At 69.8% G+C, this 48,690-nt stretch carries 44 protein-coding genes and 2 pseudogenes (1 of these 46 cut by a window edge); 17 read left to right on the top strand and 29 right to left on the bottom strand.

Annotated elements, in window-relative coordinates:
* Positions 1–261: 261 nt before the first annotated feature.
* Positions 262–741 carry a hypothetical protein gene (locus tag JW592_RS26195; protein ID WP_209267701.1) on the bottom strand — a complete coding sequence of 160 codons (480 nt, stop codon included), beginning with the start codon at positions 739–741 and terminating at the stop codon, positions 262–264.
* A gap of 222 nt (positions 742–963) precedes the next feature.
* On the opposite strand from JW592_RS26195, the gene JW592_RS26190 reads away from it, so the two are divergent.
* Entirely contained in the window at positions 964–1,623 is a 660-nt protein-coding gene (locus JW592_RS26190) for a class I SAM-dependent methyltransferase (RefSeq protein WP_209267700.1), read from the top strand.
* A 60-nt stretch (positions 1,624–1,683) separates the two neighbouring features.
* On the opposite strand, the gene JW592_RS26185 is transcribed toward JW592_RS26190, so the two are convergent.
* The 3 genes from JW592_RS26185 to JW592_RS26180 all read right to left on the bottom strand — a co-directional run bounded on the left by JW592_RS26185 (position 1,684) and on the right by JW592_RS26180 (position 6,206).
* Positions 1,684–2,805: a cytochrome P450 gene (locus tag JW592_RS26185; protein WP_307805552.1), complete on the bottom strand. Its 1,122-nt coding sequence runs from the start codon at positions 2,803–2,805 to the stop codon at positions 1,684–1,686.
* Positions 2,790–4,238, bottom strand: a complete 1,449-nt coding sequence (locus JW592_RS32975; RefSeq protein ID WP_307805551.1) for a cytochrome P450 family protein — start codon at positions 4,236–4,238, stop codon at positions 2,790–2,792. Before JW592_RS32975 ends, JW592_RS26185 begins: the two co-directional genes overlap by 16 nt.
* A gap of 162 nt (positions 4,239–4,400) precedes the next feature.
* Positions 4,401–6,206 (bottom strand): RNA polymerase sigma factor, encoded by a 1,806-nt coding sequence (locus tag JW592_RS26180; RefSeq protein WP_209267698.1) that lies wholly within the window; start codon positions 6,204–6,206, stop codon positions 4,401–4,403.
* A gap of 165 nt (positions 6,207–6,371) precedes the next feature.
* Between JW592_RS26180 and JW592_RS26175 the strand changes: the two genes are divergently transcribed.
* Positions 6,372–7,013: a hypothetical protein gene (locus tag JW592_RS26175; RefSeq protein WP_209267697.1), complete on the top strand. Its 642-nt coding sequence runs from the start codon at positions 6,372–6,374 to the stop codon at positions 7,011–7,013.
* Positions 7,014–7,315: 302 nt separating this feature from the next.
* Here the strand turns inward: JW592_RS26175 and JW592_RS26170 are convergent, their stop codons facing one another.
* The 3 genes from JW592_RS26170 to JW592_RS26160 all read right to left on the bottom strand — a co-directional run bounded on the left by JW592_RS26170 (position 7,316) and on the right by JW592_RS26160 (position 10,165).
* A complete protein-coding gene (locus JW592_RS26170) occupies positions 7,316–8,107 on the bottom strand; it encodes a S1 family peptidase (RefSeq protein WP_209267696.1) in 792 nt (263 codons plus the stop codon).
* A gap of 247 nt (positions 8,108–8,354) precedes the next feature.
* Positions 8,355–9,017, bottom strand: a complete 663-nt coding sequence (locus JW592_RS26165; protein ID WP_209267695.1) for a response regulator — start codon at positions 9,015–9,017, stop codon at positions 8,355–8,357.
* Entirely contained in the window at positions 9,014–10,165 is a 1,152-nt protein-coding gene (locus tag JW592_RS26160; protein WP_209267694.1) for a sensor histidine kinase, read from the bottom strand. Before JW592_RS26160 ends, JW592_RS26165 begins: the two co-directional genes overlap by 4 nt.
* 221 nt (positions 10,166–10,386) lie before the next feature.
* Here JW592_RS26160 and JW592_RS26155 point away from each other — a divergent pair, with 221 nt between their 5' ends.
* The 3 genes from JW592_RS26155 to JW592_RS26145 all read left to right on the top strand — a co-directional run bounded on the left by JW592_RS26155 (position 10,387) and on the right by JW592_RS26145 (position 12,682).
* Positions 10,387–10,860 (top strand): carboxymuconolactone decarboxylase family protein, encoded by a 474-nt coding sequence (locus tag JW592_RS26155; protein ID WP_209267693.1) that lies wholly within the window; start codon positions 10,387–10,389, stop codon positions 10,858–10,860.
* Between the two features lie 392 nt (positions 10,861–11,252).
* Positions 11,253–12,281, top strand: coding sequence for a sigma-70 family RNA polymerase sigma factor (locus tag JW592_RS26150; protein ID WP_209267692.1), 1,029 nt, complete (start codon positions 11,253–11,255; stop codon positions 12,279–12,281).
* Between the two features lie 188 nt (positions 12,282–12,469).
* A complete protein-coding gene (locus tag JW592_RS26145) occupies positions 12,470–12,682 on the top strand; it encodes a DUF4287 domain-containing protein (RefSeq protein ID WP_209267691.1) in 213 nt (70 codons plus the stop codon).
* A 77-nt stretch (positions 12,683–12,759) separates the two neighbouring features.
* Here JW592_RS26145 and JW592_RS26140 read toward each other — a convergent pair whose 3' ends face one another.
* The 7 genes from JW592_RS26140 to JW592_RS26110 all read right to left on the bottom strand — a co-directional run bounded on the left by JW592_RS26140 (position 12,760) and on the right by JW592_RS26110 (position 19,445).
* Positions 12,760–13,521: a hypothetical protein gene (locus JW592_RS26140; protein ID WP_209267690.1), complete on the bottom strand. Its 762-nt coding sequence runs from the start codon at positions 13,519–13,521 to the stop codon at positions 12,760–12,762.
* A gap of 274 nt (positions 13,522–13,795) precedes the next feature.
* Positions 13,796–14,188, bottom strand: a complete 393-nt coding sequence (locus tag JW592_RS26135; protein WP_209267689.1) for a peptidase inhibitor family I36 protein — start codon at positions 14,186–14,188, stop codon at positions 13,796–13,798.
* 482 nt (positions 14,189–14,670) lie between these two features.
* Positions 14,671–15,087, bottom strand: coding sequence for a Dabb family protein (locus tag JW592_RS26130; protein ID WP_209267688.1), 417 nt, complete (start codon positions 15,085–15,087; stop codon positions 14,671–14,673).
* Positions 15,087–16,382: an MFS transporter gene (locus JW592_RS26125; RefSeq protein ID WP_209267687.1), complete on the bottom strand. Its 1,296-nt coding sequence runs from the start codon at positions 16,380–16,382 to the stop codon at positions 15,087–15,089. Before JW592_RS26125 ends, JW592_RS26130 begins: the two co-directional genes overlap by 1 nt.
* Before the next feature lie 358 nt (positions 16,383–16,740).
* On the bottom strand, positions 16,741–17,310 hold the full coding sequence (locus JW592_RS26120) for a TetR/AcrR family transcriptional regulator (protein ID WP_209267686.1): 570 nt from the start codon (positions 17,308–17,310) through the stop codon (positions 16,741–16,743).
* A gap of 213 nt (positions 17,311–17,523) precedes the next feature.
* Positions 17,524–17,919 carry a RidA family protein gene (locus JW592_RS26115; RefSeq protein WP_209267685.1) on the bottom strand — a complete coding sequence of 132 codons (396 nt, stop codon included), beginning with the start codon at positions 17,917–17,919 and terminating at the stop codon, positions 17,524–17,526.
* A gap of 11 nt (positions 17,920–17,930) precedes the next feature.
* A complete protein-coding gene (locus tag JW592_RS26110; protein ID WP_209267684.1) occupies positions 17,931–19,445 on the bottom strand; it encodes a monooxygenase in 1,515 nt (504 codons plus the stop codon).
* A 57-nt stretch (positions 19,446–19,502) separates the two neighbouring features.
* Between JW592_RS26110 and JW592_RS26105 the strand changes: the two genes are divergently transcribed.
* Positions 19,503–20,168: a TetR/AcrR family transcriptional regulator gene (locus JW592_RS26105; protein ID WP_209267683.1), complete on the top strand. Its 666-nt coding sequence runs from the start codon at positions 19,503–19,505 to the stop codon at positions 20,166–20,168.
* 411 nt (positions 20,169–20,579) lie between these two features.
* Here the strand turns inward: JW592_RS26105 and JW592_RS26100 are convergent, their stop codons facing one another.
* The gene (locus JW592_RS26100; RefSeq protein WP_209267682.1) at positions 20,580–21,578 is read right to left on the bottom strand and encodes a GlxA family transcriptional regulator; all 999 of its coding nucleotides are present in this window, start codon (positions 21,576–21,578) and stop codon (positions 20,580–20,582) included.
* 142 nt (positions 21,579–21,720) lie between these two features.
* Between JW592_RS26100 and JW592_RS26095 the strand changes: the two genes are divergently transcribed.
* Entirely contained in the window at positions 21,721–22,749 is a 1,029-nt protein-coding gene (locus tag JW592_RS26095; RefSeq protein WP_209267681.1) for a saccharopine dehydrogenase family protein, read from the top strand.
* Between the two features lie 212 nt (positions 22,750–22,961).
* Here JW592_RS26095 and JW592_RS26090 read toward each other — a convergent pair.
* Together JW592_RS26090 and JW592_RS26085 are read right to left on the bottom strand one after the other, a co-directional pair.
* A pseudogene (locus JW592_RS26090) lies at positions 22,962–23,246 on the bottom strand (transposase family protein); the annotation flags it as partial.
* Between the two features lie 185 nt (positions 23,247–23,431).
* Positions 23,432–24,058 (bottom strand): TetR/AcrR family transcriptional regulator, encoded by a 627-nt coding sequence (locus JW592_RS26085; RefSeq protein ID WP_209267680.1) that lies wholly within the window; start codon positions 24,056–24,058, stop codon positions 23,432–23,434.
* Between the two features lie 269 nt (positions 24,059–24,327).
* Between JW592_RS26085 and JW592_RS26080 the strand changes: the two genes are divergently transcribed.
* On the top strand, positions 24,328–24,744 hold the full coding sequence (locus JW592_RS26080; protein WP_209267679.1) for a DUF6463 family protein: 417 nt from the start codon (positions 24,328–24,330) through the stop codon (positions 24,742–24,744).
* A gap of 562 nt (positions 24,745–25,306) precedes the next feature.
* Here the strand turns inward: JW592_RS26080 and JW592_RS26075 are convergent.
* The gene (locus JW592_RS26075) at positions 25,307–26,740 is read right to left on the bottom strand and encodes an FAD/NAD(P)-binding protein (RefSeq protein WP_209267678.1); all 1,434 of its coding nucleotides are present in this window, start codon (positions 26,738–26,740) and stop codon (positions 25,307–25,309) included.
* A 192-nt stretch (positions 26,741–26,932) separates the two neighbouring features.
* Between JW592_RS26075 and JW592_RS26070 the strand changes: the two genes are divergently transcribed.
* Positions 26,933–28,096, top strand: a complete 1,164-nt coding sequence (locus tag JW592_RS26070) for a LuxR C-terminal-related transcriptional regulator (protein ID WP_209267677.1) — start codon at positions 26,933–26,935, stop codon at positions 28,094–28,096.
* 180 nt (positions 28,097–28,276) lie between these two features.
* On the opposite strand, the gene JW592_RS26065 is transcribed toward JW592_RS26070, so the two are convergent.
* The 3 genes from JW592_RS26065 to JW592_RS26055 all read right to left on the bottom strand — a co-directional run bounded on the left by JW592_RS26065 (position 28,277) and on the right by JW592_RS26055 (position 31,611).
* A complete protein-coding gene (locus tag JW592_RS26065; RefSeq protein ID WP_209267676.1) occupies positions 28,277–28,987 on the bottom strand; it encodes a DUF4232 domain-containing protein in 711 nt (236 codons plus the stop codon).
* 1,065 nt (positions 28,988–30,052) lie between these two features.
* The gene (locus JW592_RS26060; RefSeq protein ID WP_372446577.1) at positions 30,053–30,730 is read right to left on the bottom strand and encodes a maleylpyruvate isomerase N-terminal domain-containing protein; all 678 of its coding nucleotides are present in this window, start codon (positions 30,728–30,730) and stop codon (positions 30,053–30,055) included.
* Complete coding sequence (locus tag JW592_RS26055) at positions 30,727–31,611, bottom strand: NAD(P)-dependent oxidoreductase (protein ID WP_209267675.1); 885 nt, start codon at positions 31,609–31,611, stop codon at positions 30,727–30,729. The genes JW592_RS26060 and JW592_RS26055 overlap by 4 nt, the downstream gene beginning before the upstream one ends.
* Before the next feature lie 151 nt (positions 31,612–31,762).
* Here JW592_RS26055 and JW592_RS26050 point away from each other — a divergent pair, with 151 nt between their 5' ends.
* Positions 31,763–32,779: a GlxA family transcriptional regulator gene (locus tag JW592_RS26050; RefSeq protein WP_443742762.1), complete on the top strand. Its 1,017-nt coding sequence runs from the start codon at positions 31,763–31,765 to the stop codon at positions 32,777–32,779.
* Positions 32,780–32,951: 172 nt separating this feature from the next.
* Positions 32,952–33,143 (top strand): annotated as a pseudogene (locus JW592_RS26045) (DUF1918 domain-containing protein); the annotation flags it as partial.
* A 210-nt stretch (positions 33,144–33,353) separates the two neighbouring features.
* Here the strand turns inward: JW592_RS26045 and ppsA are convergent.
* Complete coding sequence (gene ppsA / locus JW592_RS26040) at positions 33,354–35,801, bottom strand: phosphoenolpyruvate synthase (protein ID WP_209267673.1); 2,448 nt, start codon at positions 35,799–35,801, stop codon at positions 33,354–33,356.
* A 445-nt stretch (positions 35,802–36,246) separates the two neighbouring features.
* Here ppsA and JW592_RS26035 point away from each other — a divergent pair, with 445 nt between their 5' ends.
* Positions 36,247–37,587, top strand: coding sequence for a nicotinate phosphoribosyltransferase (locus tag JW592_RS26035; RefSeq protein WP_209267672.1), 1,341 nt, complete (start codon positions 36,247–36,249; stop codon positions 37,585–37,587).
* Positions 37,588–37,684: 97 nt separating this feature from the next.
* Here the strand turns inward: JW592_RS26035 and JW592_RS26030 are convergent, their stop codons facing one another.
* The 3 genes from JW592_RS26030 to JW592_RS26020 all read right to left on the bottom strand — a co-directional run bounded on the left by JW592_RS26030 (position 37,685) and on the right by JW592_RS26020 (position 39,433).
* Positions 37,685–38,104: a DUF7144 family membrane protein gene (locus JW592_RS26030; RefSeq protein ID WP_209267671.1), complete on the bottom strand. Its 420-nt coding sequence runs from the start codon at positions 38,102–38,104 to the stop codon at positions 37,685–37,687.
* 30 nt (positions 38,105–38,134) lie between these two features.
* On the bottom strand, positions 38,135–38,767 hold the full coding sequence (locus JW592_RS26025; protein ID WP_209267670.1) for a GAP family protein: 633 nt from the start codon (positions 38,765–38,767) through the stop codon (positions 38,135–38,137).
* Between the two features lie 387 nt (positions 38,768–39,154).
* A complete protein-coding gene (locus JW592_RS26020) occupies positions 39,155–39,433 on the bottom strand; it encodes a DUF1876 domain-containing protein (protein WP_209267669.1) in 279 nt (92 codons plus the stop codon).
* A 218-nt stretch (positions 39,434–39,651) separates the two neighbouring features.
* On the opposite strand from JW592_RS26020, the gene JW592_RS26015 reads away from it, so the two are divergent.
* Positions 39,652–41,181, top strand: coding sequence for a bifunctional aminoglycoside phosphotransferase/ATP-binding protein (locus JW592_RS26015; RefSeq protein ID WP_229376874.1), 1,530 nt, complete (start codon positions 39,652–39,654; stop codon positions 41,179–41,181).
* A gap of 215 nt (positions 41,182–41,396) precedes the next feature.
* On the opposite strand, the gene JW592_RS26010 is transcribed toward JW592_RS26015, so the two are convergent.
* The 4 genes from JW592_RS26010 to JW592_RS25995 all read right to left on the bottom strand — a co-directional run bounded on the left by JW592_RS26010 (position 41,397) and on the right by JW592_RS25995 (position 45,894).
* Complete coding sequence (locus JW592_RS26010; RefSeq protein ID WP_307805550.1) at positions 41,397–42,956, bottom strand: glycosyl hydrolase; 1,560 nt, start codon at positions 42,954–42,956, stop codon at positions 41,397–41,399.
* Positions 42,957–43,251: 295 nt separating this feature from the next.
* Complete coding sequence (locus tag JW592_RS26005; protein WP_209267667.1) at positions 43,252–44,145, bottom strand: hypothetical protein; 894 nt, start codon at positions 44,143–44,145, stop codon at positions 43,252–43,254.
* 37 nt (positions 44,146–44,182) lie between these two features.
* On the bottom strand, positions 44,183–44,866 hold the full coding sequence (locus tag JW592_RS26000) for a hypothetical protein (RefSeq protein WP_209267666.1): 684 nt from the start codon (positions 44,864–44,866) through the stop codon (positions 44,183–44,185).
* Complete coding sequence (locus tag JW592_RS25995) at positions 44,863–45,894, bottom strand: C40 family peptidase (RefSeq protein WP_209267665.1); 1,032 nt, start codon at positions 45,892–45,894, stop codon at positions 44,863–44,865. The genes JW592_RS26000 and JW592_RS25995 overlap by 4 nt, the downstream gene beginning before the upstream one ends.
* 132 nt (positions 45,895–46,026) lie before the next feature.
* Here JW592_RS25995 and JW592_RS25990 point away from each other — a divergent pair, with 132 nt between their 5' ends.
* From JW592_RS25990 to JW592_RS25975, 4 genes are all read left to right on the top strand, one after another.
* Entirely contained in the window at positions 46,027–46,638 is a 612-nt protein-coding gene (locus JW592_RS25990) for a DUF6668 family protein (protein ID WP_209267664.1), read from the top strand.
* Between the two features lie 11 nt (positions 46,639–46,649).
* Positions 46,650–46,967 (top strand): hypothetical protein, encoded by a 318-nt coding sequence (locus JW592_RS25985; RefSeq protein WP_209267663.1) that lies wholly within the window; start codon positions 46,650–46,652, stop codon positions 46,965–46,967.
* A 66-nt stretch (positions 46,968–47,033) separates the two neighbouring features.
* Complete coding sequence (locus JW592_RS25980; protein ID WP_209267662.1) at positions 47,034–47,858, top strand: DUF8175 domain-containg protein; 825 nt, start codon at positions 47,034–47,036, stop codon at positions 47,856–47,858.
* A 50-nt stretch (positions 47,859–47,908) separates the two neighbouring features.
* On the top strand, positions 47,909–48,690 hold the 5' portion of the coding sequence (locus JW592_RS25975; protein ID WP_209267661.1) for a hypothetical protein. It continues 586 nt past the right edge of the window; the window shows 782 of its 1,368 coding nt (coding positions 1–782); the start codon lies at positions 47,909–47,911; its stop codon lies off the right edge, out of view.

The raw sequence follows: 48,690 nt of genomic DNA, 5'->3' as shown, positions 1-48,690 counted from the left end.
CCCCACCCGCTCCTTCGCTGTGCGTACTTCGCGCACATGGGCCCAGAGATCGAAGTCGGCGGGGGAGACGTGGTGCTCTACCGATTGAGCTACGGACACCGTGGCGTCCGACGGGACTCGAACCCGCAACAACCCCATTAACAGTGGAAGTATCCCCTGCCTGCGCACCTGGGCCGCATGGCCCGCCCCACTGTAGTCGTGCAACGGTCCCGGCTCGCTCGATTTTCGCGGGCAGTGCCGTCCGGACCCGAGAGGGGGGTGTCAGGTGTGGATGGCGAGCTTGAACTGCGCGTGGACCAAGTCCCGTCCGGACGCGTCGTTGTGGGCCACGCGGAGGGCCAGCGGTACGTCCGGGTGCACGAACAGCTCATGGTGCTTGGTGAAGCACTGCATGCCGGGGGAGGGGCGCCGGTGGTCCGTCGCGGTGGTGTCCACCGGTCGGTCGGTGAGGCCGAGGGGGTCGCGTACGACCTGGTCGCGCAGTTCACTGTAGTTGCCGGGTTCCCACTGGATCATGGCTGTGAGCACGCCCCAGCCATCCGTGGAGGGCCAGATCAGCCCGGAGCGGTCGTCTCTGCGCCAGTTGGTGACCTCGTAGCCGTCCGGCTGCCGCACCTGGTGCATGCCCTCGCCGTCGTACGACTCGCCTCCGCCGAAGGGGAAACGGACCACGTGGTACTCCCCGTCGGCGGGGATTCTCTGGTTCTCGTTCCTGATCAGAGAGCACACTGGTATAGGCATCGACTCGTTCCCTCCTCGCCGTTCGGGACCCGTTGCCGGCAGACCGTGGCCTTGGCCGTCCGTGGGGTAGGAATGCGCCGTCACACGGTGTGTGGCGATGGCCTGAACCGTGCAACCGTCGCGCAGCTTGAATACCCACCCGTGGCCGGTTTCCAGCCACCCCGGGGACAGTTCTCCGACGCGGATTCCGACTCCTGCCGGGCGGCGTGGTGAACTGCCCGTATGGCGCCGCTGCTCCACCGCGTCCTGGACGCACTCGACCGCTTCAACGCCGCACACCCCTGGGACCACAACGCGCACTACCACGGCTGGATCCTGCGACAACTGCCCCGGCAGTTCGGGCGTGCCCTGGACGTCGGCTGCGGCAGCGGCGATCTCGCCCGGCTGCTGGCGGCCCGCGCAACCGGCGGCGTGGACGCGATCGACTCCGATCCGGCGATCATCGCGCGGGCGCGGGAGTCGACGCCCGCGGCTCCGGTGACCTTCACCCTCGCGGAGGCCCCTGCCGGGTTGCCTACCGGTCCGTACGACGTCATCACCTGCGTCGCTGTCCTCCACCATCTGCCCTTCGCCCGCACACTCGCCCGCTTCCGCCAACAACTGGCGCCCGGAGGAACGCTGGTTGTCGTCGGCTGCGCACGCGCGCGGACGCCCGGCGACCACTTGCTCGCCGCCGTCGCCGTTCCGTTGAACGCCGCTGTCGGCTGGTGGCGGAACAGGGGCCGTACCGCGCCGCGTCCGCAGTCGATGACCGCCGTGACCCGGCCCCCGGAGATGGGCTTCCCGGAGATCGTCCGGGAAGCCCGCCGCGTGCTGCCGGGCGTGCGGGCGCGCCGTCGGCTGTTCTGGCGCTACACGCTGGTGTGGCGCGCCGACAACTGACCACGGCACAGCGGCACAGCACAGCGGCACGGCCCGCTCCGGCCGATCGCGACCGCGCCGTCAGCGCAGGACGACCGGCAGTTCGCGGTAGCCGTTGATGCCCAGCGAGGGAACCCTGGGCGCCGGTTCCGGGGAGAGCGCCGGCTCCGGGAACGTCTCGAACAGCCGATGCAGGGCGATCTCGGCCTCCAGCCTGGCCAGCGAAGCGCCCGGGCAGCGGTGCGGTCCGACGCCGAAGGCGATGTGGCGGGAGGCGTTCGGACGGTCCGGTGCGAAGATCTCCGGATCGGGGTCGGGGAAGGCGTGCGGGCAGCGCTGGATGGCCGACAGCGGCACCAGCACCGCCTCGCCCTTCCGGATCACCTCGCCCTCCACGTCCACGTCCTCGGTGGCGTAGCGGAACATGATGTTGCGGCTGGGGGACTCCCAGCGCAGTGCCTCTTCCACGATGTCGGGCCACGGGTCCTCGCCCGCGGCCAGCCGGGCCCTGGCGGTCTCCAGCGTCCGGGGGTAGGTCAGCAGCCCCCTGACGGCGTGGCAGATCAGATTGGCCGTGGTCTCGTGGCCGCCGATGACCGTGACGACGAGGTTTCCGATCACCTCCGCCTCGGTCAGTTCCCCCTCGTCCATGGCTGTGACCAGTTCCATCGTCAGATCGTCCTGGTCGCCGCGGGCACGCTTCTGCTCGATCAGCGACATCAGCGTCTCCGGGAAGCGGTGCGCGACGGTGTTCTGCACCTCTTCGACACCGGCCCCGGAATTCATCGCCGCGGCCGACAGTTCGCGCAACTCCTTGCGCAGCGTGCCGTCCTCGGGAACGCCGAGCAGAGAACAGATGACTTCCAGTGGCAGCGGCAGCGCGAACCTGTTGTGCAGGTCCGTCTCCTCCCCGGCCGGTACGGAGGCGAGGTCTGCCAGCAGCCGGTCGGCGATGGCCTCGATACGGGGACGCAGCGCCTGCACCCGGCGGGGCGAGAGGGCGCGTTGGATGGGGAGCCGCAGTCGCCGGTGGGTCTCACCGTCCGTCGTGAGCAGGCCCTTGCCCTCGATGATGAACAGCAGCGGCCAGTCGGCGGGTATCTCCCCGCGCGTGTGTGCGCCCCAGTGCCGGATGTCCTTCGAGAAGCGGGGATCGCCCATCACCAGGGCTCCCCCATCCCTGGTGGTTACCGCTTTGGCCACCACGCCACCAGGGAGCGCCACAGTGGCAACCGGCCCTGCGGCTCGGAGGGCTTTGCCTTCGGTTCCGTGGAGATCGGCCGGGGCGGGTTCGAGATAAAACTCTGCTGTGCTGTCCACTGATGTCCATTCGTCAAAGGCATGGGAGGGAAGGGGAAGGTCACCGGAAGCGCGGTGGGGGTCCGGGCCATGTAGGGCAGATCCCAGGTCAGCCTCTCCTTGGGAACAGCCAGCCGGAGGCCCGGCAGCCTGTTCCACAGGACCTCCAGTCCGGTGCGGACGATGAGGGTGCCGAGGTCGGGCGCGGGGCATCCGTGCGCGCCGGCGCCCCAGGCCAGATGCGACCTGTTGGTACGGGAGACGTCGAAGCTCCCGGACAGCATCGTCGGGTCAGCACCGGTCGCACCGAGACAGATGATCGCCATGTCACCGCGGTTGACGGGGTACCCGCCCAGCATCGTGTCCTGGGTGGCCCACCGGCCTATCAGGTTCTGGATGGGGGCGTTGACCCACATGACGCGGTTCATCGCCTCCTCCATCTGGCAGCGCCCGGCGACGACGTCGGCGTTCAGCTCCGGGTTGCTCAGCAACTCCAGCACCGTGTTGCAGATCCACGTCGTGCTGCCCCCGCGCCCGGCGACGATCTGCAGCCACACGTCCTCGCTCAGCTCGTGAGTGTCCAGCTCCGACTGCGAGTGCCGGTTGAAGTGGTGCATCCAGGAGACGAGATCGGGTCCCGGGGCGCGCTGCTTCTCCTCGACCAGGGCCCGCATCCGGGAGTCGAGTTCCGCGGCGGCACGCTGTGCGCCCGGCCCGCCGCTGAGCATCTCGTGGATGGCGTTTCCGGTGGCCAGCGCGCTGCCCTCGTCCATGCCCATCAGCCGCATCATGACCAGCAGCGGGAGCTGCAGCGCGTACTGGTCCAGGATGTCGACCTGGTTCCACTCCGCGGGTCCGCCCTCGGGGGAGAAGGAGGCGATGAGTTGCTCGGCGAGGTCCTCGATCAGGTCGCGGGTGCGGAGCAGGTTGAGCTCGGCGAGCGCCTTGTTGCCGGGGTGGGAGAGGCGTGTGTGCTCCATGCCTTCGGCGTAGAGGCGGCTGCGCCGGTAGGCCAATTGGGGGATCAACGGGTGTGGGGGGAGGGCGCCTTCGGCGAAGTCGCGGTACCAGCGGGAGTCCCGTGTCCACACCTGCCCGCGGTTCTGGAGGATCTCCAACTGGTAGGCGTGGTCCAGGACGAGGTATCCGCGGAAGGCTCCGGTCTCCTCCAGCGCCACAGGGGCCACGGGCCCGAAGGTCTTGCGGAGGCTTTCGTAGTAGGAGATCGGGTCGCTGGCGAAGTCCTGGCCGTAGAGCGGGGCGGTGCGTGCGGGCCATGGCGTACGGACGCGCGGCCAGGCTTCACCAAGGGGGTTTGTGGAGGCGTTGGTTGGCACAGCGATCATCCTGTAGTGCGGTGTTCGCCGGAGGCAACCGTCAGCCGGATTCCGGACGGTGATCGGAGGCCGGGAGGTGATCCGACGTCAGGTACCGTCCGGCTGCTGCAGCGGTGGGCCGACGGTGACCGTGACGCGCCCGCTGTCGTCCACTGGCCGGCCTCAGGGCCGGCCGGCGAAGTAGACGGCAGCCACCTGACGCAGTCGCGGCCGGGAGAAACCGGCGCTGTCGTCCGCGCGTTCAACGACGCGGACCTTCCATCGCGGTGCGGTCTTGTCCAGCAGGGGTGCGTCCCCGCCCTCGACGAGTAGCTCGGCGGGTGATCCGTCGGAGGCCGGGCAGCCGTACCGGCCGGTGAGGCCGTCGGGGAGTGTTGCCGCAGGCCCTCCCCACCGAGGGGTGCACAGTCTGCCGTCGGTCAGTTCGACGGCCCAGGGAACGACCTGGTCGCGTGGCTTGGGCGCAGTCCGTGGGAGGGCGGCGTCCGAACGGTACTCGCGCAGCCGCTTGCCCTTCGGGGAGCCGCAGAGCACCTTGGTGCGGTCCGTCTCGATCCAGCACGCCTGTGCGCTCAGGACGTTCGGCGAGCAGGAGACGATGTCGCGGTCGACGGCGAAGGCGGAGGCTGAGCAGCTTTGGACAGAAGTCCCCGGCTCCGACTCCACGGTGTAGCCGGGGCGGGGAGCACCCTGGGCTCCGACCGGCACGACCGTGACCGTCCGGGTGCCGCCGCCGGAGGCCGGGCCCCGATCGTCCGCAGGCCCGGCGAGCAGGTGGCCGACCGCGCCCCCGGCCGCCCCGACGAGGACCGCCGCAGCGGCTCCCGCGAGGATGCGGCCGCGACGCCCTCTGGGCCGCAGTCGGTCCGGCGGCCCGTCCCGGTGCCCGGCGTCGTGCCCCACCGGTGCCGTACCTTCGATGACGTCGCTGATGGCGTCACGGACGGGCCTGAGGTAGAGGGCGAGTACGAGTGCGGGCGCCCACCCGGCCTTCAGCGCGGTGCTCTCCCGTCGGCAGATCTCGCAGGCGCGGCAGTCGGCGGAGGCCGTGCAGCCGCTGGTGATCCGCTCCGGCTTCCTGACCCCGCATCCCTGGCAGCAGGCGCATCGCCCGCATTGAGCGCAGTTGTACGTGTGCTTGACGACGTGGTCGCGCAGCGGCGCGCTGAAGCCGGGGGGATGTGCCGCGACGATGCCGTCGAGCAGGGCACACAGCGTACGGTCGTTCTGAACGAGCAGATAGGCGTGGAAACCCTCGGCGAGGACTGTCTTGAGCGCGGTGGCGCGGTTGTTGATCGTCTTCGGGCTCGGTACGCGGCGCCGCAGCGGGCCCTCGGCCGCGGTCGGGGCCGCTTCCGTGGCTCCCGTGCCGCCGTCGGTCGGACTCCCGGCCGCATCTGTCCGGGCACCGGACACCGGCGCCATCCGCGTGACGATCTCAGCGGGTGTGAGTTGCTCCTGGAAGTACCACTGGTACAAGGAGCGGTCCTGAGGAGCCAGGGTGGCCGCCACCTCCGCGATGACGCGGCGGGCCTGGAAGAGGCGGACCGGATCGTCTGCCGGACGCGGCCGGTCGGGGTCGTCGAGCGGATGGTCGTCCAGGGACTCGTCCTGGCCCAGTGACCTGCTCCGCTCGGCCAGTCGGCTGCGGTTCGTGAAGTGCCGGCGCAGTCGATTTCCGGCGACCCCGGTGAGCCAGGCCCCGAGGCGGTCGGCACGCGGCTGCGCCTCCGCGTCTTCGGACAGCAGTACGGCGATGGCGTCCGCGAACGTCTGCTGGGTCAGCTCCATCGCCACATCGGCGTCCCGCACCCGCCGCGTCAGATACAGCAGCACGTCCTGATAGTGCCGGTCGGCGATCGCCTCCAAGGCGTCGGTCCGGTCCGCCGGGGTGCTGGGCCGGCGTACGCGCGCCAGCAGTTCCGCGTCGTCGGCCTGCGGCCGTGAGGAAAGGTCACGGTCCGTCACCCACCGGCCCCCCGAGCCTCCGGGCGGTCGTCGGACAGCCCCGGGTTCCGAACTGGTGGGCGGCCGCCGAAAAATCTTCGACGAATTTCCGCCCGACTCCGGGAAAACCCCGGCCTTCGTGCGCCGGGCCTCCGTAAGCCGATCCCGGCCGTCCAGGAGGCTCCCGTGGCACCCTTCTCGCTCTCTCCCACCACTCTGTTGGAGCTGCTGGCCCGGTGCGGTCCAGCAGCTGTGGCGGCTGCGGCCCTCACCGTGGTTCTGCCGGCGCTGCTGTGGCAGACCGCGCAGAGAATGCTGTTCCGCCGCCAGGCGCGTGCCCTTCCGCTCCGGTTTCTGAGGGGCGTACGCGCTGGTGGCGGCGTGGCACGTGACATGGCGCTGTGCCGCCGCCTGCTCGCCAACCACCTCCGGACGCTGGAGGACCACGTCAGGGCGGGAGGGCCGACCCGGCTCTCAGCTCCCTGTCTGTCCAGGAGGACTGCCGCCATGTGCACCGTTCTCACCACCGTCCTGGCCGGATACTGGGGTGCGGCGGGCCTGTTGTGCGGCCAGGCGCTGGTGGCGGCAGCGGTGGTCGTCCGGGTCGCCGCCGCCTACGCGGAGGCCGCCACCGCGCTGCGGGGCACTCTCCGGCAGTTCGAGGCGCTGCTCGGCAGTGACGATCCCGAACGCGGCGCCGCCTTGCTGCGGGTGGTTCTCGAAGCGGATCAGGGAGTTCTCGACATTTTCGCACCGACCGGCACCCGGCCCACCTCCTCCACCCGTGTCCGTCGCAGCCGCCGCACCGGCCGCCGTACCAGCCGCTGACCGGCAACGGCCGGGTAAACAGGCACACCGGCATCGGTTCACACGGGCGAACCGATGCCGGTGCGGCTGCCTCTCACGGTATGCGGCAGTCACCTGTCTGTGCAGGTCTTTGAGCGGGAATCATTCGCCCCGCCTGCCCCGCAACCCACCGACTGGAGACGGGAGTTACAGGTGGGGGCAGTGGTAATGGGACCGGCCCCGCGGTTTCCCGTCCGGTCGGGTGCCGCTCGGTGCCGTCCGGCGGTGTCCGGCCGTCTGGTGGTGTCCGGTCCTGGCCGGGGCCGGGAGCGGTCCCGTGCGGTTCATACGCCCGCGACCGACTGGATCCAGGAGCGGTACTGGGTGACATTCGTGTACGCCGTGGTGGTCTGCCGGTCGCTGGTCGACGCCACGCCGACCTGGACGCCGTTCGCCATCATGGGGCCGCCCGAGTCGCCTCCGGCGGTGATGCCGTCACCGCGCCGTGCGCAGATCGCCGAGCCGTTGTAGGCGTCCCGGCAGCCACCGGTCACGGTGACGTTCGCGTACTTCAGGTAGCGCGACTGGCAGTTGATCTCCTGACCGCAGCGGGATGTCGCGCCCCAGCCGTACACCTGCACGGTCTGGCCGACCGAGACCGAACCCGGCCGGCCGAGGGAGGAGTAGGTCGTCGAGACGGACCGGTCGAGACGCACCAGGGCCAGATCCGCCGACGGGTGGGTGTACACCTGCGTTCCGTAGGCGGTGGTGCCACCGCTCGTCTGGTCGAGGCTGCCGATCCGGAAGGAGAGCTGCCCGCCGCTCACACAGTGCTTTGCGGTGAGAATCCAGGTGGGGGCGATGATGGTCGAGCTGCACGTCTGTCTCCCCCCGGAGAACAGCCGGGCCGCCCAGGGGCCGCTCTGCGCGTAACCCCCGCCGATGATGGGCCGCTGCTCACCGTCCGGGGCGTGCTGGACGGCTGTGACGGCGACGGACGTGCTGCCGGGACCGGCACCGGTGCCGGAACCCGAACCCGCTTGCGAGGAGCGGCTCTCGGCCGCCGCGGTGGTGCTCAGCGTGAGAGCCGCCAGCAAGGCGGCTATGAGTGTGGGGAGTAACCTGGTGATTCGCAAGATTCCTCGTTTCCGAAGACGCGCGACACAGCGCGCGTGGCGTCCAGGGAAGTACCAGGTTTCCGGAATCCAGCAGATTCGGGTAATAGCATTTTCCCCATAACACGTGATGATGGGGGAGAGCCCGAATTCGCTCCCGATGGTCGATGGCCCGCCCCTGCCTCAGGCCGCGGTCTCGGTTGGCGCCACCATTCCCTTTCCTGCGCGGGAAGAGACGGCAAGGCAGCGGGTGGCCGCCCCGGGACGGTCAGCGGGCCGGCGGTTCCACCAGGCCCGACTCGTAGGCAAGGACGACGAGTTGGGCGCGGTCGCGGGCGTTGAGCTTGGTCATGGCCCGGTTGACATGGGTCTTCGCGGTCAGCGGACTGATCACCATGCGGTCGGCGATCTCATCGTTGGACAGGCCCTGCGCGACCAGGACCACGGACTCGCGCTCCCGGTTGGTCAGCTCCTCCAGGCCCTTGGCCGCGTCCGCGCGGAGCGGCTGGGCGACATAGCGGCTGATCAGCTTTCGGGTGATCGACGGTGCGAGCAGGGCGTCCCCACGCGCGGCGACGCGTACCGCGTGCAGGAAGTCCTCGGGAACGATGTCCTTCACGAGGAAACCAGCGGCACCGGCACGCAGGGCGTCGAAGACATACTCGTCGAAGCCGTAGTTGGTCAGAATGACGACATGCACCCCGGCCAGCGCCGGGTCCTTGGCGATGCGCCGGGTCACCTCGATACCGTCGACGACCGGCATCCGGATGTCGACCAGCGCGACATCCGGCAGATGCCTCCTGGCCAGCGCCAGCCCCTCGGCACCGTCGCCGGCCTCGGCCACCACCTCGATGTCGTCCTCCATGTCGAGCAGCGCGCGGAAGCCGCTGCGCAGCAGCCGCTGATCGTCGACCAACAGGACCCGGATCATGATGTCTGCTCCACGGGGAGTTCGGCCTGTACGGTAAAACCTCCATCGCCGCGCGGCTCGGCCCGCAGCCTGCCACCCAGCGCCGTGACGCGTTCCCGCATCCCGAGCAGCCCGACTCCGGGCACCGGAGCGGCGTCGGGTGTGGCCTTGCCGTCGTCGTCGATACGTATCCGCAGCGCGTCAGGACGGCAGTCGATTCGGACCGCGGCGTTGTCGGCGGCGGCATGCCGGGCGATGTTGGTGAGCGACTCCTGGACGATCCGGTAGACCGTCCGCTCCACTGCGACCGGAACGTCGACCGGCTGCCCTTCGACGGTCAAGGTCGCGTCCAGCCCGATACTGCGGGCCCGTTCCACCAACTCCGGAACGTGGTCGAGGCCACGCGGCGGAGCCGTGTCGTCGTCGCGCAGCGCCTCGAGAGTCGCACGCAGCTCCCTCGTCGCCTCACGCCCGGCCTCCTGAATCGCCAACAGTGCCTCCGGCACCTGTTCGCCACGCCTGCGGGCCACATGGACGGCCACCTCCGCCTGCACCTTGACGATCGAGATCTGGTGGGTGAGGGAGTCGTGCAGCTCCCGCGCGATGTGCAGCCGTTCCTCGTCGGCGCGGCGCCGCGCGGTCTCCTCCCGGGTGCGCTCGGCCTCGTCGGCACGCCGCTCCGCCTGCCGGAGCGCCTCACCCGCGGCGCCGGCCGCGATCAGCCAGGCCACCTCCAGCGCGCCGCGGGCCTGCGCGAACGCCTCCCCGGTGTCGTGCAGCCCGGAAACGAGGGCGGCGACAGGCATGACGGCGAGCATCACGACGCTCGCCACCACGGTGAGGGTGCGGTGTCCCGCCCGTACGGCGGTGTACACAGCGAACAGGTACGCGACGGCAGGCACGTCGTAACCGGTCGCCTGATAGCCCACCGCGCACAGCCCGGTGACGGCCAGGACCGGGACCGGAGCCCGGCGGCGGGCGGCCAGCGCCAGGCCGCCCGCGGTCAACAGCGCGTAACCCAGCGGAAGGGGACCCGCGTCGGAGTGCCGCCCGGACAGCCCGGTGAACACCAGCGCTCCCGCCACACCGACGGCGATCACCCAGTCCCCGGCACCGGCCCGAAGCCTGTCTCTGACGCCGGCTCGGTATCCGGACCGTCCTGTGCTCATGCGCCGCACCCTAGCCGGATGCCGCCGTCGGCGACTCCTGCCGGCGGACCAACAATCGACTACCGCCGGGGCGGTAGCGGTGTGTCCGGATACGTCACCGAAAGCAGCCGTGCGGCGCGCAGGCGGCGGCGTGACGTACGTCACGGGGAGCGGATGTCACAACGGGCGGCACCGGGACCGTCGAAGGGGTGTAAGCGTCGGACACCGCGAGGGAGCGCATCATGGAACCCCGTCTGAACCCGTTCACCAACCCGGTCCTGGGCAAGGTCTTCAAGCACGTCATCGCTGCGGGCAAGGTGCTCGAGGAGTCGACCCTGCCCGCCTCGACACAGGAGCTGGTGAAGCTTCGCGCCAGCCAGATCAACGGCTGCGGTTTCTGCACCGACATGCACTTCAAGGACGCGGTGCACGCCGGAGAGTCCGCCGAGCGCCTCAACCTGGTCGCTGCCTGGCGGGAGGCCACGGTCTTCACCGAGGCGGAGCGCGCGGCGCTGGAGCTGACGGAGGAGGCCACCCGGATCGCCGACGCGGCGGGAGGCGTCCCCGACGAGGTCTGGGAGAACGCGGCCAAGCACTACGACGAGGACCAGCTGGGCGCGCTGGTGGGCGTCATCACCATCATCAACGCCTTCAACCGCGGGAACGTCATGCTCCAGATGCCTGCGGGCGACTACCAGCCCGGCCAGTTCGGCTGACCGGTCCCTCCCGGGGCCGTGGAATGGCGCAGGAGCGCGAGGAGGAAGGGGGGGGCGAGGGCCGGGTGGCCCGCGCTGGGGCCGGCGGCGAGGCGGGTCGGCCGTCGTCGGGGGCGTAACAGGGGGCGTCTCCGACGAGGCCGGCCGCCGCCCGTTCCGCGAGCGCGGTGTCGTCGTGTGTGGGCGTGGGCCACCGGGCCACCGGGACGAGGCCCCATCGGGCGGTGGCGCGCTGGAGCGTCAGCGGGGGTGCGCGGCTGCGGAAGTTATCCTTCCCGCACAGGAGTGCGGCTCTGTGGGCGAAGCCGGCAGAGGTACCGACAGGTGCAGTGCATGGACAGGGGTCCGTGCCCAGCGCACGTCCTGCGGGTCGTGGGCGTCAGGGGGCGGGGATGAACGGTCTTGAACCGGGAGCTGTCAAGCCCGGAGACGAAGCGGGCGCTGTCAGGCCGGGGGACGAAGCGGGAGCAGCCCGGCTGGAGACTCACCGGGCCGAGCTGACCGGCTACTGCTACCGGATGCTGGGATCGGTCTTCGAAGCGGAAGACGCCGTTCAGGAGACCATGGTCCGAGCTTGGCGCGGTCTCGACCGGTTCGAGGAACGGTCGTCGCTCCGGTCGTGGGTCTACCGCATCGCCACCAACGTCTGCCTCGACGCACTCGCCGCAGGCAAGCGCCGGGCACGTCCGATGGACCTCTCCGGCCCGACCAGCGGCGCCACTTCGCCAGGTGCCGCACTGGACGCCGACGTGTGGATCGAACCGTGTCCCACTGCTCCGACCCGTACGGCTGACAACCCCGCCGAAGCGGCCGAGGCCGCAGAATCGGTGCGCCTGGCGTTCGTCGCCGCGCTGCAGCACCTACCGGCCAAGCAGCGCGCGACTCTCCTGCTACGGGAGGTCATGGGCTTCTCGGCACGCGAGGTCGCGGACCTGCACGGATGCACGGTCGCCTCCGTCAACAGCGCCCTCCAGCGCGCCCGTGCCACCCTGGCCGCCCGGCGCGAAGCGGCCACCGACGACACGGCGGTACGGGTGCCCAGCAGCGTCCAGAAGGCCCTGGCCAGGCGGTATGCCGCGGCTTTCGCCAGTTTCGACATGGTGGAGCTGAGCATGCTGCTCCACGTGGACGCCACGATGTCCCTGCCCCCTTACGCCGTGTGGATGCGAGGAGTCTCCGACATCCGGGCGTGGCTGACCGGGCCTGCCGTCGGCTGCCGGGGGTCACGGCTGATTCCCACCCAGGCGAACGGCTCGCCCGCGTTCGGCCAGTACCGGCCCAGCGCGCACGGCTCGGGGTTCGAGCCCTGGGGGCTGCAGGTCATCGACATCTCCGGGGACCACATCACGGACATCAGTGTCTTCCGCGACACGGATCGCCTGTTCCCACTGTTCGACCTGCCCGCTCGCATCGACGCGTAGAAGAACCCGCTCCCGGCGCAGCGCAGCCGAACACCGAAGTGTGACGGAGCACACCTTCACCCTCCGATGACTTGGGCCGCGCCCGCCGGTCATACGAGAGACAACACCGCCGCGCAGCCGCCATGTGCGTGTGGCGGAGCGCCGACGCTCCGGGAACATCGAGCACAGACAGACGGGAAACTGCCGAGATGACCGATACCGTCAAGGGTCCTGCCAGCTACTTTCCTTCCATCGAGAAGAAGTACGGCCGCCCGGTAGCGGAGTGGAAGGACCTCATCCGCTCCTCGCCCCTGACCAAGCACATGGAGCTCGTGAGCTGGCTCAAAGCCGAGCACGGGCTCGGCCACGGCCACGCCAACGCTCTCGTCGCGCACACGCTGGCGGAGTCTCGCGGCAAATGAGCTGCCCGCCATGGCGTGACGGACGGGACGCGGTGGGACGCGGTGGCGAGAGGCGCCGCTGACCTGCCGGGGCCGTCTCAGCTCTTGGCCAGCACTCGGTGTGCGGCGGCCATCCACGCGCGCTGTGCCCGCCGCAGCTTTGTGAAGGCGGGGGAGTGCTTCTTGACCGCCGCGCGCTGGATGCGGTTCTCCGCCGCGTTCCAGACGGGCACGAGGTCGGTGCTCTTCTTGCAGCGTACGTCCGTACCGGCCTGCCGGATCTCCGCCTTCGAGACTCTGGAGCCTTTCAGCCAGCGCTCGTCCGTGAGAGCCTGCATCGGGTCGGCGTAGTGGTAGCCGGCCCGCTTCATGCAGACACTCCAGGCGCGGAAGACGCGCACCACCGACCGGTCCTTCATGGACTGCTCGTAGGTCGCACCGATGGTGTCGTCCAGCAGGTCGAAATCCGCGTCGGGGACGTCTTCGAGCAGCCTCTCCTCGGCCTCCTTCAGACAGCCGCCGGTGGTCTTGCCCGGCCGCCCCTCCGGACCGTAGGCGGCCTTCTTCTCCGCCTCGTCGAGCGCCTTCCGGCGCTTCGCCTCGGCCGCCGCCCGTCGCGCGACGGTAGGCCGGTCGGCGGGCAGGTGATAGCCGTACACCCGGGCGATCCCTGGCTCCACGACCCCGTAGCGGCGTCGATTGCGCGGTTCGGCGTCCCGCGCCGCGGCCCTCGGCAGCAGCTTCCAGGACAGGCCCTGGCGCCGCATGCACACCCGGGTCAGGACATCCTCGGCGGCATCGATGACTTCCAGCTCTGCGGGTGAGGGGTCGTAGTCGTCCAACGGCACACTGATCGACACGGCCTCCTTGCCGGGGGGTGGCACGGAGGCGGCCGGCCCGCCCGCAACGGCGGGCTTCGAGCTCTCCGCGGGGTCCGCCTCAGTGGCGCACCCGCTGACCAGGACACACAGCAGCACCAGCGCGGTGACTGCCCTGGGAAACAGCGGCACAGTTGACCTCCACCGGGAAGGGGACGCGGTGCGGGTGACACCCCGGGCCGCGCCCTCCTCCGTGCTCACGTCCGTGCTCACGTTCCGACGAGCTCAGGAATGAACGCTCCTTGAGCGCGAGCTCCTAGAACTGGAACTTCACGGAACTGGCCTTGTTGTCGAAGTTGTTGTTGGTGAAGTCCTTGTCCTCGCTCTGCTTCCTGGCGACGTAGCGGGTGCCGCCGTAGTTCTTGTACTGGTACAGCGTCACCTTGTAGCCCGTGTTGTTCGACATGGAGCTCGCCTTGTTGTCGAACCTGTAGTCCGAGGACCCCAGATTGGGGACGTGCTCGAGGAAGATGCGGGCGCTGCTGCCGCGATAGTCGTCGTGTTGGAACAGGCAGAACGTCCAGTTCGTGCAGTGCAGCCGCTGGAGTTCCACGTCGGACTGTTGAGCCTGTGCGGTGGAACCCGAACCCAGTACGGCCACGGCACCCAGGGACAGCGCGCCGAGCAGTCCGCCGATCCTAAGCTTCACGTTGGAATCCTTCTTCTGTTTGCAGGAGAGACACGTATGACGCAACAGCGGTCAACACGCCGCCAGTTGTGGCGCAACTGCTCGTCACGAGAGCGAAGTAAAGCACCTTGTGCGGGTGGGTGTACACGTTTTCGATCGTTCGCCTTCGCAGACTCGGGCCGATCACCCCGGGCGACTGGAATCAATCAACGCACGCTGTTTGGAAGGAGGTTGGTGACGGCTGCCCTCTTCCTCCGAGCCGGGACGTCCTTTCGGGTGTGCCCTCCGGCTCCGGGCTGGGCTGGTCGCGGCTGCGGAAGGGGGCCTGGCCGGGGGCCTTGTTCCTGGCAGGGCACAACCGTCGGCTACGGCTACCGGCCCCTGCACGCCGGCCTGGGAAGCCCCAGGCCGTGACGCAAGAGCGCCACCCCGAAGTAGTGGAGGCGCCGGGAGGCGGGGTGCGGGCGGTGCCAGGCCGCCGTACCCCGCCTCCCGGATGGGTGTCAGGCGGCGTGGGGGCCGGGGGCGGCGCTGCCTTCGTACTGGTTGAGGTTGGAGACGAGTTCGGTGAGGCCGGGGTCGGCGTCGTAGCGGCGCTGGTGGAGGTCGGCGATCTTCCTGCCGGTCTCGGGGTCAGGGTCGTCCGTGAGGTCGAAGGAGACGAACTTGTCGACCAGCGGCAGCCCGATCTCGTCGGTACGGCGGTGGGCGGGGTGGATGAGGTACTCCCAGTAGCCGTCAAGGTCGGCTATCTCGAACGTGGCACCCCACTCGTACTCGCCGCCGTGGTCGCGGCCGACGAGGAAGGAGCGTACGGAGGGGATGACTTCGCCCTGGTTGCGCAGGCTGTCGAGGGCGTCGTCGAGCTGGGCCGGGGTCGTGCCCGGCTTGATGGTGAAGCGGATGCAGTGGTGAATCATCAGGAGGCTCCCTTTCCGGAGTTCATTTCTGTGAGGGACGTGGTCGGAGTGTGGTGGGACCTGCGGCGGACACGCGGGGCTTGGCGGACCAGACCGGCCGTGAGGCCGGCCAGGGTCGCCCCGGCCGCCATTGCCGCCCCTGTCCACGTGAACGCGGCCGCGAGGCCGGTTGCTTGGACAAGGGGCTGGAGGGCGAGGGGTGAGAAGAACTGCCCGAGGAAGATGCCCGTGACGAGCCCGCTGAGGACTCGCCCACGCAGCCCGTCGGGGGCGAGTTCGCTCAGGAGCAGGTTGAGGTTGGGCACGACGAGCCCGACCCCCGTACCGCCGACGAGCATCCCGGCCAGGACTTGGACGACCGTGCCGGCCGCCCCGACCAGCAGCCAGCCGGTGCCGAGCAGCGCGACGCCGATGGCGGTGATCGCGGTGGTGGCCAGCCGCCGTCGCAGGTACGGGAAGGCCAGTGCGCCGAACGTTCCGGACACCGTGCTTCCGGCGATCACCGCCCCGGCGACGCCGGGACCGCTGCCGAAGTCCTGGAGCAGGAACGGCAGCTGGGTGGGTCCCATGTAGAACGCGAGCGTCGCGACGAGCGCCAGTAGGTACACGCCGACGATGCGACCCGTCCCGCTGCGCTGCGGGGTCCGTCCCCGCAGCGGGGCCTCCCCCGCCGCAGGACCCGTGCCGCCCCTGCCCCGCGGCCCCTCCCGCAGAGCGACGAACGCCAGGACGGCGACGGCACCCGATACGGCGTAAAGCCAGAACGGCGCACGCCAGTCGACCCCGGCCAACACCCCGCCCAGCGGCAGGAATACGACTCCGCCCAGGCTCGCGAACGCCTGCTGCAGCCCGAGGAAAGAGGCCCGTCGCGCCCCCTCGAACCAGTCGGTGATGGTCGCGCTGATTGCCGTCATGATCCCACCCACCGCGACGCCGAGCAGCACCCTGGTGGCGAGCAGTACGTACAGGTTGGTGGCGAAGAAGCCCGCCGTGCCGCTTACGGCGTACAGCACGAGACCGGACACCAGCAGCGAGCGTCGTCCGACACGGTCGGCGATCAGCCCGGACACCGGCGCGCTGACGGCGATGGCGAGCGAGGTGATGGTCACCACGAAGCGGACGAGGAGTCCCGCGCCGGACGCTTCGGCGAACTCTTCGCTCATCGCGGGCAGTCCGGGCGCGATGATCGCCGCGGCCATGAGGGTCAGCGTGGCCGAGGCCAGTACGGCGGCGCGGGCCGCACGCGTTGGTGGTGCCTGCCGCGCCGGGGCGGGCCGTGCCGTGGCGAGCGTCATGGCCACACTCCTTTCGCGAGAACGACCCGCCGGTGGTCAGTCCCAGAGCGTGACCATGACGACCAGCGCGAGCAGCAGCGCGGCCAACGTGGCCTTCCAGGCGAGCTGTTCCGCGCCCGACGCGGGTTCGGGTGTGGCGGTGGATGACATATCGGTTCCCTTCGGTCTTCGATCATAGTGTGGTTAACCACTCACTCTCGTGGCAAAAAAATGAGCCGCGGAGATCGCGGCACGCTGCTCAGCGCCACAGCACGAACAGCGCTGCGTCCAGAACGGCCAGCGGAACGAGTGCCGCCCAGCGGGCCGCGACGGTGCGGTGCATGAGATCACCCCCTCCCTGTGGCGATCGGCTCCGGCCTCAGTAGTGCCGAAGTCCGTCGGACAGCATCCGGGCCCACGGAGCATCCACTTCGTGGGTGTCGAGGGCGACCACGAGATGGCACAGCATGCCCACGGCGAAGAACTGCTGGACGTCGGCCTCGGATGCGCCGGAAACCCCCCGTACGTACTCGACCAGACGCGCGTAACCGCTGCGCACCACCTCACGGACGGCCGGCTCGGCGGCTGCCGCGCACTGCGCGTGGAGCTGGAGCAGCAGCAGGTCGCGGTCCGAGATGAGTTCGGCGTACGCGTTTCCCATCGCGTCCAGGACCTCCTGCGCGGAACCCGCCTTCGCCGCCGCGGCCCCGTCGCCCAGACTCTCGCGGACCCGTGCGAAGCAGTGCTCCACCACCGCTACGAACAGCGCCTCCTTGTCGGGGAAGAGCCGGTAGACGTACGCCTGTGAGATGCCGGCCCGCTTCGCCACGTCCGTGGTCGTGGTGCCGAAGTAGCCCCGGTCCGCGAAGGCGCTGACCGCGGTCTGGAGGACTGTCCTCCGCCGTTCGTCGGCGGTCGAAAGCTGTCGCTGTGAGGTGGGTTTCGGCATGTGAGTAATAAACCACTCACTACTGGGGCTGTCAAGCGCACCTTCGAGTGCTGCGTCGGAGTGGAGCAAGGCGAGTGGGCCGGTGAGCCGGCGGTGACTCCGCCGCGTCGGCGAAGAAGGGAGGCTCCGAACCGTCTCCGCCGGGTTCGTGCGCCTTGGCACGCTCGCTCGCTGCGGTGTTGCCCGTCGGTGTCGTGCGGCCATGGCGGCTTCTCATGGGAGTGCGGCGATCACCTCCACCTCGAGTAGGTATGCCGGTGCGAAGAGTGAAGCCACGCCCACCAGCGTGCTTGCAGGTGATTCCGAGACACCGGCCCGCAGCGGTCCGAAGATCGCGGGTAGCAGCTCCGGGGAGTAGTCGACGACGTAGACGGTCTCCTTGATGATGTCGTTCCGGGTGGCGCCGACCGCGGCGAGTGAGGCGTCGAGGTTGCGGGCGATCTGTGCCGCCTGGGCCTCGTGGTCGCCGGCCCCCACGGGCCGTCCTTCCGCATCCCAGGCGACCTGCCCGGAGAGATACGCGAGTCCGGTTCCGCCAACGGTGACGATCTGGGTGATCTGGTCGGACGGGTTGTGCACGGACGGTGGATTGACGCGGTTCACGGGCATGATTCCGCCTTTCAGGAGGCCGTACCCGCCCAGGCGGTCAGCGCCCGGACGCGTTCGTCGATGCGCGCGCCGCCGTCGGGGGTACGCGTGGCCCACGCGACGTGACCGTCGGGGCGTACGAGAACCTCGGTCACCCCGTCGAGATCGGGATGCTCGTCGTGCTTGTCGACGGTGACGCCTCTGACCCGCGAGCCCCAGCCCGCATCCACGGGTTCCTCAAGGACGGGGTCCCCGGACAGACCGAGCAGAACGAAGCGCCCCGGGTGGAGCAGTTCGTACACCCGCGTCGCCTCCGAGCCGGTGGCGGTCAGCCCGACGTCGGGCATACGCCGCCCCACCAGCGGATCGGCGCCGGGAGTCACCGGCGGGTAGACCGTGCCGAGCGCGGAGACCTGATCGGCGAGCCGGCGGTTGACCTCGGCCATGCCCAGCAGTTCGTCGAGGAGCTTACGCAGAGCGGCGGCCGGGCGCTGGTACTGCCCGACCATCGTGAGCTCCGCCAGCAGAGTCTGGACCTCTGTGTTCTCGGTGACCGACTGGCCGACCGGCCGGCGCTCCTCGTCGTAGCTGTCCAGCAGCCCTTGCGGGGCCCAGCCGTTGACCACGGCGGCCAGCTTCCAGCCCAGGTTCATGGCGTCCTGGAGCCCGGTGTTGAGCCCCTGGCCCGCTGCGGGGAAGTGGATGTGGGCGGCGTCGCCCGCCAGCAGGACGCGCCGTGAACGGTAGCTCTCCGCGAGCCGGGTGGCATTGCCGAAGCGCGACAGCCAGCGGGGCTCGGCGACCCCGCAGTCGGACCCGCAGATGCGGGCGAGCGACGTACGGAACTCCTCCAGGGTCACCGGCTCGCGGGCCGGCACCCGCATCCGCTCCGGATCCAGATAGACGAACCGGGTGCGTCCCCCTTCCAGTGGCGCGACGATCACGCCATGGGCCCGTGCCGCATCGAGGGCGCCCGGCCGCGGGTCGACGACCGCGAAGTCCCCGAGCACCCCGGTGAGGGTCTCGTCGGTACCAGGGAAGTCGATCCCCGCGTCCTGGCGCACCACACTGCGCCCACCGTCGCACCCGACCGCGTATCGGGCGCGCATGGTCGTGGTGCCGTCGCCGGGACCGAGCACCTCCACCTCGACCCCGTCGCCGTCCTGGCTCACGGCCAGAGTCTCGTGTCCCCGCATGATCCGCACACCCAGCTCGTGTGCCCGCTTCTCGAGGATCGCCTCGGTGCGGGCCTGAGCCAGGAAGAGTGTGTAGCCGTGCCGCGAGTCGAGACCGCTGAAGTCCAGCTGCGTGCGCAGTCCTGCGAAGTGCCAGCCCGGCACGGTCCGGCCGAGAGGGAGGAACCGGTCGAGCAGCCCGCGCTGGTCCATCAGTTCCACGCTGCGCGGGTGCAGGCTCAGCGCCCGCGAATCGCGCTGCGGTTCGGTGCGGCGCTCCAGGACCCGGGTCCGTACGCCCCCAAGTGCCAGCTCACAGGCGAGCATCAGCCCGGTTGGGCCCGCCCCCACGACGATCACATCGGTGTCCATCGGATGGGTTCTCCTCTGCTTAGTGAACAGTGTTCAATAATTACTATACTGAGACCCATGAGCTCTCCGTCAAGCCCGTCCAGAGGCCGTCCCGCGCGACTGGACAAGGCCCGCACCATCAGGACCGCACTCGACTTGCTGAACGAGTCCGGTCTCGACGCGCTGACCATGCGCCGGCTCGCCGACGCGGTGGGCGCCCAGGCGGGTGCGCTGTACCGTTACTTCGCGACCAAGCAGGACCTCCTCACCGCGATGGCCGAGCGCATGGTCGAAGGTGTCGGGGCCGCCGCCGGGCCGATGGAGGACGGCGACTGGAGCGAGGGAGTGGCACGCCTGGCCCGCGCGCTGCGTACGGCCCTGCTCGCCCATCGCGACGGCGCACGCGTCTTCGCCGGTACACACTCGACCGGCCCGAACACCCTGGGCTTCGCCGACAGCCTCGTCGGCGTACTGCGAGAGGCAGGCTTCAGCGACAGCGAAGCGGCGCGGGCGCTCTATGCGGTCGCCAACTTCACCGTCGGCCACACGCTGGAGGAACAGGCCGCCCTCCGACCGGAGAAAGAAGGGTCCGCCGATGCGGGGGATCTGCACGAGGCGGTGGTGGCGGGGGACTATCCACACCTCGCCGCCACCCTGCCGGTGCTCACCAGTACGGACTTCACGGCGCACTTCGAGTTCGGACTGCGGCTGCTGCTGGACGGACTGCGTGCTGTGCGGCGGTGAGCCCGTAAGTGGTCACACCGCGAGCCCGAACTGGGCAGGCGTCGATCGACGACGCGCTCCGGCCTGTCCGCCACCTCCCTGACGAGCTACGCGGGCCGACTGGCCGACGTCGGCAAGGAGGACGAGGAGGCGGTCGCCGGCGCCGAGGAGGCCGTGAATCGGGTCAGGTGACTGTGTGTTGGAGGCCGACCCGGTTGCTCACAGGCCCTGCTGGCCAACGCGCCAGCGTGTCAGGGAGCAGTCCTCGCGCGCGTGGACCGGGGCAGCGCGGTGGCGCCCCTTCGTGAGGCCATCACGCTCTACGAGCCGCTGGTCCTCGTCGACGACGGGCACCAGACCGCGCCGCGCGGTTGTTTCGGGCCGTGGTGAGCGCCGCCTTGAGTGCCAAGCGCTCCTGACAAGGAGCTCCTCTTACTGAGCAGGCAGGAGACCGTCGGGTTGAAGGCCACGGGCCTGAACACTGCCGGGCCGGGGCTGGACGCGGAAGGTGCGGCGGTAGGAGTCCGGCGGGACGCCCACCGTGCGGGCGAAGTGGCGGCGCAGGGTGGTGGCGGTGCCCATGCCGGTGGCCGTTGCGATGGCATCGATGGTGTCGTCGGTGGTCTCCAGTAGTTCCTGCGCGTGGCGGATGCGCTGGGTGTGCAGCCACTGGAGCGGGGTGGTGCCGGTCAGCTGCTTGAAGTGGCGGCCCAGGTGGCGTGAGCTCATCCGTGCCTGGCCGGCCAGGTCCTCGACGGTGAGCGGCTCGTCCAGCCGCTCCAGTATCCAGGGGAAGAGGTCGGCAAGGGGATGGGTACCCGGCTCGGGGACGGGGGTGGCGATGAACTGGGCCTGGCCGCCGTCCCGGTGGGGCGGTACGACCAGCCGCCGGGCGATCTTGTTGGCGACCGAGGCGCCGTGGTCGAGGCGGACCAGGTGCAGGCACAGGTCCATGGCGGCGGCCTTGCCGGCGGAGGTGAGCACGCTGCCGTTGTCGACGTACAGGACGTCCGGGTCGACGGTGACCTTCGGCCGGCGCCGGGCCAGCTCCGCCGTGTGCGCCCAGTGTGTGGTGGCGCGCTTGCCGTCCAGCAGTCCGGCGGCGGCAAGGATGAAGGCGCCCGTGCACAGGGAGGCCACGCGCGCGCCGGCCTCGTGGGCCGTGCGTACCGCGTCGACGAGGTCGGCCGGCGGGTCGCAGTCGGTGTCGGCCCAGCCCGGGACGATCACGGTGTCGGCGCGTGCGAGATGGTCGAGCCCGTGGTCGGGCTGCACCCGGAAGCGGTCGACTCGTACGGCGCTCGGCCCGCAGAGCCAGAAGTCGTACCAGGGATCCACGATGTGCGTCACGTCGGCGCCGAAGACTTCGCAGGCCAGGGACAGCTCAAGGTGCAGCATGCCATCGGTGATGGCCAGCGCGACGGTAGCCATGTCCGAAAGTGTACGGGTCATGTCGCTACGGACACTCGTGTGGGGGTGCTGCTCCGGGTCAGGATCTCGGGGAACAGCGCGGCAGGTCAACAGGGACCGACCGCAGATCCTCACGGACAGACGAGTGCAAGGAAGCGGGCGCATGGGATCGGGTCAGACAGTGGCGGTGTTCGGCGCCTACGGACACACCGGGCGGTTCGTCGTGGCAGAGCTGGTGGAGCACGGGTTCGCCCCTGCGCTGGTCGGCCGCGACGCCGACAAGCTCAAGGCATTGGCCCACCAGACCGGGCTGGAGGCCCGGGTGGTGTCGGTCGACGACCCGGACTCGCTCGACCGTGCACTGGCCGGCGCCGCCGCCGTGATCAACTGTGCCGGGCCGTTCGCCTCGACGACCGCCCCGGTGATCGAGGCGGCCCTGCGGGCCGCGATCCCGTACCTGGACGTGGCAGCCGAGCTCGAGGCCAATATCGACACCTTCGCCGACTTCGCCGACCGGGCACGGGAGGCGGGCGCGGTGATCGTCCCGGCGATGGCCTTCTTCGGCGGTCTGGGCGACCTGCTGGCCACCGCGGCCATGGGCGAGTGGACCCAGGCCGACGAGGCACACATCGCCTACGGTCTGAGCAGCTGGCACCCCACCGCCGGGACCCGGCTGTCGGGCGCGGTCTCGCGGGAGCGGCGCGGCGAGCAGCGCATGCGCTTCGCGAACGGGCAGTGGGAGTACCGCACCGACGCCCCGCCGACCCTTACGTGGCGCTTTCCCGAGCCCATGGGCCCCCAGCCCGTGATCGGGGAGTTTACGATGGCCGACGTGGTGACAGTGCCCAGCCACCTGTCCATCCCGGACGTGACCACTTACATGACCGTCCAGGCCGTCCGTGACGTCGCGGCCCCGGACACACCGGCTCCCGCCGCGGCCGACGAGAGCGGACGCTCCGACCAGACGTTCCTCATCGACGCGGTCGTACGGTCGGGCGGCGCCGAACGCCGCGCGGTGGCCCGCGGTCAGGACATCTACGCCGTCACGGCCCCCCTCGTCGTGGAGGCCCTCCACCGTGTGCTCACCGGCCGCACTCGTACGGTCGGCGTCGCCGCCGCAGGCGAGATCTTCGACGCCACCGACTTCCTCCGCGCGTTGTCCCCGCACATCACCCTGGAACTGCTCCCGTAGCATCCCGGGTCGCTCCTACTGCGGTTGGCCAAGTGTCGGCCGCGGTCACAGCGGGGGCCTCGACGTGGAGTCGCGCCCGTGTTGTGCCTTCTGCCCTGTGAAGTAGGTAAAGCCACCTGTTCGGTTGAGCGCAAGACGAAGGGAGGAGAATCCACGGTCTCGCCCCTGGTCATGACTTACGCCGCACCGCCCCCCCCGGAGTCGAAACCCGTATGGGAACGGTTCACGGCCTGCTGCCTGCAGCCTGCTGGAAAGCGTCTCCAATCGGCCGCGAAACGGAATCCGGACCGTGCCGCGGGCGCCCTGGTAGCCCTTGCCGGCCCAGCAGGGATGCGGGCCTGGTCGAGCGCGTCGATGACGCCGTGTCTCGGGCTGCGCGAACGTTGTGGATGGGCGCTGGCTATGCGGGTGAGGCCCGCAGCAGCCGGCCGAACGGATCGGCGAGAGACCTGCACGTTCACGCCGTGCTGCTTGTGCTTGCCGCGCATCTTCGGCCGACCGGACCACGCCTCGGACGAACTCACGTGGCAGCAACTGGCCATGGCACTCGCCGTGAAGGCCACCCTCCTTCGCTGGCGAGCTCGTGGATGGTTGGAGGTGAGGCGTCGGGTGTTTTGAGCCGTGGTCGTGGTCGTGTGGTGGGAAACGTGCGTCGGGCGTGAATCCGGATCACGTCACGCTCTCACTGGCGGGACTGTCCTTGACCGGGGCCGGGGGCTCCGGTGAGGGCGAGTGTCGCGTCGAGAAGCGCGGAGGTCAGGGCGGGGAGTCGGTCGGGGGATTCGGACAGCAGGAACAGCCAGGCGAAAACGGGGCCGACAAGTAGGGCGTTGAGGGCGACTGGGTCGGGGCGAATGGTGAGTTCGCCGCGTGCGGTCGCACGGTCCAGGATCTCCGTGAGGGTCCGTCGCTGGATTTCCAGGTATTTCTCGTCGAACCGGTCACGCAGTGCGGGGTCGGCGTGGATATCGGCCAGCAGGCCGGGGACCGTCCCCTGCGGCGGAGAGGCCATGCTGTCCGCGATCTCGGCCAGCACGGCGGCCAGGTCGGCGCGGAGCGATCCGCAGTCGGGCGCCGCTGCCAGGAACTGGCCGGGAACAAGTACGTCGAAGATCATTTCCTGTTTGGTGGCGTGGCGCCGGTAGATCGCCGCCTTGCCCACCCCGGCCCGCGAGGCCACCTCGGCCACCGTGAGTCGCGCGTACCCCACCTCGGTCAGCAGCTCTCGAACGGCGGAGCCGATGGCGTCGTCGACGCGGCTGTCCCGGGGGCGGCCCCCTTGGTTGCGAACTTGCCTTCGAGCAGACATGAGCGCATCATACGAGACTGTAAGTACCGAAACCGCTAGTTCCATAACTGGTCCGTGATCTCGCGCGCCCTCCGCTCAAGGCGGGTCCCGATGCCGGGCGCCGACCCCGCCATCGACGCGGTCGATGGCGGGGTCGCTACCTGAAGCAGGAACCCGGAGACGCCGCGGGCAGAGGAGACGAAGTCGCCCTCCCGGCTGATCCGGGTCATGGCCGAACAGCAAGGGTGTGGAGCGGGAGAGCTCCACATTCTCAACAGATGGGACGCTAGATGATCAAATGCGCCGGTTGGCTCCTTGTGTTCCTCGGAGCCGCGCACACGCTCCTCGCCCTGACGCTGGAGGGAGCGGGACGTCACGCCCGGGAATGGTTCAGCGGGGGGTTGTGGGGCGAGGACTTCTCCGATATGAGTCCGGCCGGCAGCGCACTGTGGCTGTCTCTGGAGAGTTTCGGCCCGCCGCTCGTCGTGGTCGGCCTGATCGTCCTGTGGCTGGACCGCCACGGCATCACACCACCGCCGTTCATCGCGTGGACGCTGGGTGTCTGGAGCGTGGCGGACGCCGCCATCCTCATCACCACGCCCTGGCCGCTCTTCCTGCTGGCGAGCATCCTGCTGCTGGCCGGAAGCCGCCGAGCCGCCTGCCGTGGCAACCCCGTACCGCGCGCCGGCTCGGCGCGGATGCCGTAGGAATCCACGTTGTGCCCAGGCCCTGCCCGTCCCCGGAGTGCTGTGCTTTGATCGAAACCACAGCCTGGTTCAAGTCGGTGGTGCTTCAGATGACGGGACGGCCCGCCGCTGACGATTCCTTGCGCGGCGCGCACGTACGCCGAAGGACTACAAAGCCGGAGCAGCGCCGACTCCGGGCCCGCTGAGCCGGCGGGGTCCTGCGGCGTGTGCGGTTGGTGCCGTCCTCCCGCGCCGGTGAAGCGGCGGCGTTCGGGTCCGAGTTGGTGCAGCCCACCGCAGGATCCGTTGTCACAGGGATGCCCCCGAAGCCGACAGTGGGCACAAGCAGGAGGCATCGACCGGGATGTCAGCCTCGGCTCGGGCCGGGTGCGCTGGTAGAGCACGGACCGGTCGTCGCGCCGGGAAGCGAGGATGGCGGCCTGAAGCGTTTTGGGGTGTGCGTTGAGGGTTGGTGCGGTGAGAGTGAGCTGTTCCGTGAGCTGGGCGGTGGACATGGGGAGCTCCAGAGTGGCGAGGATCGCTGCCTTGGTCTTGCCGACGACGGCGGCCAGGGGTGAGGACTTCATGGAATGTGACGGCTCCCTAGCGCCTCGGCGACGCGGGACGCCTGGGCGGCGACGCCGGGAATGCTCGAGGTGATGAATGAGCCGCCGCCCGTCAGGTCTCCGACCACGTGCAGGCGCGGGTCGGCGGGGATCAGGCCGCCTGACGGGTGAAGCGTGGCCAGGCAGTTGCCCAGCACGGACCGGACCAGGTCCCGGGCCGAGGCCGGGACCGCTTGCGGTGGCGGGTTCACGGCGTTGACGACGATCTCCGCGGTGAGCTCGCCTGGGCCGTGCCGCACCCGGTACCGCCCGTTCACCGGCTCGATCGTGTGTATGCCGGGAGTGACGGTGAGCTGGCCGGAATCCAGCAGCCGCATCAGGATCGACGCGTTCCTCGGGATCATGGGAGAGGCCACGCTGGCGGCCGTACGGAGGTGGCGTCGCAGCCACGAGCGGTCGGATTCGGGCAACAGCCGCCAGGCGTACGGGCCGACGCTGTGCACGGTCTGCTGCAGCACACGGCGTCCGATCCGGGGGTCGTCGATGGCGGCGATCTGCCGCCGGAGCCGCTGGACCGGGTTGTCGGTTCCGGCGGCCCGAAGCTCGGTGGTGAGCTCTTGGAAGTCCTCGCCCGCGTCCGCCAGTTCCGCACGCAAGAGCCCGATGAGATCGTCGAGCGTGACGTTCCCTCGTGTCTGGCGCAGCTCCAACACCCGTTCGGCGGTCACATGCCGCGGGCTCCGGCCGTCCTGACGCTGCCACACGTGCGGCAGTACGCCGCTGCGCGAGAGGAGCGAGATGCGTCCGGCATGTCCGCGCGCGGCGAGCGACACGACGACGTCCACGGCGGTGAGGCCGCTGCCTATGACCGCCACATCGGTCTCTGCCGGAACGTTGTCGAGTGTGCCGGCCAGCGGGTAGGGGTCGGCCGTGAAGCCCGGGCCACCGGCGAGGCCGTACAGGTCCGGAGGGGCGCCTCCGCCCACACACAGCGCCAGGTGGGTGGCTCGGTGCTCTTGCGCGTCGTCCGTGCGCACCACGATCCCGGCTCCGGAACGGGCGACCTCGCTCACGCGGGCGGACACGACGCGCACCGGCCAGCCCTGTTCGGCCAGTGCCGCTACGGCCTTCTCCGCGGTGTGCTCCAGATATTCGCCGTACAGCGCGCGCGGGACCAGCGGCTGCCCCAGGCGCTCGTCGATGTGGTCGGTACCTCGTTCTCCCAGCCAGGCGGTGTAGTGGCTGAAGTCGCCGTGGCGGATCGACATGATGGCGGGTGGCGCGTTCACCAGGACCGAATCCAGGTCGGGGCCGTACGGTCGCCCGCGCCACAGCTGCGGCGACGGCTCGAAGACCGTGATCGTGCCGGTCCCGGCCGCGATGGCGACCTCGCCCTCCGTGGTGGCCAGCGCGTGCAGCAGGCCGACCGCCGCCGCACCCCCCTCCGACAATCGCGATGTCCATGTGCTGCCTCTCTGTTGGCCGTGTGCCACCAACCTGCGCCACCGTCGCCCAGCGGACCCATCCCGCGAGCAGGGGGGATCCGCTGGGGACACCCCCTCAAACGAGGGGTTGGTGCCAGGCGCGGGACCGAGCAGGATGAGCGGGGGAACCCAGCAGGGTGATCAGGGGAGGGGAAACACATGGCTGATCCATGCCGACCGGTGCTGTCGGCCGCCGAACGGGCTACCGACGCGTTCGAGCTGTTCAGCCTGGCTTCAGCCGGTGTGCGGAAGTCGGTGCCGTTCCACTCGGCCGTGTGGACGGCCGCCGATCCGGAAACCGGTCTGATCACAGCGCCGATGCTGGTGGAGAACCTCGGCGACGGGGAGGGGTGTGCCACCTACTGGGAGAGCGAGCTCCTGGGGGAGAACGTCCTGCCGTTCCGTGAGCTGGCCCGTGCGTCCCTGCCGGCGGCCGGGCTGCGTGCGGCCACCGGTGACCTGCCTGCCCGCAGCGCCCGCTTCCGGCGCCTCCTGTTCGGCCAGGGCGTGCACGACGAGCTGCGCGCCGTACTGCGGGTCGGCGACCGGCCGTGGGGGCTGGTGAGCCTGTTTCGCAACACCGAAGCGTTCCGTCCGGATGAGATCGAGCTGCTCGCGGACCTGTCCGGTCCGCTGGCCGCGCGGCTGCGCAACTTCACCCAGCCGTGCGAGTCCGCACCCGGTACCGACTCGCCTGCGCCCGGGCTGGTCCTCTTCGACGAGTCCGGCGAAGCCACGTCGGTCAATGCGGAGGCACGGCATCTCCTCGCGCTGCTGCCGAAGGGGCCGGCCTTCCCCTCACCACTGGGGCTGAAGCTGCCCGTCTGGGTGATCGGCACAGCCCTTCAGGCGCGGGCCATCGCCGACGGCCGCGACCACGGCAACGCCCGGGTGCGCATCCGGACCACTGAGGGCCGCTGGCTGGTCTGCCATGCATCCTGCCTCACAGGACCCGGCGGCAGGCCCGGCCCGGTGGCCCTCGTCATCGAGCCCGCGGCACCCGCCGACTTGGCGGTCCTCATCGCCGAGGCGTACGGCCTGACCTCGCGGGAGCTCCAGATCACGCAGCTCATCGCGCGCGGGATGACAACCGCTGAGATCGCCGCGATGCTCTTCATCTCCCCGCACACGGTCCGAGACCATCTCAAGGCCGTCTTCGCCAAGACCCGCGTCTCCAGCCGAGGCGAGCTGGTCGCCCTCCTGTTCACCGAGCACTACTGGCCCGCCCTTCCAGAACCGGTCCAAGCCCGACGCCAGTGCCCACGCATGTCCACCAGCAACCGGAGGAATGAGGGCCGCACTTTTCACGAGCCGCAGCAGTAGTGGGGGCGGTTTCGGCAGGCACCCGCCGCCCGACCGGGTCGACGGCCACGGTTCGGGAGGCGGGGTCCCACGGTCTGCCTCGGCGATGGCGCAGGCCGCGGATCCTGGAGGGGTGTCCACCGGTCGGTCGGGAGGCACCCGCCCTGTGAGGGGGCACCCGCCTTATGGGTGGTGCGGGGTCTACTGGAGTACCTGCTCGACGGTGTCGTTCCAGTAGGTGACGGTCGAGTTGTCGCTGAGGGCGAGGCCGGCTTCGCCGGGGGCGGCGACCTTGGCGGTGGCGCCGGTACCGTGCAGGCTGCGGTCGGCCAGCTGGACGGTGAGCTGCTTCTCGCGGTGCATGTTGCCCCCGTTGCCCTTCTCCAGGCTGAGCGCGGAGTAGGCGGACGTGCCCGGCTCCAGGGAGACCACGGACTGCGGCTTGCCGCCGCCGATCGGGATGGGGGACTGGGCGTCCGGGTAGCCCACGAACGGGTGTCCGTAAAGGTCGCAGCGGGTGCTGCCGTTGTTGGTGGCCTTGAGCAGGATGACCGGCGCGGAGCCCCCGGTCTCCTGGAGATCGACGGAGACCGTGCCGACGGTGCACACGGAACCGTTCGCTCCCGAAGCGTCACCCTGTGCAGGCTTACCCGAACCGCCGCTGCCCGCCTTGTTGCTCTGCGTACCCCCGCCGCCGTTGCTCTGCTCATCGCCGTCGCCTGTTGAGCCCGAGTCGGAACCGGTCGAGGCTGCGTCCTTCGCCCCCGTGCCCTTTGCTGCCCCGGCGGCTGACGAGGAGCTGGCGTCATCGTCCTTGCCGCCGTCGCCCTGGCAGGCCGTCAGCGAGAGCGCGGCGGCGGCAGCGACGGCGGCAAGGCCGGTGGAGCGGATGGTGCGGCCAATGGTCTTCACGAGATCCCCCCATGGATATCCGATACGGCCCCGCCGCCCGCTTCCGCAGGTTCCCCCGGCAGGGGCCATTGGTGGTTACGGACACTGTGATGGCGTCGGGCTGCGAGTTGTTCACGGAATTCAATGTGATCCACATCACTGCTCGGTAGTCCTGCATGGTTCGGTATGCCCGGAGGAAGGTCCGCACTCCCTCGGTGATGAGTGCCTGACGCGGCTGACCTCCGCGGCGTTCGCGGAGCCGAGCCTGTCCAGCGCGCCGCCGAAGGTAAGCGCGATGAACTGGTCCGCGGCGAGTCGGGGGTCGGGGGGCTCTCGTGCTGCCTGTCCGGGAATACCAGTCCACCCTCAGGGGCGTGGCGATACCGCACCGTTGACGACGGCGCGCAGCAGCGGCGTACTGCGCACAGCCTCGACCCGACGGTGGGACGGGGAAACGGGCACCGTTGACGGCTGGGAACGCGGGAGCGCGTGTGCTCCCAGAGGGCTCCCAGCCCGGGAGCACACGCACGTACGGAAGAAGCCGTCCCAGAAAGTACTGGAACGGCTTCCTGTCTGCGATCCCCGCAGTCGGGACGCGGAATTTGAACCCACGACCCCTTGATCCCCAGTCGCGCGTCGATTCGGTGCCGTGGCTCGCATGGAGATGTACTGGGCCGTACGGTGCTGTAACCGGTCGGCATACGCAGTAGCGAGCTTCGGGGTGATTCAAGTGCCCCGGGTGAGGCCGGGACTGCCGGCCTGACCGATCACGATGCCCGGCGATGTAGTCCGCTGTGACCTCATATCCCCGGACTCGTGGTAGCAGCACGGATAGATGACGTACTGCGGGACGCCGTACTCGTCGAACACTCGTTCGCCGTCGTAATACCCGCAGATCCGGCAAGCAGTCTCGGTCTTGTCTTCCTCTTCGCCTTCTGTGGCTCATCTCGGCGCCAGTCCATCGATCACCGCCAGATGCAACCACGTCTGAGCAGTTGGCTACCGCGCGCCGCGCGGGAACCCAGCGTCGCCGCGCATCAACTGCCGCCTTGGGATACATGAGCATCGCGCGGGAGCAAGGGGCGGTCAACTGCGCGCCGTTGAGGCAGGTCCGGCGTTCCGGTCTCCGGCGGGTGTTCCGTTCCACTGCCACTCGGTGCGTCGTGGCCGGCCGGGCAGCGGGATTCGTCCCGTACACCACAGCAGGGTGTCAAACGGGCTGTGGCCTGTCGGGGCATCGGGGAAGAGCCGGGCGAGTGCGGCGCCGGCCGGGCCGTCGGGCGGGGCCCAGGGGCACTCGAGAGCGTGGGCGATGTCGTAGGTGTGGAGAAGCAGTTCCGTGATTCCCATGGCGGCGAACCCGGCGGCGTCGGAGTGTCCCCAGGGATGCCAGGCCCGCACATGGGGCGGTGTATCGCGGACGGTGGAGGTGAGAAGGGATGCGGCGATACGAATTCCTTCCAAGCAGGCGGGCACCGGAGCCGCGGGATCGAGTGAGGCGAAGAGCGTGATGTAGCGGTCCCGGGGCCGGGCGATGAGCAGGCCGGCGTAGCCGGTCAGGCCGAGGGCGAGGTGGTCGAGTGTCTCCCGGCAGGTCCAGTCGAGGCCGTGCGCTGGGCGTGACCAGTCCCGGTCGGTGGCGGTGAGGAGGGCAGCCAGGCTGCTCCCGGCGGCGGCCGACAACAGCTCCGGCCACGGCGCGGTGGCGGCTGGGGCCATCGGTTCGGGGAGGGGATCAGGGGTGGCCTTCGGCGTTGTTGTCACTGTTGGTCCCCCGACTTCCTCAGGACCTCGATCACACCGGCGAAGCTGTCCGAACCGTGACCCGCGACCTTGGCCCGCTCCATGGTGGACTTCAGCAGCTCGGGCAGGGCGTTGTCGACGCCCCGGGCCTCCGCTGCGTGGAGAAGGTGCTCGATGGCCGCGATCTGCACGTCGATGGTTGCGTCGTCGCCCGGGTAGCGTCCGGCATCCACCTGCGGCGCATAGGCGGTGAGGAAACCGGCCACGGCGGTGAGCCAGCGGACCGCTATGGGGGTGAACGCCGTGGCCGGCGTCTTCTCCGCGCCGACCAGCGCGGTGCCGTGCAGCCAGCCGGTCATGGTGGACCACATCAGGCCGAGCAGGGCGGCGTCGTAGAGGGAGGCCATGCCGGGGTCGTCGGACAGGTGCAGCGGATCGCCCAGGGCCGCCAAGGTGGGGCGGTGGGCTTCGAAGACAGCGTGCGGACCGCTGTAGAGGAACATCATCTCGGGGCTGCCGACGCCGGGCGGGGTGGTCATGATCGCGCCGTCGAGGTAGTCGGCGCCATGGGACCGGACCCACCCGGCCATCTCCCGGGCCTGCTCCGGCGAGCCGGAGGTGAGGTTGACCAAGACCTTTCCGGCGAGAGCCTCGGCAACGGGTTCGAGGACGGAGCGCAGCACCTCGTAGTCCAGTACGCAGGCGAGGACCAGAGGGCTCGCCGTGATCGCCTCTCGCGGCGTCGTGGCCGGGTGGGCTCCCCGGTCGGCCAGCGGCCGGGCCTTTTCCACCGTGCGGTTCCACACGGTGGTCGGGTGGCCGCGGTCCAGCAGCGCGGAGGCCAGCTCCGAGCCCATCGAGCCCAGTCCGATGACAGTGACGGCCTGGTGGTCAGCGTTCACAACTCACAACTCCTCATCCGTACCGCAGACAGCGGTTGATCACTCACCTGCCACGCTCGCAGCGCGTGGCGGCCAGGGACAGTGACACCGATGACAGTCACCACCAAATTCCTGCCATACCCTGTGAGGCATGAGCGCTCGCACCGTGGCCGTGGTCGTGACCGAGGAGATCAGGCTCGCTTCCTGGGACCTGTACGAGCTGAGCATCCCCTGCACCGTCTTCGGGCAGCCGCAGTCCGACCTGGCCGATCCCTGGTACCACCTGATGGTGTGCGGCACGGGAACACAGGAGCGCCCCCAGGGCGCCGTCGCCGGCACCGGGCTCGCACTGCGGACCGACCACGGCCTCGACGACCTGGTCGGAGCCGATACGGTCATCGTGCCCTCGGTGCCCGACGCCTGCGTCGAGGAGGGCAGGCCGCTGCCGGAGGCACTGGTCCTGGCCCTGCGCCGGGCCTACGAGGCAGGCGCCCGCATGGTCTCCCTGTGCACCGGCGCCTTCGCGCTCGCCGAGGCCGGGCTGCTCGACGGGCGGCGTGCCACGGCTCATTGGCTGCACACCGCCCAACTTGCCGAGCGCTACCCGAAGGTGCAGGTGGACGACTCGGTGCTGTACGTGGACGACGGCGATGTGCTCACCAGCGCGGGCCTGACCGCCGGGCTCGACCTCTGCCTCCATCTGGTGCGCCGCGACCACGGTGCCCACGTGGCGAACCGGCTGGCCCGCCGCATGGTGGTGCCGGCCCACCGGCCCGGAGGCCAGGCGCAGTTCATCGACCTGTCGGTACCGGAAACCGACGATGAAGCGCTGGCCCCCGTACTGGACTGGGCCCGCTCCCACCTGGACCAGCCGATCGCCGTCGGAGACCTGGCGCGGCGGGCCGCGATGAGCCCCCGCACGTTCTACCGGCGGCTCCAGGAGGCCACGGGGTCGACACCCTTGCAGTGGCTGCTCACCCAACGCCTCGGGCGAGCCCAGGACCTCCTGGAGTCGACCAACCTCTCCATCGAGAAGATCGGCGAACTCAGCGGCCTGGGCACGGCCAACAACCTCCGCCACCACTTCCTCAACCACATCGGGGTGTCACCGAGCGAGTACCGGCGAGCCTTTCCGCAGACGGTTCCAAGCACCGGGTCCGACTTGGAGCCACAACTCCGCACCGTCTGATGACACCGCGCCCCCAGCCTGCCCAGGACCGCAAGCGGTGAAGTCATATCTGGGGACCGCAGCACAGCGGTGGCCCGATACCGTCCTGCGGACAAGCGGGCTCGACCCGCGGTGGCCGGCCGCATATGTCACGCTGGACACAGCACCATTTCTGTGGAAAAGGAAGCCGATCATGCGAGCTCACCTCGGCGACCAACTCATCATCGAAAGCCCGACGACCGACGTCCCCAGGCGCGACGGGGAGATCGTCGGACTCCACCACGAGGACGGAACGCCTCCGTACGACGTGCGCTGGTCGGACTCGGGCGACGTGACGCTCGTGTTCCCTGGCCCCGACGCCCATGTCCGTCACCTCGAACACGAACGGTCCGCAGCCGGCCACGAACGGTCTCCGCACGGGCACAGGTAACCCCAAGGCAGTCGTCCTGCCGGGCCCAGGGCCCGGGGACCCGTCCGGTCGCGATGCGGCTCAGCGCGGTTTCGGCCGTCCAGAGGCCGAACCACGCCGAAGCGAAGCGTTACCGCCGTAGGGGGCCGCTCACCCGCCAGCACTCGGTCCCGAAGACGGAGATCTTCATCGGCCGGCCTCCTCGGCTTCGTCCGCTTCGGGGGCCTTCTCCTGCTGTCTCAGCTCACTCTCGGCGGTGGCGACATTCTCCTTTACGAGAAGGAAGCTGTCAGGCGCGACCGAGACCGAGTCGATGCCGGCGCCGACCAGGAGGCGCGCGAAGTCGGGGTCGTCGCTGGGACGCTGCCCGCACAGCCCGACTTTGCGAGATCTGCGGTGCGCATCGGTGATCAGCGCCTGAATGCTGTGGGTGACGGCCGGATCGCGTTCGTTGAACAGCTGCGAGAGCTGCTCGGAGTCCCGGTCGACGCCGAGGGTGAGCTGGGTGAGGTCGTTGCTGCCGATGGAGAAGCCGTCGAAGCGGTCGGCGAACTGCTCAGCGAGAACGATGTTCGAGGGGATCTCCGCCATCACATAGCATTCCAGGCCGTTGCTGCCGCGGGCCAAGCCGTGGTCGGCCATGGCGGCGAGGACGCGGTCGGCCTCCTGAAGGGTGCGGCAGAACGGGATCATGACGGTGGTGTTGGTCAGTCCCATGGAGTCTCGCACTCTTCGGATGGCGCGGCATTCGAGGCCGAAACCGGCGCGGTAGCCCTCGCTGTAGTAGCGGCTGGCTCCTCGCCAGCCGAGCATGGGGTTTTCTTCCGGCGGTTCGAAGGCCGAGCCACCGATGAGTTTGGCGTACTCGTTGGTCTTGAAGTCGCTCATCCGGACGATGACCGGCTTGGGCCACCAGGCCGCTGCGATGCGGGCGACGCCGTACGCCAGGCGATCGACGAAGAACTCCGTCTTGTCGTCGTAGCCGCGGGTGAGTTCGTCGATACGCTGCCGGGCCGTCTCGTCGGCGAGGTCGTCGTAGTGGACCAAGGCCATGGGATGGATCTGGATGTGGTTGTTGACGATGAACTCCATCCGGGCCAGGCCGACTCCGTCCGCCGGCAGCCGCCACCACCGGAAGGCCGCGGAGGGATTGGCGATGTTGAGCATGACATCGGTGGCGGTTTCGGGGACCCGGGCCAGGTCGATGTCGTGCTCGTCGTAGCCGAGGGTGCCCGCGTAGACGTGGCCCTCCTCGCCCTCGGCGCAGGAGACGGTGACCTCCTGGCCGTCGCCGAGCGCACCGGTACCGTCTCCAGTGCCCACGATCGCGGCCACGCCCAGCTCGCGGCTCACGATGGCGGCATGCGAGGTGCGGCCGCCGTGATCGGTGACGATGGCGGCAGCCCGCTTCATGATCGGTTCCCAGTCCGGATCGGTCGATCCGGTGACCAGAACCGCGCCGTCCTCGAACCGGCCGATCTCCTCGGCACTGCGCAGCTTGCATACCTTTCCGGCAGCGATGGCGTCGCCGACGGCCAAGCCGTCGACCAGCCTGTGGCCGCGTTCGGTCAGTCGGTAAGAGCGCAGGGTGGCGGCCTGCTTGCGGGCCTGGACGGTCTCCGGCCGGGCCTGGACGATGTGCAGCTCGCCGCTGAGACCGTCCTTCGCCCATTCGATGTCCATCGGCCGGCCGTAGTGTTCCTCGATCGCGACGGCCCACCGGGCCAGTTGCAGGATCTCGCTGTCGTCGAGGACGTACGCCGCCCGCTGCTGCTCAGTGGTGTCCACAGTGATTGTGGGAGCCTTCCCCGCAGCCTCGCTGTAGACGATCCGGCTCAGCTTTCCGCCGGTTGTCTTGGAGATCACCGGGTTGAGGTCCGCCCGGTCGAGCAGGGGCTTGAAGACCTGGTACTCGTCAGGGTCCACAGCGCCCGAGACCACGGACTCGCCCAGCCCCCAGGACGCGTCGATCAGCACGACGCGGGGGAAACCGCTGTCCGTGTCGAGGGTGAACATCACCCCGGCACCCGCTTTGTCGGAACGGACCATCTGCTGCACACCGATGGACAGTGCCACTTTCAGGTGGTCGAAACCGTGCTGCTCGCGGTAGCTGATCGCCCGGTCGGTGAACAGCGAGGCGTAACAGCGCCTGCAGGCGTCCAGCAGCGCTTCCTCTCCGCATACGCCCAGGTAGCTCTCCTGCTGCCCCGCGAAGCTGGCCTCGGGAAGGTCCTCGGCGGTGGCGCTGGAGCGCACCGCCACATCCGGGTCCGTGCGCTGGAGCGTGTCGCCGAGTGAGCGGTAGGCGTCGCGGACGGCATCGGCCACACGCGGTGGGATGTCGGTGCCGCGGAACGCGCGCCGGATCTCCTCGCCCACCGTCGCCAGCTCGGCCCCCCGGTGCAGAGCCTCGATTTCCCGCTGGATACGGGAGTACAGGCCGCCGGCCTCCAGAAACTCCCGGTAGGCGTGTGCGGTGGTGGCGAACCCGCCCGGGACCCGGACACCCTGCGAGGACAGGTTCCGGATCATCTCCCCGAGAGAAGCGTTCTTGCCGCCGACCACGGCCACATCGCCGTGTGAGAGATCCTCGAACCGTCTCACCAGGGGTCCGCTGGTGTTCCGGTCAGGCATGGCACCCTCCAGTATTGCCGGGGACCGCCGAGCCAGGTGGCGGAGGCTGTTCCGTGCAGCTGATGGCGAACCATCACACCAGTTGCGTCTCGGATCCGGCGTCCGCCGCGCCGTCGTGCCGCACGAAGCGCTTGGTCGCTCCCGGCCGCGTTCTCGCCGCGCCTGGAGGGGTACGGGCTCGCGCCGGGGGAGGAGAGCCGTGAGGAGCAGATGGTGCTCCCGGTGTCCGATCTCGGTCCGTTCGTGCTGGTCGTCCATCCGTGGGCCGGTGCCCCGGTTGCCGTGGGCGTCCGCTGCGGTGGCCGCCGACCGGGTGAGGGGGCACGCTGGAGAGGGGGCGAGGAGTGAGCGATGTCGGCGCCGGCCATCAATGACACACATCGGCGTGAGCGGGACCCGGAGCGGAGAGGCTGGGTCAGCGCAGCGCGGAGATTACGGATCACTCATGAGCAGGGAAACGACGACGGACCTCTACGAGGTCACGATGGCTCTGTCGTATCTGCGCGAAGGTATGACGCAGCCCGCAACCTTCGATCTGTTCGTCCGCGACCTTCCGCCCGAGCGGGGGTTCCTGGTCGCGGCCGGTGTCGAGCATGTCGTCGACTACCTGACCGACTACCGACTCGGCAGCGAGCACATCCAGGACTTCGCCTCGGTGCTGCACCGCCCTCCCGAGGACCTGGAGCCGCTCCTCGGTATCACATTCGACGGCGATGTCAGGGCCGTGCCGGAAGGGCGAGTCGTACTCGGTGGCGAGCCGGTGCTGGAAGTGACGGCGCCTCTACCGGTGGCCCAGTTGGTGGAGAGCTACGTGCTCAACCAGGTCAGCCACCAGACCGCACTCGCCTCCAAGGCGGCCCGGTGCGTCCTCGCTGCCGAGGGGCACCCCGTGGTGGACTTCTCCCTGCGGCGGACCCACGGCATCGAGGCAGCTGACCATGCCGCACGTGCGGGAGCGATCGCGGGCTTCTCCGCAACCAGTAACGTGGCCGCGGCCGTCGAGCTGGGGCTACCGGCCGTGGGCACGATGGCTCACTCCTACATCGAGGCGTTCGGGCCGGAGGAAGCCGCCTTCAGGGCTTTCGCCGACGCGCACCCCGGCCCGGTGACCCTCCTGGTCGACACCTACCAGACGGAACAGGGCGTCCGCACCGCTGCACAGCTGCTGCGCTCGCTGGGCAACGCGACAGGCTCAGCCATACGCCTGGACAGCGGCAACTTGGAGGAGGAGGCCCGGCTGGCCCGTCGCATCCTGGACGCCCACGGACTCCCGGAGGTGCGTATCGTCGTCAGCGGCGGTCTGGACGAGTACGCCATCGACGCCCTGGTGCGGGCCGGCGCGCCCGTGGACATCTATGCGGTGGGCACCCGTGTGGGCGTCTCCGCCGACGCCCCCTACCTGGACACCGCCTACAAGCTGGTCGCGTACGACACCCGCCCGGTGATGAAACTGTCCACCGGAAAGGTGACCGCGCCCGGCCCCAAGCAGGTGTTCCGGCGAAACGGCTGCGAGGACGTCGTCGCACTCGCCGAGGAGGCAGCGCCCGCGCGCAGCAGCCCACTGCTGCGCCCAGTGGTCCGAGAAGGCGCCCGGATCGGTCCGGCACCCGACCTCCAGCACATCCGCGATCGGTGCGTCGCAGACATTGCCGCGCTGCCCGGGGAAGCACGCCGCATCACAGACCCGACGCCACTGCACTCCTCGACCTCCCCCCGCCTGCGGGCTCTCACCGACCGGGTGCGGCGGCACATACGGGCAACCTACCTGCCCCGCACCTCCCCTTAGGCCCGATCAGGCCCGAAGGGCTCGCCTCGATCAGTGCCCGTGGTGGGCGCTGCCGGACCCGTACGGCGTTCGACGGCCGCGTATGTGGCCGCACGCCCTATCGGCTGCCGACTTGCGACTCGGGTCGGTAGACGCACAGCGCCCAGATGATGAACGCGTACAGCGCTATCAGGACGATCGACCAGAGCGGGTAGTAGGGCAGGGCGAGGAAGCTGGTGATCAGCAGGAGTCCGGCGATGACGACTCCGACGATACGAGCCCACAGGCTGCCCCGGACGAGGCTCAGTCCGACCGGAATCGCGAGCACGCCCAGGATCAGGTGAATCCAGCCCCAGCCCGCCACGTCGAACTTGAAAACATAGTTCGGCGTACTCACGAAAATGTTGTCGTTCGCGATGGCCATGATCCCTCGGAGCGCGTCGAGCACGCCCGCCAGGACGAGCATGACTCCACCGAAAGTGACCACACCCCCCGCCAGCGCATTGGTGCCTCGGTTGCTCATCGTGGACTGTGTCATGAAAAGCCTCCTCGAATCAGAGCCGTTGGCTCACGCCAGAATCAGGACGATGAAGAGCGCGCACACCAGGATGTTCACCAGCCAACTGTGAGTGTTCGCCCAGTCGCGGACTTCGGGCATGACGTCTACCGCCCGGTGCCCCGCAGCCAGGCGGATGAGGAGGGGAAGCGCCGCGACCAGCACGGTGGCGGCAACGAACGGCAACGCTTCCGTGAACGACCCTCCCGCCTGGCCGAGATGGACTCCGACGGTGAGCATCACCATGAGATCCGAGGGCATGAGCAGAATGACCAGGAGTCCGGTCCTGAAAGCCTGCCGAGGATCTGCTTCCAGCAAAGTGCGCAACCATTTGGGAGGTTGCACGGTTTCGCGATTCCGCCAGTTCCTCAGCGCCGCCAGGGCCAGCAGGGCAACCAAGGTGTATTCGATGGCGCGGCCGACCGAGCCTTTGTCGTGGGAACTGCCCAGATCGACCGCTTCGCCGAAGAGCGAGGTGATTCCCAGCATGGCGGCCACACCGGCGAGGGTCGCCACGGCCACCCCGATGAGGAACCCGAGCGAGACACGTACCGCTCGCGCTGCCGTGGCGAAGATGATCGCCGACATGATTTGAGGCCCTGCCATCATCGTGATGGCCAGGGGGAGGATCTTCAGACCGTCCATGGTGAGGCCGCCGGTGAGAAGGCCGCTCGCTGACCGTTCGGAAGCACGGTCCCCGACGGGTGTGCGGGCTGGGGCGGCTGTTGGTCGATGTGTCGGTACAGATGGCTCCAGTCGACCCGCATTCACTGCTCGGCGCTTCCAGGCGCAGGCCGAACGGGTGACGGCTTCCCGGTGACCCCCACCTGTCGTCCACTTGTGACTGCACAGCGTGAAGCCAGGGGCGCACGCGGCAGAGGTCCCACCGCGACGACCGTCTGTGTCATGACCTCACCCACGGCGGGCACCCTGGGTTTCGCATCAACCAGTCACCGACGATCCCGGGCCTGATGGCGGACACGCCTGGTGGGGCAAATGTTACTGCCGGCTACCAATTCCCTCTCGCGCGGGTCATCCAGCGGCCTGGCGGTCCTTCGGCCGGGGAGTATCCGGACCCTGGATGTCGCGCTCGGCGATCTTCAGCAGCTGTTGGGCGAGGTCCTGCATGGCCCTGCCCGCCGCCAGTTCGTCGCCGATCTCCGGCACGTCCGTATCCGCGGGGTTGCAGTGCGCGGATCCGCGGCCGGTGAGCGCTGTGGTTCCGGTGTCCAGCACTACGTGTGCCTTCGTCGCTCCCTTGTCGTCCTCGAAGAGGTCGAGGTGGACGTTCCATTCCTTCGTGTGTGCCATGGCTCTCTCCTGACGTGCCTGGTTACGGTGCGACCTGGGCTGGGAACGGGTTGTCCCGAGACCGAGGCGGCTGCCGGGCGAGCCCCCCGTCCGTCCCCCTCCGCCCCACATGCGCCGCGGAGCGGATTGGGGTATTTCTCGATTGAGAGGTTCATCGACACTTTCAGCTTCCTACGCGACAGAGGACGTCGCCATGCGAGATTGCTGGTCCGTTCGTCATGACTGAGCGTCGCGCCCGTGGGGAGCCGGCGTGGCAGGTGCCGCGCGCGGAGGTGTCCGAGACCCATACCGCGATCGTGTTCTTCGCCGGTGACCGCGCCTACAAGCTCAAGAAGCCGGTGGACCTCGGATTCCTGGACTACACAACGGTGTCGGCCCGCCGCACCGCCTGCGAGCGCGAAGTAGCGCTCAACCGCCGCTTCGCACCCGACGTCTATCCGGGGCTCGGCGAGGTCCGCAGACCAGAAGCGGAGGAGCCCGAACCGCTGGTGGTGATGCGCCGTATGCCGGCCGACCGCAGGCTCTCCCGGCTGGTGCGAGAGGGGGTCGCTGTCGATGACGTCCTTCGGGCCGTGGCACGGCAGCTCGCCGCCTGGCACACGAGGGCGCCCCGCGGCCGGGAGGTGGACGAGCAGGGTACGCGGGATGCGCTGTCGGCGCGCTGGGAGGCCAGCTTCGCGCAGGTCCGCCCGATGGCGGCAGACGGTGTCGAGCCGGAGGACGTGGAGGAGGTCGAGTGGCTGGTACGCCGCTATCTGGCCGGCCGCAAGGAGCTGTTCGACTCGCGTATCGAGCAGGGGCGGGTGGTCGACGGCCACGGTGATCTGCTCGCCGAGGACATCTTCTGCCTGGACGACGGCCCCCGCATCCTGGACTGCCTGGAATTCGATGACCACCTGCGCTACGTCGACGGTTTCGACGATGCCGCTTTCCTCGCCATGGACTTGGAACAGCTCGGCGCCCCGGAGGCCGCGGCGTACTTCCTCGCCCAGTACAGCGAGTACTCCGGCGACCCTGCGCCCTCTTCCCTGCGGCATCACTACGTCGCCTACCGTGCGTTCGTCCGCGCCAAGGTCTCCCTGATCCAGGCCCGCCAGGGTGCGCCGGGCGCGGAGTCGGCGGCACGACGGCTGGTCTCGGCAGCGCTGCGTCACCTGCGCACCTCCGCCGCGGGATTGACCCTCGTGGGCGGGCTGCCGGGAAGCGGGAAATCCACCCTCGCCGGTGCTCTGGCGGACCGGCTGGGGGTCACGTTGCTCAGCAGCGACCGCCTCCGCAAGGAGCTGGCCGGCATCCCCGCGGAGCAGTCCGCCGCCGCCGAGTACGGCGAGGGCCTCTACACACCGGAGTGGACAGCCAGGACTTACACCACCCTGCTGGAGCGCGCAGCCGCCCTGCTGTCCTCCGGTGAGTCCGTCGTCCTGGACGCAACCTGGACGGATGCGGGGGAGCGGGAAGCGGCAACGCGGGTGGCCGAACGTGCCGACGCCGACCTGGTGGCACTGCATTGCCAGGTGCCCGACGACGTGTCGGCGGACCGCATGAGAGCGCGCACACCGGGAGTGTCCGACGCCGACCTCGGCATCGCCCAGGCCATGGCGGCCAGGGAGGCGCCGTGGCCGGAAGCGGTCGCGGTCGATACGAGCGGCCCGTTGGAGTCCGCGGTCGCCCAGGCACTGGCAGCCGTACGCCCGTGGGGCACCGGCCAAGCCCCGGTCTTCCGCCGCCCCTATATGGAACCGGACTGAGGACGCCGGGCTCCGCCCGGCGTGAGCGCAGGCTCACTCTCGGACGGACCCCGACGCCGATTACGCGCGCATCGGTTTGAAGGGTGCACGCGAGAGCGTTGCCGCGGTGGCCGTCACGTGCCGCTCGAGCAGCCGTGGTGCGGAACCCCCTGAACGGCGTCCGTCCAGGGGGTTCGGTTCACCGGCGATTCCGCTGCGGCGAGCAGTGGGAACAGTCAGCCGGCGTTGCGGTAGGTCTTTCCGCCGGTGTTCGCGGTGGGGCCGTCGTAGAGGCCGGTCGGGCTGGTCCTTGTCGAGAGGGCGAACCACGCGTAGCGCTGCACGAAGTCCAGGCTCTCCAGCATTTTCGTCGAGGATTTGATGAAGGCGGTCTGCTCCTTCTGGTTCGGATAGCGGGGTCGGTCCCCGGTGAAGTCGATGAGGGCGTACTCGGACAGCCAGACCGGCTTGTTGTACCGGTCGTGGATACGGTGCAGATAGTCGGCCAGATGTCCGGTGGCGGCGGGGCCGAAGTCGGAGCCGTACCAGTGGACCGGAATGAAGTCGACGCGCAGGCCGCGCTTCTCGGCGCCCTTCATGAAGCGGTCCAGCCAACTGCCTGGCTTGTCGGCGTCGGTCGCGACCGCCGGGGCACCCAGACGCAGCCCGGTCTCCTCCAGCCGAGGCCACAGATCCAGTGCCTGCTCGGGTGTCATGTTCGCCTGCGAGGGCAGGTCGGGCTCGTTGAAGGTCAGCAGCCGCTTGCCTTCCCTGGCGGCTTTGCTCAGCTCGGTATCGGTGACCGAGCCGGGCCCCCAGATCGTCGGGACGAACTCGACCCCCTTCGGCTTGTCGACCCCGCTCGACGAGGCCCAGTTGTGGTACCAGGACGCGCCGGAGTCCTTCAGCGCCTGGGCCGTGCCGTCGACGGGGTTGAGAGCTACGCCCCTACGGTCTGCGGACGCGGGATCGGTGTGAGAGCCGGGCTCGTCGCCTCCGGGCTTCGGCTCGTGACCGGGGCCGGAGCCGGGGTCGGTGGCGGGCTTCCCGGACGTGCCGTTGCCGTGGAAAGTAACGGTCAGACCGTTGCACTTGCCGCACTGGCGCACGACCTGGTTGCCCCGCTCGGCGTCGTGCTTGGACCATGAGTACGCCGACGGGCACTGTTTCGTGAGCGCTTCGCTGTAGGCGGTCTTCGCATCCCGGTTCGGGTTGACGCACACCAGCGGCTTGCCTGTGCCCTTGTCCTTGGTCAGGTTCTCGGGCGGGCAGTGGGACAGCAGATCGGTGGGGCAGCCCACCGAGGCGCACTCCCCGCCGTTCTCAGGCGGGTCCACGCCTTTCGGGGTGATGGTGATCGGCGCCGAGACCGCGTTGACGTAGCTGACGTTGTACCACGGTGCCATCGAGTCGGCCGTGTCGAAGTTGAACTCGGCCAGACTGACGGGCTGTTCGCCCGTTGTGCAGCGGTCGGCGTACGGCCCGCAGTCGCCCACGGCACAGTGGAACGTGCTGCCCTCCTCTCCGGTGCAGCCCTGCCGGGCGAAGAACTTGCCACGCCAGTGCCCGGCCTCGCCACGCTCGGGGATGGTGATGGTGGCGGACTTTCCCGGGTCCAGCACGGGCAGGTCGGTGAGCGAGGCCGAGCCGTCGGCGTTGACGGTGGCCCCCACCCAGATCCGGTTCTCGGTCTGGTTCCGCAGGGTGACGGTGTGCTCGGAGCCACCGGCGGCTGCCGCCCCGGCGATGCGGTCCTCGCGGTTGTCGGCGGATCCGCTCGGCTCCGCCGAAATCACGGCCGTCACGGTGGCGACGACCAGCACGAGAGCGAACAGAAATGGTCGAAATGATCTGAAGGATTCGAGTCGTCTCACACGCACAGAACACGCCTCTCGGGTCGGTATCGTCTGCGCACGCACGACGTATGCGCGCAGCGGACGGTTCACCGGCGGACGGCCGTTGCGGCCTCGGGCCGACCGTCTCCGCTGTGCGGAGGTCCGGAGACCGCTGAGAGGGGCGCGGTGGAACGGAACCGCTCCTCGCGTGGCCCACCCGCCGTACCCCTTCCGCCCGTTGCCTCGATCCGGTGCACTACTGCGGCGCTCCGGTGTTCAGCGCTGCCTCGAGCCGGGCCTGGCGTTCCAGGACGGTGGCGAACGCGGTGCCGCCGTCGCCGGGGATCTGGTTGCGCATGCGGACCATGGCGACCCCGGCCGCCGCCGCCGTTGCCAGGTCGGGGATCTGGAGCCACAGTTCCTGGGCGCGGTCGGCCACCGCCTCGGCCTGATCGGCAGCCCCCTGATAGTGCCAGCGCTCGGCGACGTCGCGGTACATACGCACGCCGCTGACCGGGTCCCCGGCCAGAGCGGTGAGGCGGGCCCGGGTTTCGCGTACGCGCAGCGCTTCGGGGTGTGCGAGGCCCAGCGCGTCCGCCGCGTACTCGTCGAGCTGTGCGGCGAGTGCGAGGGCTTGGTCCATGCGGCCTGCCGCGGCGTGTGCTTCGAGCCGGGACACGGCCTCGCTGAGAGCGTCCGGTGTGCCCGGAGCCGGAGCCGGAGCCGGAGCCGGAGCTGGCACTGGAGCTGCCTGGGCCGGAGTTTGAGCCCGGGTGGGTGCGGGGGCCGGTACGGGAGCCGGCTCAGGACGGCGCGCCGGGCCCGCAGCACCCGGTTGCGGGGCAGGTGCCGGCGCATGCCGCTTCTTCGGCGCCTTCGCGCGCGGGGCTCCGTCGGAGAGCTCACCGACCGCCCCGTCCGGCGAGATGACCAAGTGCCATACGGTGCCGTCCGGTTCGGTCGCCTCGGCCCGCACAGGCCGGCCGAGTCCGTCCGCCGCGGCGGCGACGGCGTCGATGGCCGAGGCGCGACTCGGGCGCTCGGACGCGGGCAGGAGCGGGCCGAAGACGGCCACCCGGCCGCTGTCCTGGACGACGAAGGCGTACGTCGGCCAGGCAGGCACCTCGGCGGGCTCGTACATGGTGGGCATGAGATTCCCTGATTCCCTTCTGCTGAGGTTCCGGGCGCTACCGCACGGTGATGTCTGCGACCCGCCATGGCTTTCCGGCCGCTGCCCGGACCAGGTGCACGAAGGCCACCACGGTGGTCGGCTGCTGCTTCCACCCGTCGCGGCCGTGCGGGGTGGTGGTGAGGGTCCACTGCCGCCACGCCACGGTGTCGGTGTCGCCCGGCTTCGACGCGTCCTCGGTCTTCGCCAACTCGACCGTGGTGTAGGCGCGGTGCTGTGACCACGTCTCCCACTGCGCGCCGGGGGCCGAGCCGGAACGGTGGTCGCGGAGCCGACGTGCGTACGTCTCGGTCAGCCAGCCGGCGTCCGCGGTACGCACACCGGCGTCCTGCGGGCCGCGGTCGACATCGGTGTCGTACGTCCACATCGCTGTGAGCGCTCCCTTGCCGACCGCGTCCGGGTCCTTCTGGTCGACATCCTCGGGCTCGGGTACGCCCCCCTTCGGGGGTGCTGCGGGTTCGGAGGACTCGCCGGTCGCGGACGGGGACGCGTCCGGAGAGGGGCCGGTGCCCGCCGAGGCGCCGGGGGCGGGGGACTGCCGTGTGGCGCCGGCGTGTGCGCGCTCCTTGCCGCCGTTGCCGCCCTGGTCGTCGCCGCCGACGGCACCGCATCCCGGAAGTGCGAGTGCGAGTGCGAGCGCGAGCACGGTTGCGGCCGTACGGCGCGCGCTGGGGGCTGTCATCCGAACCGCCTCACCTTCTGGGGCCTGCTTGCGTAGTAGTCGTCGTCGAGCTCGCTGATCTTCACCACGTCACCGGTCTTCGGCGCGTGGATGAACTGCCCGCCTCCGATGTAGATGCCGATGTGGTCGTAGCTGCCGTGCAGGTCGAAACCGATCACGTCGCCCGGCCGCATCTCGTCGCGGGCCACCGACCGGCCCTCGGTGACCTGGACCTGGGAGGTGCGGGGCAGGAGTGTCCTGCCGCTGCTCGCGTGGTAGACGGCGGCCTGCACCAGACTGGAACAGTCGAATCCGACGGTGCCCGCGCCCTGTGCGAACCCCCTCCCCGGGCCTTCCGGACCGCCGCCGCCCCATGCGTACGGGGTGCCGAGCCACTTCTTGGCGTAGGCCACCACCCGGTCGCCGAACGGGCCGCCCTCCTCACCCGTCACATCTCCCGAGTAGCCGGTCATCGATGTGATGATCTTGGCTACGTAGTTCTGTGTCTCCGGATAGGGCGGCAGCCCGCCGAATTCCTCGATGGTGCCGGGGCCCGCGTTGTAGGCGGCGAGGAGCAGTCGCGTCGGGTCGCCCTCCAGCCGCAGCTTCTTGACCTTGTCCGCGAGCCAGCAGTCGTAGCGGGCCTGGGTCATGATGGCGTCGCCCGGAGTGAACGGGTCCGCGGTGCCGTCCGGTTCGGCGCTGCCGTCCCGGCCCGCCGCGTCCACTCCCCAGGTCTTCCAGGTGCCGGGGAGGAACTGGCTCAGCCCCTCGGCTCCGGCGGAGCTGAGCGCCTTCGGATTCCAGCCCGACTCGGCGTCGATCTGCGCGGCGATCAGCGGAGCGCTGACCTCTTCACACTCCTTGCCGGCCCGCTCGACCCACCGTACGTACTCCGCCGGGACGCGGTCGGCGTCGAGCGCCGTCACAAATCCCGTAGGAGCGCCGTTCTCCTCCTCGCCCGCTGCCGCGACGACGGACAGGCTGACCAGCAGGGTGAGCAGCCCGGCGAGCGCACAGCCCGCCAACCTCACCGCGGTCGTGGTCATCAGCCCCCCTCTCTTGAACCAGTTCGATGAAACGTCCGTATGTGGACCGGCAGCCGATATTCAGTGTGTGGGCCTGCTTGACAACGTATGAGCGGAAATGCGGCGTTTGCTGCGCCGACGAAGGGAGAGGCCATGGCCGGGGAAGCGCCGGTTTCCAACCCTTGGCTGTCTCCGGCCCGTCCCTCGGAGGGCAACAACGGGGAGCCGCGACGATCGGTTCAGGACGTGCTGACAGCGCCGACAGGGCCTACCGCACCCCAGGGAGCCGGAGTTCCGGCGCCCGACCGTGTGCTGCCCGTCACCGCGCCGCAGCCGGTCACCGGCCCCGGCTGGTGGTGGCTGGGCGTCCACGGGGGCGCCGGGGTCACCACACTGGGGCAGGCCGTGCCGGGCGGCCGGGACGCGGGCCGGGCCTGGCCCGCGGCTGAGCAGCCGCAGCCGGTGGTGCTCGTCGCGCGTTCCGACGCGGGGGGCCTTCAGGCGGTGCAGAGCGCCGCCCAGCAGTGGGCCTCGCAACTGGTCACCGGGGTGGAGTTGCTCGGCCTGGTCGTCGTCGCGGACGCCCCCGGCCGTCGCCCCCGTGTCCTGCGGGACCTGCTGTCCCTCGTCTCGGGCACAGTGCCCCGGCTGTGGGAGATCCCCTGGGTCGAGCAGTGGCGCCTCGGTGAACCACCCACGGCGCACGTCCCCAAGGAGTGCGCGCCACTCGCCCGCGACCTGACCCGACTCACCCGACCCGCGTAAGGGGAAACCGCATGTCCAGTCTGTTGGCGGCCGCCTCGGTCGCCGCACAGGATCTCGCGCACCTCGCCGCCGACCCGGCGCCGTCCGGGCCGCCCGACGTCGGCGGTGGAGCGGCCCCACCGGGAGCCGACGGCTTGCTGACGGTGCTCAAGTGGGTGGCCTGGACCGTCACCGCGCTGTGCGTCGCGGGCATCTTCGGCGTCGCGGCGCGGATGGCTCTCGACCACTCCAAGGGCGGCGGTCGCGAGCACGCCAAGGGACTCGGCTACGTGCTGGGGGCATGCCTGCTCGTCGGTTCCGCCTCCGGCCTGGTCGGCGCACTGGTCTGACTCCACCTCGACCAGCAGCGCCGGCGGGCGGCGCAGACGATGCGGATCACAGGGATGGGAAGGGACATGGCAGAGTCCGACAACCGTGCGGGCACCGACGAGCCGCGCAGTCCATGGCTGCGGACGGGGTTCGTCTTCGCGATGGCGTTCGTCGGCTTCGTGGCCGTCATCGGAGTGGCGGTGCTGGTCTCCTCCGGCTCCGCGGACTCCTCAGACCGGGGTGGTGGCCCCGGCAGCGCCTCCGAGCCGGCGAGGAGTGAGAAGGCACCCGCCCGCACCGGGGACGGCGAGACGGACGGCGACACCTCGTCAGGGGACGGGAACTCGTCGCACGGCGGCTCCTCCTGCCCCGAGTTGGACGAGCGGCAGGACGACGTGCTCAGCGCAGCCCCCGAGGGCGTGGCATGGAAGCTGTTCCACACCGTCGCCCTCCCCGCGTCGAAGGCAGCGGGCCCCGCCGTCGTGGACGGGGACGTCGCGCGCTGCTACGCGCACACCCCCCTCGGCGCACTGCTGGCGACCAGTCAGATCAGCGTGCGGTATCTGGCCGCCGACGACTGGCGGAAAGTGACCCGTGCGCAGACCGTCGGCGCGGGCCGCCAGTCCTACATCGAGGCGCGGACGGAGTCGGAGAAGACGGCCGACCCGCAGGCCCAGGAGGCCCAGGACCGCGCCGCGCAGGGGCAGATCGCCGGGTTCAAGTTCATCACGTACACCAGCGGCACGGCGGTGATCCAGACCGTGTGGCGGTTCCCGGACGGCAGGATGCAGGCCGCCACCACGACCGCACTGTGGCGGGACGGGGACTGGCGGCTGGAGTATCCGGCCGACCCCGCGGCGCCCGCTCCCGTCGATTCCCTCGCCGGATTCGTCAAGTGGGGCGGTGTGTGATGGCGGGCTGCGATTTCGGCTGGGTGGGCCCAACCGTCGGGGGATACTGCGTGGGGGAGGGCAAGGGCACGAGCCCGAAGGACCTCGGCGACAGCGCGTTCGACAACATCGTGGACAGTGCCGCCGAGGCGGCGGCCTCCACGGTCAAGGCGCTCGGCAGCGCGTGGACGCAGGTCGAGAGCCCTGTGCTGAGTTTCGACAGCGGTCCAGTGGCGTTCCTGCGCGGCTCCACCCTCTGGTTCACCACCTTCACCGCCGTCCTGTGTCTGATCATCGCGGCCGGGCACATAGCCTGGCAGCGCCGTGGCGAACCCGGCAGGCAGGCCGTGCAGGGGCTGCTCAATCTGGTGCTCGTCTCCTCGGCCGGGGTGGCCGCCGTCAATCTGCTGACCGTGGCGGGCGACCGGTTCAGTGTCTGGATCATCGACAGGTCCACCGGCTGCCGGCAGGTCAGCCCGGACGGGGAGCCGGTCCAGCAGTGCGTGAAGGAGTTCGACGACCGCGTCTCGGCGATGCTCGCCCTGGGGGGCAGTGACTCCTCCTTCCTGGTGCTGATCATGTCCCTGCTGGTGATCGGCGGCAGTCTGACGCAGATCGCGCTGATGATCGTCCGGGTGGCCATGCTGGTGATCCTCACCGGTATGCTCCCGCTGTCCGCCGCCGCCAGCTCCACGCCCGCCGGCCGGGCCTGGTTCCGCAAGTCCGTGGGCTGGCTGATCGCTTTCGTCCTCTACAAGCCGACCGCGGCGATCGTGTACGCGGCCGCTTTCTCGATGACGGGGACGGGGCCGGGCCAAGGCGGAGAGGGCAACGAGATCATCTCCATGGTCTC

Source organism: Streptomyces spirodelae (assembly GCF_017676385.1).
GTDB classification, from domain to species: Bacteria; Actinomycetota; Actinomycetes; order Streptomycetales; family Streptomycetaceae; genus Streptomyces; species Streptomyces spirodelae.
This window is presented reverse-complemented; position numbering and strand designations above follow the sequence as displayed.

Bases quoted from the DNA above. Each gene is read 5' to 3' on its own strand.
- JW592_RS26195 (WP_209267701.1), bottom strand. From the start codon at position 741: ATGCCTATACCAGTGTGCTCTCTGATCAGGAACGAGAACCAGAGAATC.
- JW592_RS26190 (WP_209267700.1), top strand. From the start codon at position 964: ATGGCGCCGCTGCTCCACCGCGTCCTGGACGCACTCGACCGCTTCAAC.
- JW592_RS26165 (WP_209267695.1), bottom strand. From the start codon at position 9,017: ATGATCCGGGTCCTGTTGGTCGACGATCAGCGGCTGCTGCGCAGCGGC.
- JW592_RS26160 (WP_209267694.1), bottom strand. From the start codon at position 10,165: ATGAGCACAGGACGGTCCGGATACCGAGCCGGCGTCAGAGACAGGCTT.
- JW592_RS26155 (WP_209267693.1), top strand. From the start codon at position 10,387: ATGGAACCCCGTCTGAACCCGTTCACCAACCCGGTCCTGGGCAAGGTC.
- JW592_RS26150 (WP_209267692.1), top strand. From the start codon at position 11,253: ATGAACGGTCTTGAACCGGGAGCTGTCAAGCCCGGAGACGAAGCGGGC.
- JW592_RS26145 (WP_209267691.1), top strand. From the start codon at position 12,470: ATGACCGATACCGTCAAGGGTCCTGCCAGCTACTTTCCTTCCATCGAG.
- JW592_RS26130 (WP_209267688.1), bottom strand. From the start codon at position 15,087: ATGATTCACCACTGCATCCGCTTCACCATCAAGCCGGGCACGACCCCG.
- JW592_RS26125 (WP_209267687.1), bottom strand. From the start codon at position 16,382: ATGACGCTCGCCACGGCACGGCCCGCCCCGGCGCGGCAGGCACCACCA.
- JW592_RS26120 (WP_209267686.1), bottom strand. From the start codon at position 17,310: ATGCCGAAACCCACCTCACAGCGACAGCTTTCGACCGCCGACGAACGG.
- JW592_RS26115 (WP_209267685.1), bottom strand. From the start codon at position 17,919: ATGCCCGTGAACCGCGTCAATCCACCGTCCGTGCACAACCCGTCCGAC.
- JW592_RS26110 (WP_209267684.1), bottom strand. From the start codon at position 19,445: ATGGACACCGATGTGATCGTCGTGGGGGCGGGCCCAACCGGGCTGATG.
- JW592_RS26105 (WP_209267683.1), top strand. From the start codon at position 19,503: ATGAGCTCTCCGTCAAGCCCGTCCAGAGGCCGTCCCGCGCGACTGGAC.
- JW592_RS26100 (WP_209267682.1), bottom strand. From the start codon at position 21,578: ATGGCTACCGTCGCGCTGGCCATCACCGATGGCATGCTGCACCTTGAG.
- JW592_RS26095 (WP_209267681.1), top strand. From the start codon at position 21,721: ATGGGATCGGGTCAGACAGTGGCGGTGTTCGGCGCCTACGGACACACC.
- JW592_RS26085 (WP_209267680.1), bottom strand. From the start codon at position 24,058: ATGTCTGCTCGAAGGCAAGTTCGCAACCAAGGGGGCCGCCCCCGGGAC.
- JW592_RS26080 (WP_209267679.1), top strand. From the start codon at position 24,328: ATGATCAAATGCGCCGGTTGGCTCCTTGTGTTCCTCGGAGCCGCGCAC.
- JW592_RS26070 (WP_209267677.1), top strand. From the start codon at position 26,933: ATGGCTGATCCATGCCGACCGGTGCTGTCGGCCGCCGAACGGGCTACC.
- ppsA (WP_209267673.1), bottom strand. From the start codon at position 35,801: ATGCCTGACCGGAACACCAGCGGACCCCTGGTGAGACGGTTCGAGGAT.
- JW592_RS26035 (WP_209267672.1), top strand. From the start codon at position 36,247: ATGAGCAGGGAAACGACGACGGACCTCTACGAGGTCACGATGGCTCTG.
- JW592_RS26030 (WP_209267671.1), bottom strand. From the start codon at position 38,104: ATGACACAGTCCACGATGAGCAACCGAGGCACCAATGCGCTGGCGGGG.
- JW592_RS26025 (WP_209267670.1), bottom strand. From the start codon at position 38,767: ATGGACGGTCTGAAGATCCTCCCCCTGGCCATCACGATGATGGCAGGG.
- JW592_RS26020 (WP_209267669.1), bottom strand. From the start codon at position 39,433: ATGGCACACACGAAGGAATGGAACGTCCACCTCGACCTCTTCGAGGAC.
- JW592_RS26015 (WP_229376874.1), top strand. From the start codon at position 39,652: ATGACTGAGCGTCGCGCCCGTGGGGAGCCGGCGTGGCAGGTGCCGCGC.
- JW592_RS26005 (WP_209267667.1), bottom strand. From the start codon at position 44,145: ATGCCCACCATGTACGAGCCCGCCGAGGTGCCTGCCTGGCCGACGTAC.
- JW592_RS26000 (WP_209267666.1), bottom strand. From the start codon at position 44,866: ATGACAGCCCCCAGCGCGCGCCGTACGGCCGCAACCGTGCTCGCGCTC.
- JW592_RS25995 (WP_209267665.1), bottom strand. From the start codon at position 45,894: ATGACCACGACCGCGGTGAGGTTGGCGGGCTGTGCGCTCGCCGGGCTG.
- JW592_RS25990 (WP_209267664.1), top strand. From the start codon at position 46,027: ATGGCCGGGGAAGCGCCGGTTTCCAACCCTTGGCTGTCTCCGGCCCGT.
- JW592_RS25985 (WP_209267663.1), top strand. From the start codon at position 46,650: ATGTCCAGTCTGTTGGCGGCCGCCTCGGTCGCCGCACAGGATCTCGCG.
- JW592_RS25980 (WP_209267662.1), top strand. From the start codon at position 47,034: ATGGCAGAGTCCGACAACCGTGCGGGCACCGACGAGCCGCGCAGTCCA.